This window comes from Bifidobacterium pseudolongum subsp. globosum (assembly GCF_004155535.1).
GTDB classification, from domain to species: domain Bacteria; phylum Actinomycetota; class Actinomycetes; order Actinomycetales; family Bifidobacteriaceae; genus Bifidobacterium; species Bifidobacterium pseudolongum_C.
Map to the genome: position 1 here is coordinate 57,148 of NZ_RYUH01000010.1, position 57,671 is coordinate 114,818.

A 57,671-nucleotide genomic window follows, 5' to 3' on the forward strand; every position below is an offset into this window, starting at 1 on the left:
ACGCTGGCGCGACTTGAAGATGAGGTTGTGCATCGGGCAGTTCATCGGCTTGAGGTAATAGTCGAAGCCCTGCTTGACGATGTTGCCCTGCTCGTCCTTCTCCTCGTCGAGGTGCATCGGCGGGTACATGCCGTCCTTGTACCACTGCAGGTGGCCGGAGGTCTCATACAGGCCGCCCTTGGTGATGTGCGGGGTCTGCACGAAGCTGTAGTGGTGCTTGCGGTGCATCTCACGCGAGTAGTCCTCCATCGCGTTGATGATCGCGGCGCCCTTGGGGTGGAACACGGCAAGGCCCGGTCCGATCTCCTCCGGGAACGAGAACAGGTCCATCTCCTGGCCGAGCTTGCGGTGGTCGCGCTTGGCGGCTTCCTCCATGCGCGTCTGGTACGCCTTGAGCTCCTCTTTGGTGGGGAACGCCACGCCGTAGATGCGCTGGAGCATCGGGTTCGCCTCGGAGCCCTTCCAGTAGGCGGCCGCCGCGCGTTCGAGCTTGAACGCCTTGATGAAGCGCGTGTTCGGCAGGTGCGGCCCACGGCACAGGTCGGTCCACACCACATTGCCTTCACGGTCGATGTTGTCGTACATGCTCAGCTCTTTGTCGCTGATCTCCACGGCGGCTTCGGTGTTGAGCGCGTCCTCTTTGTCTTTGATCAGTTCGAGCTTGTACGGCTGGTCCGCCTCTTCCCTCAGCGCCTCGTCCTCGGTGACCACGCGGCGTTCGAAGCGCTGCGCGGACTTGATGATGCGCTGCATGTGCTTCTCGATCGTCTTCAGATCCTCAGGCGTGAACGGCTCGGCCACGTCGAAGTCGTAGTAGAAGCCGTTTTCGATCACAGGTCCCACGCCGAGCTTCGCGTCGGGGCGGATCTCCTGCACGGCCTGCGCCATGACATGCGTCGCGGAGTGGCGCATGATCGCGATGCCATCCGGCGAATCGAGCGCGATCGATTCGACTTCGTCACCGTTGGAGAGCGGTGTGTAGAGGTCGCGGGGCTCGCCGTTGAGACGCACGGCGATGATGTTCTTGTCGTCGGCGAACAGGTCGACGCCCGTCTGGTTCGCATCCACCTCCTTCGCTTCGCCGTTGACCGTTAGGGAGATGGTGTTCTGTGCCATGGGAATCGTCCTTGTCTATCTGGGTCCGCGGTACAAGGTGCAGACCTGGACTACTGATTACAGGTACACAACTTAGGGTTCAGCGCAGACAATGCCGTCGCGTTCGGATTGCCGGAACGCGACGGCATTGCATCTCACCGGTAGGTGCCGCGTGAATGGGCCACGTCGGCGACTCCGACGCCAGCCGAGGCGAGCAGCATCCGGATGTCCTGTTCGCTCGCCGTGCACCGTGGCCCGATCATGACGGCGCGCAATGTGCGCCCCAGATCCAGGCCAAGGTCGATTGTCGGCACGAGCCGGTCCGTGCGCGGCAGCACGGTGAACCGCGCATGGGTCACCGTATCGGGGAAACGTCGAGGCAACGCGTGGGCCAGTCCCTCCTGCAGCGTCTCGAAACCGGCGGTGTTCGCGTTCGGCCCCCATATCGCGAGCCTCCATTCGCGCTCTTCGCGGAAGAACCGCTTCTTGCAGAACGCCGTGGCCGCGATGAACTCCAATGTGGCGTCGAGCAGCCGGGCGCGCACGGCGTCCTGTGTGCCCGCGCTCGCCGCGCGCAGGTCGTGCACATTGCGTGCCATACGCGCGGCGAGTTCGTCGAAGCATTCCGTGCTGCGCTCACGCCCGTAGACGATCGGCCGGTACAGCGTCATCATGTGCGTCTCCAACGGGTGCCCATCGTCGCTGCACACCGTGAACGATGGCTCCCGTTGCGCGAAGGTCGACAGGTCGAATCCGAGCGCCACTCCCCGACCGTCGTCACCGTACGCGCGCCATTGGCTGAGCTGGTCCGCGCGCTCGGACAGGCACACCGCATAGCACAGGCGGTTGGGTGGCAGCAGATGCCGGCTGAGCGCCTCACGCAACAGTGTTTGGTATTCCGGGCGCAGCAGCTCGATCCAATGGTCCGCGAATTCCAAGGTCGGTCTGGACCCGCTGATCAGGCCAATGCGTTTGAGGCTGTCCATCGCCGCCGCATATCCATAGGTGATCTCCGCGGAATCGTTGGATTTCGTGATGTCGCACAGCCGCAGCGACGCGTTCGAGATGATGGCGCACGCGGTCTCCAACGAACAGTAATGGTACGTCAACGGCATCTTCCGCCCTCCTGTCTCACTTTCCCGCCATACTACCGGCAGCGGGTCAGACGGCACAACCACAGGCTTCATCAAGGAACCAACGGTCGTGGCTCACCACGACGAGCGCACCCGGGTAGGTGTGCAGGAAACGCGCCAGCGCCTGCTTGGAGTGCAGGTCGAGGTGGTTCGTCGGCTCATCGAGCACGATGAGCTGGGGTTTGCGCAGCAGTCCCAGGCACAACGCGAGCTTTTGCTCCTGCCCGGGGCTCAGCGGCTCGCCCGCCATCAACCGGTCGGGGTCGGCGTTGAGCTGAGCGTAGGCGGAAAGCACACGTGGGCGTTCCGCATTGCCGAGCCCCTGGAGTTGGGCCAGCAGACGCGTCTGCTCGCCTTCGCGGGGAATCTGGTTGATGACCAGCGCAGGCAATTCGGTGTCCAGTGACGCGAGCAGCGCGCGGACGACCGTCGATTTGCCGGTGCCGTTCGCCCCGTCGATGCCGATGTGGTCGCGTGGGCCCACACTCAGGCGCGGTACGCGGATGCCGGCATTTGCACCGTCTGCCTGTGCTCCTGGTATGGCGTGCGTATGCCAATGCGGGCCATCCACGACCAGTTCGGACACGGCTGCCCCACCGCTTGCCGGCGCGCCGCCGTCGAACCGCAGCACACCGGCGTCCACATGCGCCGGCTCCCTGCGAGCCGAAGGTTCGATGTCCACGACAATCGCGCCATCGTACCGCTTGGCGTCCGTTTCGATGGACTCGGCCGCACGTTGCGCCGTCTCCAGACGACTGCCGAGCGCGCGGTATGCGGCGGCGCTCGCCTTGTCCGCCTGCTTTTCGTTCCACTTATGTGTATTGCGCGCGTCGTGGTCGAGCCGGTCGATCTTCCATCCGCCATGCTTGCGCGCCGCGGCGGCGTCCATCATCGCGCGGCGGCGCTCCTGCGCCTGCGCGATGGATTGCTGCGCATGTCGCGCAGCTTCGAGCTGGTCCGCCACCTCGGCCCGCCGCAGTGCGCGCGTCTGTTGCGCCTTCGTGTACCCACCCGCATACCGTTCGAGCACGGTGCGGTTGCGCCCTCGCACATGCCGGCGTTCGAACATGATGCATTGCGCGCATGTCGCGTCGATGAGTTCGACGTCGTGCGACACCAGCACGCCGATGCCGTTAAACGCGCGCATCGCGTGCGCGATGGCCTCGCGCGTGGCCGTGTCCACATGATTCGTCGGCTCGTCGAGTACCAGCACGTCCGGATTGGCGAACAGCGCGCACGCCACCTGCAGGCGTTTGCGCTCGCCGCCGGAGAGTGTGGCGAAGCGGTAGGGCCAGTCGTCACCGATGCCGAGCGTGTCGCGCAGCGCGACCGACGGAGCGGACCAGTCGTCGCGGAACTCCTCGAGATTCGCGGGCTCGCGCATGCACTCCTGTTCGCAGTATGCACTGACGAACGTGGACGGGGCGGGCCTGACCGATCCGCGCGTGGGGGTCAGCAGACCGCAGACGATGCGCGCAAGCGTCGTCTTGCCGCAGCCGTTGTCGCCGAGCAGCGCCGTCCAACCTGCGGGCAGGGAGCAATCCACGTCGTCGAACAGCGGTTCGGCGGCGCCGGGATGGGAAAAAGAGAGATGTCGTACCACAAGAGTCGTTGCCATGGTGGCCACCTTTGCCAATATGGCGTACTGCAAGGAACAGTCAGTGAATGAGACCGGGATTCGATGAACACGAACGCACATGAACGCGGCAGCACGCACAACGCGTCTGGCCGACTGATTCATTCACTGCATTCAGATCCGCAAGTACCCTATGACCTCCGTGAAAGATTCCCTTGGCATGTGGGGGAAATCTGCTTGAATATGAAGAGAGCGGACAACGGGACTCGAACCCGCGGTCTCGACCTTGGCAAGGTCGCGCTTTACCAACTAAGCTATGTCCGCATGTGCAACCAACCGGTGTACGCCGCTTGAGCACGAGTCACCATAATACAGCATTGCTCCTTGTGCGCAAATTCGGCGTGTCTCAACGGCGTCAAGGCATGCAATGAGCGAACAACAAGCCCGGTTCGCTGCCTTGGGCGCGCTGTGCGGCCTACACTGGAAAACCATGAAAGGAGCAGATACCATGCCGATGATCGAAATGGCCCAGAGCGTTGACGTCACCACCATCAGGGATCTGAGCATTGCCACATTCGCCGAGACCTTCGCTTCCTTGAACACCGAGGAAGACATGGAGCAATACAACGAAAGGCATTTTTCGATAGATGAGCTGCAACGCGAGATAGACAACCCGGACTCCACCTTTATGGTGGCGACAGTGGACGGCGATCCCGCCGGATACATGAAAGTGAACGTCGGTGACGCCCAGACCGAAAAGATGCTCGGCAACCGCATGGAGGTCCAGCGCCTCTACATACTGCAACAGTACAAGCGCAATGGCCTAGGCACACGGTTCATGCACGCCGCCTTCGACATGGCCCGTGCACAGGGCAAGAGCGTCATCTGGCTGGGGGTGTGGGAACATAACGAGGCCGCGCTCGCGTTCTACAAGCGCATGGGCTTCGCCCAATTCGGTTCGCATGACTTTGTGCTGGGAACCGACCGGCAGACGGACCTGCTCATGGAAGCGGCCGTCCCCCGGCTTGCCTAGCGCCCATCACGGACGGATGCTCACCGGTTTGTGCCTTCTTGGAGGATGGGGATGTGCGGGTACAGCCTGTGCACCGTGTCTCCCCAATCCGTCACACGCGCGGCGTTGTCGGTGTATCTGACCTTAATCTTGAGCCCCTTGACCTGCACATCGTGCTGTTCGAACGTGGCGCACACGGTGTAGTTGGGTTGGTCCTCCCCCGTCAGCAGGCAGCCGGTGTTCTGCTGGGCGCCTTGGGACAGGCCGTTGAACCAGCTGATGGCCTTGGGCCAGCTGTCCCAATCGTCCTGGAGCACGTTCCAGGACTCGGCCACGCGTCCCCCGCCGGCGGCGTCGACAGTGAAGTCGAACCAACCATCGGCATCCGGGTGGGTGTTCTCCTTGCCGATGATGTCGAGCTCGGTGAACGCGGCGAATGTCGGTGAGCATGCATCGGTGAGTCTGGGTATGCCGTCCTGCTCGGGGTACGGCGCAAGCTCCTGCTGGGCGTCGATCGCATTGGCAATCGCGCTGCATGCGGAGTTGTTCACGAGCGCATTGGTGACGATGTTGCGCAGTTTGTCATTCTTCTTGTACAACTCGATGAGGGTGAAGTCGTCGCTGTGGTCCTTCTGGTCGACCGTTGTGGCCTGTACGGCGCCGGCCTTCGGGTCGGTGATGCGGATCGGCTCGGACCATTCGGCGCCGTTCCAGCCATTGTCGGTCGTGACGGTGTAGATGCCCGGCGTCACGAGCCACATCGTGTCGGTGAAATCGGAGACCGTGCCGTTGAGCCGGTACCTGCCGGCGTCGTGACGTTCATCCACGAACCCCACGGCGGGGAGCACCTGTTCCATCGGCACACGCCAGACGCCGTCGTGCTTGGTCATATGCCAGACGATCGTGGTGGGTTCGGAACCCACCTTGTACGTGACCGTCACATCGCTCGCCGTATCGGAAACCTTGTGGATGTCCGCCACATGCGGGTCGCTCAACGGCGTGTTGGGTTTGACGGCCTTGAGCACATAGCCGTCCGGATTGGCGGCGACAGGGCTCGTGTGCGCGCTGATCGTGCTGTAATCGGAATTCTGCATCGCGTCGAGCAAGACCTGCGCCACCGATTGCGGATCGTAGTTCGCCTGGCCGCAGGCGGCCGCCGGCAGCAGCAACGCCAACGCCACCAATGCGGTGAGGCAACGGTTGATGTGCTTCATGCGGCCCTCCCCTGCTCGTGGACGTGTCCGATTCCGACCATACACCACTGCCTGCAGGGTATCGCCAAGAGAGCACACTATACTGTTCCGGAGCGCATGATGACCCAATACGAACGACGAGGGGGACGAGTGGATATGCGATGCACAAGGGCGGCCGCGCTTGCCGCGACGATGATCATGGTGGTGTCTGGCGCGGCGTGCGGCGCGAAATCGGAGGATGCGTGGAATGCCGCGCGTGACGACAGCGCCTGGACGCAGCATGTGGTGGATGCCGGCACCCCATTGACCGCCGACGAGTTCAAGACGACCACATGGCGTGCGGGCAACGATGACATGGTCATGTTCCATGACACGTCCGAAGCGTGGCCGCACATGGAGATGCCGACGGTGCGCAGCGCGGACGACCACCATTCCACACTCATCCCCGAAACCGTCAAGGACCAGAGCGAACTGTTGCAATTCGAATTCCTGCAGTATGCGGACGTGAAGCTCGACGGCGCCTATTATGCCGTCTCCACGTATTTCCCCGATGACCCGGCGAACATGTCCACAAGCGCATGGAGCAAAGGCGCGGACGGCGACCTGTTCGTCCTCGCCGTGAACGACAAGTCCCACGAAGGCTACCGTGTGCGCGCCACACAGACCGAACTCGACGCGCAATGCATGACCGACGGCCTCGGTGGCGGCGCGACGTGCTATGAAGTGCTGTTCAACGGTCTTGCACAGGAAGCCAAAGCCAACAACGGCATCCTCACCCTCGAATATGTGGACATGGGCACGGGTGATGGCAACGCAACGGAATAACGCCGTGAACCACAGCTTATAGCGCAGCCAATATATATAGATATAGGGGTGTGGGTCTGGGCGCATCAATCATGATGAGCCCAGACCCACACCCCTATACATGGAATGTCACGTGTCCTCACAACTGTGCGACGCGCAACGCGTGCAACGACACAGCCACGGATGAGGCAAGCACCGCAACCGTACATGCGATCGCCCCGCCATACCACGCCCACAGCGGCATGGCTGCGATCGCCGCGGGAACGCCATCGGCTCCCACACCAACGAATATGGCCAGGGCGACGATGGCCAGTGCCACCGCGAGCACGCATATGCGGGCGAGCTGCGCACGGTCACGGAAGATGATGTTGACCGGAATCTCGATGGAGGCAGAAAGCGCTGTGAACAGCACCGCGAACACGACGACCACCGCCGATTGCGCGAACGACTGCCGGTGCGCAACCGCGCTGAGCGCCTGCAGCACTACTGCGAGCAAGCAAGCCGGGACCGTTGCGATGAGATACTTTTCCGCGATGTACTCCCCTGCGCTGAACGGCATCGCGAACAGCGTACGGCGTACCGGCGCGCTCAGGTCATTGCGCACCATCGCCCCACACACCGTCGAAAACAGCATCGGCATGAGCAACACACCCGTGATGTACATGTCGGAGACGGTATAGAACACACATAACGCGAGCATCACGATGAGGAACAGACGATTCTTGCCCATCGCGATCATGTCCCGCTCAACAAGGCCTTTCATGACTGGTTCCTTTCGTTGTGCGCATCGGCATTGTGCGATTCGGTCGCCGTAGGCGGCGCGGCATTCTGATCCGCCGTCATGATCGTGATGAGTTCATCGATGTCGCCGCGCGCGACCGCCACCCCCGGCATGTTCTCCTCGTAGTACCGGCGCGCGTCGGTGAGCGCATGGACGCCGCCGCGCACACGTGCGCTCGCGAGGATGTGCGTGCGGTCGAGCTCCGCCGCCTGGTCGTCGGTGAGCATGAGGACCGCATAGTCGTCGCGCAGCCGGTCGATGGTCTCGTGCAGGCGGATGCGGCCGCGGTCGATGACGTAGAAGTCGTCGCACAAGGTCTCGATGTCCTTCGAATTGTGTGAGCTGATGAGAATCGCGCGCCCGGGCGTCTCCATGTAGGCGCGCAGCAGGTCGAGCAGTTCATTGCGTGCCACGACGTCGAGTCCGGCCGTCGGCTCATCGAGGATGAGCACGTCGGGTTCGTGGCTCATCGCGATGATCGTCTTGAATTTCGCCATCATGCCGGTCGAGAAGTCACTCATCGGTTTGTTTTCGGGAAGCGAGAACCGTGTGAGCAGTGTGCGGCAGAGCGTCGCGTTGAACGTCGGGTAAAACGCCTTCGCCTGCCGGATGACGTCGGTGCCGGTGAACACCGCGTCGAATGACGAGTCGGCGAGCACGGCGCCGACACGTCGTTTGACGCTGTTCGGCAGTTGTGTGACGTCAGTGCCGAGCAAGGTGCCAGTGCCTGCGTCCGGTTTCGCAAGCCCGAGGATGATGCGGAACGTCGTCGTCTTGCCTGACCCATTGACGCCGACGAGCGCGGTGATGGAGTCTTTCGGTACACGCATCGTCACGTCGAGCGTGAAGCCGGTGTAGTGTTGCGTCACTCGGTCGAGGGTGATGAAATCGTCGGTCATCGTGTGCCTCCTTGCTGGTTGCCGTCGCTCTCACCTTCATCGAGCAGCATCGTGACGAGTTCCATGATCTCCGCGTCGCTCAATTGCAGCCTGCGCGCTTTCGCTATCGCTTGGGCGAACTCCTCCTCCACTTGGCGGTTGAGTTCCTCGGCCACGATGTTCGGCGAGACCTGCGCGACGAACGTGCCTTTGCCCTGCACGGTGACGACGAGCCCCTCCTGTTCGAGCACGTCGTACGCCTTCTTCGCGGTGAGCGCCGAGATCGCGCACTGCCTGGCGAGCCCGCGCACGGACGGCAATGGGGCGCCGGCCTTGAGCTCGCCCTGTTTGACGAGCACGCGGATGCGGTCCACGATCTGTTCGTAGATCGGCGTCATCGACGTCGGGTTGATGATGATGTCCATGTGGTCCTCGTGGTTCTGGCTGTATCGTGGGTATATAACACAATATAACAGTGATATACAGTATATAACTATTTGTTCGTGCGCATGACATCGGTTCATTTCGGCGTGTCGTACCCGTCCGTGGCGCCGTCGCCGGTGGAATTGCGGCAGTCGTCCCGGTCTTGGTCGAATGGCGCGTATGCTTTTCAGCTTTGCTGGCAATGACGGCGTGCCTCCTGCATGCCGGACGTATCTTGTTCTGCAATGGACCGGGACTATGCAGCATAAGGGGGCATCATGGTCTGGATTGTCATCGCAGTGGTGATTCTTGGAATCAGCGCATATTTCGGCAACGAATACCGGCTTGACCGCAAGGCGCACAAACTCAACTCCGGAACCGAAGAGGACCGGCGGCTTGCCGCGGAGATGCAGGACATCGCCCGCAAGATCGACGAAGGCAAATACCTGTACCGGTGATGCGTACGCTCAACTCCAACCGGCACTCGTTTCGGCGGAATCGGCAACACATTCGTTGGTGGCGTGGCCTGTGCATGATGCCGGACGTGTGCGATGGCGTATGTCGGAAAGGAGGTGAATGTGTGATGATTCAGTTGGATAAACAGTGGAACATCAAACTGGGATCATGGATATGCCTTGGCAATCTGGTCCTGTGGTCGTTGCAGGCCGTCGTGCAGATCATCCGCAACGGCGCCCTGGCGGCGCCTGTCATCCAAGCGGTAGGATTCGCGTTCTTTGTCTTCGGCACAGCGTTCGGGGCGTTCACGGACAAGGGCAACCGGATACCTGTGTATGGAGTGGTATTGTCCTTGCTGCTTCCCCTGCCGGTTGTCGCCGGGGTGACCATCATGGGGCTGCACTGAGCGTCTGATCGCGATGAAACACGGCCTTATGCGCTCATGTGAGCAGATTCGCCGTTTGTGCCACTGTTTTCGCCGTTGTGGTCACTTTTTTGCTTGATTGTTGACGATAACGGCGAAAACAGCGACGCAAACGGCGAATTCCAACGCCCAACGGGTGTGTTGGAATGAAAAACCCCACGAACCAGTGGCCCGTGGGGTTTGATGGTGGGTGATGTAGGAATCGAACCTACGACCCCTTCCGTGTGAAGGAAGTGCGCTAGCCGCTGCGCCAATCACCCGTTCTTCTGTTATACGCCGATTGCTCGGCTCGTGGGCGATACAAGATTCGAACTTGTGACCCCTTCCGTGTCAGGGAAGTGCGCTACCACTGCGCCAACCGCCCGGTTGACTCAAATGGCCGAAGCCATCTGTGCGAGGTGGGTACGAGAGTCGAACTCGTCTATACGGCTTTGCAGGCCGCTGCCTAACCGCTTGGCTAACCCACCGTAAAGGTCTGTTACACTCTTCGGACCTTAGAGCGGACAACGGGACTCGAACCCGCGGTCTCGACCTTGGCAAGGTCGCGCTTTACCAACTAAGCTATGTCCGCATATGTTCCGCAGAGGATTTCCTCTGCCTGAGCACGAGTCACTACAATAAACCACAACCTCCAAATGCGCAACATACGGCGTGTCGCGCTGGTATTCCGCGCTTTTGTTGTGCGTCAGTCTAGACGAACACCGGCAATGTGCCCACGCGCAGGAAAGCTTCCGGACTGGTGGCCCATGTCAGCATGTGGACGCGGGGAAGAGTGCCCCGCTTCGGGAAAATATGCTTGTCTCAAGCGCAGCATTATTGCGGTCATTCACCAGCGGCTAATCTTCACGATTCCGTCACAGCGCAAGGGATACAGTTGTAGTCATGTACGAGCACAGAACCAGACCGAAATACGTTATGGTTGCGGCTTTTGACGGGTGGAACGACGCGTGCCAGAGCGCGACCAACGTCATTCGGCATCTGGTGTCGAAATACCGCTCCCTTGAAGTGGGTCACATCAGCCGCGATGGATATTACGATTACCAGACATCGCGCCCCATGCAATGCGTGATCCAAGGCACGCGCCGCATCCTGTGGCCACAGACTGCGTTCTATGACATCACGGTCACCGACGATCTGCACCTGCTTGCGCAGCTTGGTCCGGAACCGAACTACCGGTGGATGGATTATGTACGCGAGACGCTGCACTTTGCCAAGCAATATGACGTGAGTAGAATCGTCACGCTGGGTTCGATGTTCGCCGAATGCCCCCATACCCGTGATCTGCCGATCGACGTAAGCGTGAATGGTGTGCAGTCCGATCCGGAGAATGAATACAACGGCCCCATCGGCATTCCGCACATCATCGATGCGATGGCCATCGAAGAGGGCTTCGACACCACATCCATCTGGGTGTCGGTCCCCCAGTACCTTGGCGGCAATGCCCCCTGTCCACAGGCCACGTTGGAGCTGTTCCAGCAGCTGGCGTCGGTGATCGGCTTCAAATTCAACGCGCAGGAGCTGGAGGGCAAGGCCGACCAATGGCGCGCGCATTGCGACGTGATGGTGCGCAACAACGCGGATCTCGATGGCTATGTGGACCAGCTTGAGCACGATTACGACCTGAAGCAGCACGCCCGTGCCATTGCTTCCGCCGGCACCCCAGCCGTGGAACAGTTGGTGCAGGAGGCCGAAGCGTATCTGCGGGACCTCCCATAAGCATCTTCGTCGTCTGGTATGGCGTGATGCGTTGTGCTTGGCAAAGCGAACGGCCCGTCCCGATCGGAAGAATCGGGACGGGCCGTTCGCTTTGCCAAGCACAACGTCAGGCGTTGCCGCCGAGCGCCATGCCCTCGAGCGGCTGCAGCACACCGGTGAGCAGCAGGATCGCCACGATGATCGCCAGCACGATGCGGTAGATGGCGAACGCCTTGTATGAGAACGTCGAGACGAACTTGAGGAACCCGATGATCACGATGTAGCCCACAACGAACGCCACGACCGTTGCGGCGATGGTGGCGCCCCAGCCGGGGAACATAGCGTTCACAGTGGGGTCATTGGCTTCCTTGACGGCCTTGACGGCTTCGAGGATGCCTGCGCCGAACACGGCGGGGATGGCCATGAGGAAGGCGCAGCGCACCGCGGCCTCGCGCGTGTAGCCCATGGCGCGGCCGAAGGTGATGGTGCCGCCCGAACGGGACACACCCGGGATGAGTGCGAGCATCTGGCCGATGCCGTACCACACGGCGTCTTTTGTGGTCATGTCGTCGATCGTCTTCACCTGCGGTGCCTTATCGTCGACGATCCACAGGATGACGCCGAACACGAGCAGCATCGCCGCGGTGATCCACAGGTTGCGCAGCGTGTTTTCGATGGCGTCCTGGAACAGCAGGCCAGCGACCACAATCGGCAGCGTGGCGATGATGATGTACCAGCCGAGGCGTGCATCCTTGTTGCCCTCGCCCAGACGGTGCTTCCAATCCTTGCCGTTCTTGCCCGCCAGACAGATGCACCAGTTCTTGAGAATGTTCCAGATGTCATGGCGGAAGTACAACAGCACCGCGAGCTCGGTGCCGATCTGGATGATCGCGGTGAACGCGGCGCCAGGGTCGCTGCCCAGCATGAGGTCTCCGATGATGCGGATGTGCGCGCTGGACGAGACCGGCAGGTATTCGGTCAGCGCCTGCACCAATCCGAGGAATATCGCTTGGAAGAAATTCATGACTCCCCTTAACTGTGTGTGATCGGTGATTGCTACCACGCTTTACTGTAGCGCAACGAATACACTGCCCGTTTTACGATGGGGCATACAGCCATACGTCCAGTATGCAAGGAGATGACATGAGCAAAGCAGTGTACCGCAAGAGTCGGGCTTTCGCCCCGCAAGGGTTCTTTGAATGTGAAGGCAGGGGTTTGGAATGGCTTGGTGAAGCGCAATCCCAAGGTGGTCCGCGCGTGGTCAAGGTCTTCGATTGGGGCAATGACTATCTGGATATCGAACGCGTCTCCCCTTGTTCCCCCACAGCTGACGCCGCCTACCGGTTCGGTGCGGAACTCGCCCATATGCATGACGCCGGCGCCCCGTATTTCGGCTCCGCCCCGGCGGGATACGACGGCACCTGCTACTTCGGGCCGCTGCAGGATCCAGTGCCGATGGACACCGGCACATGGACCGAACCCGCCACATACTTGGCGGAAGGCCGCTTGCGCCCCATGGTGCAACTCGGCATCGAACGCGGTTCACTGCGCGAGTCGGACATGGACCTCACCCAGCGCGTCATCGACGTACTACCCGAACTGCTGGGACGTGCGTCAGGCGACCGTCCTGCACGTGTGCATGGAGACCTGTGGAGCGGCAATGTGATGTGGACCAACGACACCGGTGACACACAGGCCGTGCTGATCGATCCAGCGGCACATGGCGGCCACCGTGAGGAGGATCTGGCGATGCTGCATCTCTTCGGCATGTCATACCTGACCGAGATCACCGAAGGCTACCAGTCGGTGCACCCGTTGAAGGCCGGATATCAGGAACGCATCACGCTATGGCAGCTGTACCCCATCGCAGGCCATTGCGTGTTCTTCGGCGGTGGCTATGTGAGCGAATACCGCCAGATGTGCCGCTCGCTGCTCGGCTGAACCATATATACACAACAGTGGCCGTGGTCTCGGGCGATACCGAAACCACGGCCACTGTTATGCGCGGATACCGGCGGTCACCGGCGCCGGCGCGCGCTTCAACCGAGGGCGTCTTTCAGCTTGCTGAAGAATCCCTTCTTCTGCGGCGCCGCCGGCTTGGAATTCTGCGAGACGGTCGACGCCTTGGCGTCATGCAGCTGCGCGAACTCGCCGATGAGCTCCCGTTCGCGGTCATTGAGCTTGGTGGGGATCAGCACGTTGATGTGCACCACCAGATCACCGCGCTCGCCCTTGCTTTGCAGATGCGTGACGCCCAGACCGTCGAGCGTGATCGTTTCCTCGGGCTGGCAGCCCGCCGGCACCTCCAGCTGGCGGTCACCGTCGAACGTGCTGACGTCGATGGTGTGCCCCAGCACGGCCCAGCTCATCGGCACCTGGATCCAGCAATGCAGATTGTCGCCTTCGCGGGAGAACCGCTCGTCCTTGCGCACCCGGATGTCCACGTACAGGTCGCCGGCCTCACCGCCGCATTCGCCGACCTCGCCTTCGTGCGCGAGGCGGATGCGGGTGCCGGAATCCACGCCTGCGGGCACCGGCACGCCGATCGTGCGCGAAGTCGGCACGCGGCCGTGGCCATGGCAGACCGTGCACGGGTGCACGATGATCGTGCCGTGGCCCTCGCAATGTTCGCACGGGGCGGACGTCATCATCTGGCCGAGCATCGTACGCACGACCTTCTGCACGAATCCACGGCCGTGGCACACGTCACAGGTGACCGGCGGCTCCTCGTGCTCGGAACCGGTGCCTTCGCAGTTGGCGCAGGTGCCGAGCGTGGAGAACGTGAGATTCTGCGTGCCGCCGAAGACGACCATCTGCAGGTCCACGGTCAGGGATTCGAGCGTGTCGCGGCCCGGCTGCGCGCGCGGAATCGGCTCGTTTGCCGCGGCGTCACCGAACGCACCGCCGAAGAACTGGCTGAAGATGTCGCCCATGCCGAACCCGCCATAGCCGCCGAACCCGCCAGCACCGCCATTGGGGTCGTTGGGGTCCACCCCCGCGTCGTACATCCTGCGCTTGTCCGGATCGGACAGCACTTCGTACGCCGTATTGACCTCTTTGAACTTCTCTTCGAATTCAGGGCCTGCGATGTCCGGGTGGTATTTGCGGCTCATCTTGCGGTAGGCGCGTTTGATGTCCTCTTCGCTGGCCGTGCGCTCCACGCCCAGGGTCTCGTAGTAGTCAGCAGCCAATGGCGTTGTTCCTCTCGGTTAGCTTCGGTAATGGTCGATGTCTTGATGATACGGCGCACGTATGGCGTATCAGCGGGTGATTTCCATGTCGTTGTTCGAGACCAGTGCGGTGAGGTATCTGGCCACTGCGTGCACGGCGGCCATCGCGATCTCATAATTCATGTGCGTCGGGCCGATGGATCCCACAAATGCAATGGGCTCCTGCCCCGTCTTGTCCACGGCATCCGGGCCGCCGTATGGCGTCGTCCTGCCGTATCCGCCCGAGACGACGGCCGCGTGGGCCAGATCGGGATTGTTGGTTTCCGATCCAATGGCCACGCCCACGCCGTTGGCATCGCCCGCAGTGCTCAGCTGGCTCATGAGATGCATGAGCACGGCGCGTTCCTCGAGCGCATCGAACAGCGGGGCCAGATCCTGTGCGGAGTCATGTTGGTGCGCGAGGGTGGACACGCCCGCCACGAACAGCTCGTTCGTGCGTTCCTCGTCCGCCATCGTCTCGAACGCGTCCGCAAGCCGGTTCGGCAGTCCTTCCAGATCCGCATGCGTCTCATCTGCGTGCATCGCGCGGATTGTGCGCGCCGCACGCCGCAGTGTCTGCGTGCTGCAGCGGGCGTTGACGGCGTCGCAGAATTCCTGCAGATGCCGTCCGTCGGGCAGGTGCGGCACGGTGAGGATATGCTGGGCCACACGGCCGGTGTCGGTCACCACAACGGCGAGCAGTGAGGTCGATGAGACGGCGATGACCTCCAGATGCCACAAGCGCGCCTTCGACAGCGCCGGCGAGGCCACCACGGCCACTTGGCCGGTGAACCGGGCGAGCAGTCTGGCGGACCGCTGCAGTGCGTCCTGCAGGTTCACGGAACCGTCGAGCAATGCGCGGATGGCTTCGCGCTGCGGCTCGGTCAATGGCACCAGTTGGGACAGGGAATCCACAAAGTACCGGTACCCACGTTCGGTCGGCACACGGCCGGCGGATGTGTGCGGTTGGGTCAGGAACCCCTCGTCTTCCAACGCGGCCATGTCTTTGCGGATCGTGGCCGAACTCACCTTGAGGTTGTGCCGTGCGATGAGCGCCGACGAGCCCACCGGCTCCTGCGAACGGATGTAATCTTCGACGACGGCGCGCAACACCTGCATGCGACGTGTCTGGGTCATCGCCATGCCTCCTTTGCTTTATGTGCTGTGTTCTGCGTGTCGTGCGAATCGAATAGCGCGGCGCGCGCGTAAACGATGGTCTTTTCGATATTGTATGAGCACTCTTGGTCATGGAGTGCTAGTTATAGCGATGGGAGAACTTTTCCCGACAGGCCCTTCATGGGCCTGTACGCTTGAGCCCCAACGCCGGCCGCGGTGCCAAGACGCGCGCGAACGCGACGAAACCGCGCCATGAAGTCGGTTATGGCGGTTAGTATGAAAAGGCAATGTGAAGGGCGTCGGTGGTCCGGCAAACAGCCGGGCTCCCCCCTGCCCGAAGTATTGGAAGGAAAGTAGATCACCTATGACCGATAACACCTGGTCTGAACTGGACGAGCGCGCCATCAAGATGGCGAAGGTCCTCTCCGCTGACGCCGTGCAGAAGGCGGGCTCCGGACACCCCGGCTCCCCGATTTCGCTGGCTCCGATCGCCTACACCCTGTATCAGCGTTTCATCAAGCACGATCCGAGCGACCCGAACTGGGCCGGCCGTGACCGTTTCATCCTCTCCGGCGGCCATGCGTCGCTCACCCAGTACGTGCAGCTGTACTTCTCGGGCTATGGCCTGACGCTGGACGACCTCAAGTACTTCCGTGGTGGCAAGGACACCCGTACCCCGGGCCATCCTGAAGTCGGCCTGACCCCGGGCATCGAGATGACCACCGGCCCGCTGGGCCAGGGCCTCGCCTCCGCCGTCGGTTTCGCCTATGGCCAGCGTTTCGAGCGCGGCCTGCTCGACCCCGACACCGAGGCCGGCAAGTCCCCGTTCGACCACAAGGTGTGGGTCATCTGCGGTGAAGGCGACGTCGAGGAAGGCGTCTCCTCCGAGGCGTCCTCGCTCGCCGGCAACCAGGAGCTCGGCAACCTGTTCGTCATCTTCGACGCCAATCACATCCAGATTGAAGGCGAGACCAAGATCGCGTTCGCCGAGGACGTGCTCAAGCGCTACGAGGCCTACGGCTGGTACACCGACGAGATCAGCTTCATCCAGCCCGACGGCTCCTACAAGGAAGACATCGAAGGCCTGACCAAGGTCCTCGAGAAGGCCGAGCAGGTCACCGACCGCCCGCACTTCATCAAGGTCGACACGCTCATCGCATGGCCGACCCCGGGCAAGACCAACGATCCGTCCTCGCACGGTTCGGCCCTCGGCGATGAGGCCGTGGCGGCCCTCAAGAAGGTGCTCGGCTTCGATCCGGCCAAGACCTTCGAGATCGACGAAGAGGCCCTCGCCCACGCCCGTGAGGTCGCCCAGCGCGGCGCCCAGGCCCATGCGGAATGGGATGAGGCCCTCGCCCAGTGGCGCGGCGCCAATCCGGACAAGGCCGCCCTGTACGACCGCATCAAGGCCGGCGAGCTCCCTGAGGACTTCGACAAGGCCATCGACGATTTGGAGGCGACGTTCGAAGTCGGATCCAAGGTCGCCACCCGCAAGGCTTCCGGCGCCGCGCTCAACGCGGTCGCCGCCGTGATGCCGGAACTGTGGGGCGGCTCCGCCGACCTCGGTGGTTCCAACAACACCAACATCAAGGGCGCGCAGTCCTTCGCCCCGGCGAAGTACGCCACCACCCAGTGGCCGAACTGCTCCATCTACGGCCGTCAGCTGCACTTCGGCGTGCGTGAGTTCGCCTCGGGCTGCATCACCAACGGCATCCTGCTCGGCTCCGACACCCGCCCGTTCTCCGGCACCTTCTTCCAGTTCGCCGATTACGAGCGTGCCGCCGTGCGTCTGGCCGCCCTCATGGAGATCCCGAACCTCTTCATCTGGACCCACGATTCCGTGGCTCTGGGCGAAGACGGCCCGACCCACCAGCCGATCGAGCACCTCGATTCGTTCCGCGCCATCCCGCAGTTCGAAGTCGTGCGCCCGGCCGACGAATGGGAGACCGCCGAAGCCTACCGCGCGTTTTTCGAGAAGGACAACACGCTGCCGGCAGCCCTCGTGCTGACCCGCCAGGGCGTGCCGACCCTCGCCGAGACCGCGGCCAAGGCCAAGGAAGGCGTCAAGAAGGGTGGCTACATCCTCGTCGACACCGAAGGCGATCCGGACGTGATCATCATGGCCACCGGTTCCGAAGTCCAGTGGGCTGTCGAAGCCGCCAAGAAGCTGGCCGATGAGGGCGTCAAGGCCCGCGTCGTGTCCATGGTCTGCATGGAATGGTTCGAGGATCAGGACGAGGACTACAAGGAGTCCGTCCTGCCGGCTTCCGTCAAGGCCCGCGTCTCCGTCGAAGCTGGTCTGGCCCAGCCGTGGTACAAGTACCTCGGCACCTATGGCAAGCCGGTCTCGATCGAGCAGTTCGGCCTGCAGGGCGACGGCACCCAGAACATGATCGATCTGGGCATCACCGCCGAGCACGTGGTGGAAGCCGCCAAGGCCTCCATCGAAGCTGCGCGCTGAACCACAGCTGTACGGGAGGGGCTGCAAGGCCCCTCCCCTTTGCCCATGGCCAATTCCATGGGCAAACCCTCAAGATTTCATCCAACAAACAGTAGGAGAAAACAAATGACTGCATCCACTCAGGCAATTTCGGACGCCGGCGTGTCGATCTGGCTGGACGACCTGTCCCGCACCCGCATCGAGTCGGGCAACCTCGAAGAGCTCATCAAGAACGACAACGTGGTTGGCGTCACCACCAACCCGTCCATCTTCCAGAAGGCCCTGAGCCAGGTCGGCCCGTACGACGCACAGCTCAAGGAACTCGGCAAGGTCGACGTTGAGACCGCCATCCGCGAGCTCACCACCACCGACGTGCGCAACGCCTGCGACATCTTCAAGCCGGTCGCCGAGACTTCCGACTATGTGAACGGCCGCGTGTCCATCGAAGTCGACCCGCGTCTGGCCCACGAGACCGAAGCCACCGAGAAGCAGGCTGAGGAACTCTGGGAGAAGGTCGACCGCAAGAACGCGATGATCAAGATTCCGGCGACCCTCGAAGGCCTTCCGGCGATCACCGCCACCCTGGCCAAGGGCATCTCCGTGAACGTCACCCTGATCTTCTCGCTCGAGCGTTACGAGCAGGTCATCGACGCCTTCATCGAGGGCATTGCCCAGGCCGCCGCCAACGGCCACGACCTGGAGCACATCGCTTCCGTCGCTTCGTTCTTCGTCTCCCGCGTGGACACCGCTGTCGACAAGCAGCTTGAGGAGATCGGCTCCCTCGAGGCCAAGGGCCTCATGGGCAAGGCCGCTGTGGCTAACGCCCGACTCGCCTACGAACTCTTCGAGAAGAAGTTCGCCGAGGATTCCCGCTGGGCCGAGCTCGAAGCCAAGGGCGCCAAGAAGCAGCGTCCGCTGTGGGCCTCCACCGGCACCAAGAACGCCGCTTACTCCGACACCAAGTACGTGGACGAGCTCGTGGCCAAGGACGTCGTCAACACGATGCCTGAGAAGACCCTGCTCGCTGTCGCAGACCACGGCGACGCCACGCTGGGCATCGTCTCCGGCAACTACGACGAAGCGCACGACATCATGAACGACCTCGCCGAAGTCGGCGTGAACTTCAAGGATGTCACCGACAAGCTTGAGGCTGACGGCGTCGCCGCCTTCATCAAGTCCTGGGACTCCGTGCTCTCCGACGTGCAGGCCGGCATCGACCGCGTCAACGGCTGAAACCATTCGGATTCATTGAATCCTAGATAGTCCTCAAGGGGACCGGCATCATGCCGGTCCCCTTTCTTGATGCTGACGCAGTGTGGTCAGTCGTTGTGCAGCGTTTCGAGGAACGCGTCGATGCGCGCACACGCCTCTTTAATGTCTTCCATGCTCGTCGCATAGGATATGCGCACAAAGCCCTCGCCGGACTCACCGAACGCGGTGCCCGGCACAATCGCGACCTTCTGCTCTTCGAGCAGCCGTACGCAGAATTCGTCGGATGACAACCCTGATGACGTGATGTTCGCGAACACATAGAATGTGCCGTTCGGCACATTGGTCGTCAATCCCATGCGGTTCAGACGCGCGCAGATGAGATTGCGGCGCGCCTCGTATTCCTTGCTCATGCCCGCGATGTCCGGCATGCCGTGTTCGAGTGCCTCAATCGCCGCGTATTGCGCTGCGGTGGGCGCTGACATGATGACGAACTGGTGCACCTTCGTCAGCTGTTCGCTCAACTCAGGATTGCTCAACAGGTAGCCAAGGCGCCAACCGGTCATGGCGAATGCCTTCGAGAAGCCATTGATCACGAGCACTTGGTCTCGAATCTCGTCGAAGCTTGCAGGGGAGCAGAACTCCCCTGCGAACACGAGTTCGGAATAGATCTCGTCGGAGATGATGTAGATGCCGGATTCCTTGAGGATCGGGACCAATCGGGCATAGTCCTCACGGGTCATCACGCCCCCGGTCGGATTCGATGGGAAGTTGACGATGATCGCTTTCGTCTTCTCGGTGATCGCACGCTCGAGGTCTTCGGGCAGGAGCTTGAAATCGTGCTCCTGGGTCAGCGGAATGCGCACTGGCACGCCGCCGGCCATGAGGATCGCGGGCTCGTAGGCCACATAGTTCGGGTCGAGCACAATCACTTCGTCGCCGGGGTTGATCAGCGTGCGGCAGCACAGGTCGACGGCTTCCGAGCCACCCACGGTGACAAGGATCTCCGAGTCGGGGTCATACGCGATGCCGTAGCGGTTGCGGTAATAGTTCGCGATCTGCCTGCGCAACGCGATCAGGCCACGGTTCGCCGTGTAGTGGGTGTGTCCCTCCTCAAAGGATTCCACCGCTTTCGCGCTGATATGCCATGGGGTGTCGAAATCAGGCTCGCCGACGCCGAGCGAGATGACGCCCTCCATCGCGTTCGCCAGATCGAAGTATTTGCGGATGCCACTGGGTTTAAGGTGTTCGATGGTCCGGTTGATGGATTTCATCAGTAGCTCACCACCAATCGTCCCTCGCTGTTGGCCGTGCGGGCCGCGCCGGTGAGCACGCCGGACTGCTTGTACTGCTTGAGCACGAACAGGGTTTTCGTGCTCTGCACATGCTCCATGACGGCGATGCGGTCGGCCACGAACTGGCACACCTCGAACATCGTGCGCCCTTGGACAAGGCAGATGAAGTCGTTGTCGCCGGTGATCAGATACAGCGAATCGATCTCCGGGTATTTCGCGAGCAGGGCCGCGGTGTGGTCGTAACCCTGGTCCTTCATCGGCGAGACGTCCACTTCGATGAACGCCATGATGCGCTCGTCGCGCAGCACTTTGTTGTAGTTGATCACCGTATGGTAGCCGCAGATGATCTTCTGGTCCTCCATGCGGCGTACGGCGTGTGCGACATCCTTGGCGTCTTCGTTGAGGATGTCGGCGAGGTCCTGCGCGTTGAGCCGGGCGTCGTTCTCGAGCAGTTCGAGGATCGCCTGGTCCTGGCCGCTGATATTCGGTTCCGTCATGCTGGTGTTCCGATCCTTGTGGTTGGTATGGCTGCGGTGCCTGCGTCTATTGACGATAGTAACTGAAGAAATTCGTCATCTTCTCCACCGCGCCCTTGAGCACTTCGACACGCGGCAGATAGACGACGCGGAAGTGGTCCGGATCCTTCCAATTGAAGCCGGTGCCTTGCACAATGAGCAGCTTTTCGTCGTGCAGCAGGTCGAGGGCGAACTGTTCGTCGTTGTGGATGTTGAACTTCTTCGTGTTGATCTTCGGGAAGATGTAGAACGCGGCCTTTGGCTTGACGGCGGAGATGCCGTCGATGGCGTTGAGCGCTTCATAGATGTATTCGCGCTGTTCGTAGAGGCGGCCGCCGGGCACCAGATAATCATTGACGCTCTGGTGTCCGCCGAGCGCGGTCTGCACGATGGATTGCGCGGGCACGTTTGAACAGATGCGCATGTTCGTGAGCATGTCGATGCCCTCGATGTAGTCCTTCGCGATCGCCTTGTTGCCGGAGAGGATCATCCAGCCGATGCGGTAGCCCGCGATCATGTGCGATTTGGACAGTCCGCTGTAGGTGACGCAGAACAGGTCAGGGGCGAGTGAGGCGATTGATGTGTGTTCAAGGCCGTCCATGACAAGCCGGTCGTAGATCTCGTCGGAGAAGATCATCAGCTGGTGTTCACGTGCCAGGCTGACGATCTGTTCAAGGACCTCTTTCGGGTAGAGCGCGCCGGTGGGATTGTTGGGGTTGATGATGACGATCGCCTTGGTGCGGTCGGTGATCTTCGCGCGCATGTCGTCGATGTCCGGGTACCACTCCGATTGCTCATCGCACACATAATGCACCGGCTTGCCGCCCGCCAGCGTGACGCATGCGGTCCACAGCGGGTAGTCCGGCGCGGGCAGCAACACCTCGTCACCGTTGTCGAGCAACGCGCTCATGCTCAGATTGATCAGTTCGCTCACGCCGTTGCCCGTGTAGATGTCCTCGACGCCGACGTTCGGCAGATGTTTGAGCTGCGCGTACTGCATGATCGCCTTGCGTGCGGAGAACAGGCCCTTCGACGCCGAATACCCTTCGGTGTCGGTGAGCTGTTGCGCCATGTCATAGACGACTTCATCCGGCGTGCGGAAGCCGAATGGCGCGGGGTTGCCGATGTTGAGCTTCATGACGTGCATGCCGGCCGCTTCCATGCGCGCCGCCTCATTGACGACCGGGCCGCGGACGTCGTAGAGCACGTTGTCGAGCTTATGCGATTTGGTGAACGTCCGCCGTGTGCGCACGGCGGTGGGATCGGGGGTCACGGTTGCGGGCACATCGGTGAATGAAGGGTCCTGTACATTGTCGTCGAATTGTGGTTCCATCCTGTGCTCCTGTTCCATATGTGCCTGATGGTGTGATGGTGTGTCTGCTATTGATTGTTCAAAGTTGCGGGGTGTATCCTGTTGAACATGTGGAGTGGTGTTCAAACTAGATGTATTGAACATTGACGGTGGATGTTCAATATCTGTCTGTATATCGGATAACGTGGCTGGATGGTCGTCGAAGGGCACGTTATCCCCCGCAAGCCATCGTGCGTCGACGTTGAGCACTGCCGCCAAAAAATGTTCAATTTCGGGGCGGGGCTTGGTTTTGCCGTGCACATACTGGCTGATGTGGCTGCGTCCCAGCTTGATGCCGTGGGCATGTGCGGCTTTGACGAAGTCGCTTTGCCGTATGTTGCGCAGGTCCATCGCCTGATTGAGTCGTTGCGCGAATCGATCGGTCACTGCCGCTCCCCTCTCCTGTGTTCAATGCAACACCAATAGTGGCTAGTATACCACGCGTTGAACATATCATGCAGGAGATGGTGCGCAGAGCAATCAAGTATTGAACACTTAGGCTATAGTGGACTGAAGTTCAATTTACAACATGGCATGTTCAAGCCATTGCGCCACGCCATCATCGTTGTTTGACGGGCACACTTCATCGGCGATGCTGAGCACGGCTGGATTGGCATTGGCCACAGCCACGCCGGTGCCGCTGAGGTTCATCATATCGATGTCGACCATGTCATCGCCGAATGCGGTGGCCTGTTGCACATCCATCCCCCACTGGTCGCATAGGGTTTGCACCGCATCCTTTTTGTTGGCATGTGGCGCCATGAGCATCCACAGCCGTCCCTCCGACACATGCACGGTGAAGTCATCCGGGATGAGCTCGTGCAACAGATTGGTCTGTTCGGCCCGTGGGAAGATGATGATCTTGTCGGCTATGCCGTGGGGAACGTCACGGAAATCAGTGTACTGCCATGTTTGGGTCGCCCAATACCGTGACACATCGAAGTTCGTGTAGCGTATGTCGTCCATGACAATGCCGATCTCCAGGTCGGGCATGACGCTCAGGATCGCCCGGCACACCTCGCAGGCGCGCTGCGAGTCGAATCCGTTTTTGACAAGGCTGCCCGGTGACGATGGCTTGTGTCCGGTGAGTGATGCGTAGTCGGATTGTGAGGGATCGAAATCGATCAGTGCGCCGTTGAGGTAGATGCATGCGTCGGCGTGCAGCGCTTGCACGATGGACAGGCCGGTGCTCACCGGACGTGCCGTCGCGACGACGACAGGAATTCCCCGGCTGCGTACAGCGTGCACCGTCTCGATGGTGCGTGCCGAGAGTGCGCGGTCTTCGAAACGTTCGGCGTCGTGGAGCAGTGTGCCGTCGAGGTCGGCGATGACGAATGGTGTGTGAGGCATGGTGCGGAAGCCCCCTTCCCTATTGGCTGGTGATGTGGTCTGGATACGAAACGACCCATGGTCCCACCATGTTTCAGGTGGCCATGGGTCGTTGCATACAGTCGGGATCAGGCGATGCCGAACTTGGCGAACAGGCCGAGAGCGATGATGATCGCCACCCACACGAGGGCGATTATCACCGTCCAGCGGTTCAGGTTCTTTTCGGCGACACCCGAGGATCCGGCGTTCTGGGTCAGGCCGCCGCCGAACATGTCGGACAGGCCGCCTCCCTTGCCCTTGTGCATGAGGATGAGCAGGGTGAGCAGCAGGCTGAGCACGACAAGAATGATCTGCAGCACCAGCTTGGTTACAGCTAAAGCGGACACAGGTGTACCTCCAACAAAGTCATTTTCCGTATTACACAATAGCGCATGGGCGTGAGAAATACCCGCTATTTGTGTGAAGATGTTGTTGCCAATGTGAGCGTGCAGACGCGAGTGAGCTCATTGACGTCCAGTGCGGCCCCTCCGATGAGGAATCCATCCACGTCCGGCTCGGTGATGAGCTCCACCGCGTTCTTGGAACTCACCGAACCGCCGTAAAGCACACGTACGGTCTGCGCCACATGCTCGTTGAACGTGGCATGCAGATGCTCGCGGAACGCCTGCGCCGCATCCTGTGCGGATTGGGGCGTGGCCACCATGCCGGTGCCGATCGCCCAGACGGGCTCATATGCGATGATGAGTTTGGCGGCCTCTTCGTCGGAAAGGTCACGCGTCACATCATGCACCTGCCCCACGGCGAAGTCGAGTTCGATGCCTTTGCGGCGTTCTTCGAGGCTTTCACCCACGCACAGGATCGGCTGCATGCCGGCGGCGAGCACAGCACGTACCTGATCGACGATGTTGGCGTCGTCTTCGGGATGGTATTTGCGGCGTTCCGAGTGACCCACAATCACATAGCTGCAGCCCAGATGCGCGATCATATCCGCGGAGACATCGCCGGTGAAGGCGCCCTGTGTGGTGACCGAGACGGTTTGGGCACCGTATTTGATGCGCAGTTTTTCGGATTCCACAAGCACTTGCACGCTGCGCAACGACGTGAACGAGGGGAAGAGCGCCACCTCGCACCGCGAGAAATCAAAATGGCGGGAACGGAGGTTCTTCGCGAACCGCTGCACGAAAGCAGTGGCCTCGAGATGGTCGAAATTCATCTTCCAATTGCCGGCCACCATGGGTGTGCGTGCGGATGCCATAGGATTCCTCGATGTCTGTGTGCGGGAACGGATGCATGAACCCGGCGCGCGCCACCGGCTGGTGGCGCGCGCCGGGAAACGGTTCAGAATCAGTCGAGCACCTTCAGGCCGGGAAGCTCCTTGCCCTCAAGGAACTCGAGGGAAGCGCCGCCGCCGGTGGAGATGTGCGAGAAGCCATCCTCCGGGAAGCCGAGGTTACGCACGGCTGCCGCGGAATCGCCACCGCCGACGATTGTGAACGCGCCGTTCGCGGTCGCGTCGACGAGCGCTTGGGCCACGGCACGTGTGCCGTTGGCGAACTGCGGGATCTCGAAGACGCCCATCGGGCCGTTCCACACCACGGTCTTGGAGTCCACGATCTTGTCGTGGAAGAGCTTGCAGGATTCCGGGCCGATGTCGAGGCCCATCATGTCGGACGGAATCTGGTCCGCGGGCACGACCTGCGGGTCGATCGGGGTGTCCCCTGCCGGGAAGCCCTTGTTGACGACGATGTCGACCGGGAGCACGAGCTCGACGCCGTTCTTCTCGGCCGTCTCGATGTAGCCCTTGACCTTGTCGATCTGGTCCTCTTCGAGCAGCGACGTGCCGACCTCATAGCCCTTGGCCTTGAGGAAGGTGAAGACCATGCCGCCGCCGATGACGAGGCGGTCGGCCTTGTCGAGCAGGTTCTCGATCACGCCGAGCTTGTCGGAGACCTTGGAGCCGCCGAGCACCACGGTGAACGGGCGCTCCGGGTTCTCGGTCGCCTTGGACAGCGCCTTGACTTCCTTCTCGACGAGCAGGCCCGCCGCCGCCGGAAGATCGGCCGCCACATCGTAGTTGGAGCCCTGTGCACGGTGGACCACACCGAAACCGTCGGAGACGAACACGTCGCCCAGCGCGGCGATCTTCTTGGCGTACTCGGCGCGCTCGGCCTCATCCTTGCTGGTCTCTTCGGGGTTGAAACGCACGTTTTCGAGCAGCACGACGTCGCCGTCGTTCATCGCGGCGACCTTCGCCTGCGCATCGGGGCCATACGTGTCGCTGGCGAGCACCACGTCGCAGCCGAGCAGTTCGCTCAGGCGCTTGGCGACCGGCGCGAGGGACAGTTCGGGGACGACCTTGCCCTTCGGGCGGCCCAGATGGGCCATGAGGATGACCTTGGCGCCATCCTTGCGCAGCTCTTCGATGGTGGGCAGCGCAGCCTTGATACGACCGTCATCGGTGATGGTCGTGCCATCGAGCGGAACATTGAAGTCGGCGCGCACCAGAACGCGCTTGCCCTTGAGATCTCCGAGATCCTTGAGTGTCTTCATTCGTTATCCTTTCACGCCGCCACATGTGCGACGGCTGTAGTAAGCCACCAGTTATGCATCTTAGCGCCCGAAAGAAACAACACACCGCGTTCGCTGACAAAGCAACCGCTGTGCTGATCCCGTGCATGGCGCCGGCTGATGGCAGGTCATGACTCCTGTTGTGCCCGCTGCACCTTGTCGGCGAGCTGGAGCAGGCGGCGGATGCGGCCCGCCACGGCGTCTTTCGTGATGGGTGGATTGGCGAGGCGGCCGAGCTCTTCAAGGCTCGCATCACCATGGTCAAGGCGCAGCTGGCCTGCCGCACGCAGATTCTCCGGCACATCGTCGCCGAGGATCGCGAAGGCGTGGCGCACCTTTTCACAGGCTTCCGCCGCGGCCTTGGCGCTGCGGCGCATGTTGGCATCGTCGAAGTTGGCCAAACGGTTCGCCTTGCCGCGGGCTTCGCCGTCGGAACGCTTGCCGGTCCATTCGCGTGCCGAATGCGGTGCGCCCATGAGGATAAGCATGCGCTCGATCGCGTCGGGGTCCTTGAGCGTCACGCGGCGCGAGCTGCGCAGCTGGCGTGCCTGTGCGCTGATGCCCAGACGGCGTGCGGCGCTCGTCAGGTCGATGACCGTTTCGTCGGTCGGGCAGATCACTTCGAGATAGCTGGCCTTGCCCGGGTCGGACAGGGCGCCATGCGCAAGGAAAGCCCCACGCCAAATGGTTTTGACCTGTGCGATGTTGCCGCTCGTGATCTCCTTGGGCAGTCCCCCCACCACCTGATGGGTGTGGCGGTCAAGCAGGCCGCATTGCAGGGCGAGGGCCACGCCGCCACGGTCGATCGTGATGAGGTACCGGCGCACCGGGCCGTTGGGGGTCTGCCGGTCGACGGCGTTGAGGATGGAATCATGGCCATACTGGCGCTTGATGGCATGCTGCAGCCAACGGGCTGCTTCCAGGGAATCGAATTGGGCTTGGACTATGATGCCCTTCTCGGTCTTGCGCAGACCGCCGCCGAAACGAAGCATGGCGGTGGCTTGCGCCTTCTGTGCCGCGGCCATCTCCCCGTCGATTTCGGACAGCTCGCTTTTTACCTCATCGAGAAGCGCCAAGGGATCCTCCTGTTGGTTCTGGCTGAATGGGGTGGTGTTCGGCGTGTCGCGTCATCCCACCGAAGTTCCGTGATACCGAACGACTTGGACAACGCCGAATGTGGATTGGGATTTGACAAAATGGGGTTATTGTGCTTCTTTTCGGTCGAGTTCGCGGGCGGAGACACTCACGGAAAGGCCATGCGCGCGCAACCGTTCGGCCAAGGCCTCGCTCATGGCGACCGAACGGTGCTGGCCGCCGGTACAGCCGATGGCGATGGTGACATAATGCTTGTCTTCCTGCGCATACCCGTTCACGGCGATCTCGATCGCCTTCTCGTAGGCGTCGAGGAATTCCGTGGCGCCGTCGCTCGACAGCACGTATTCGCTCACCGGCGCATCCTTGCCGTTGAGCTCACGCAGGCGCGGCACCCAGAACGGGTTGGGAAGGAAGCGCACATCCGCCACGAAGTCCGCGTCGATCGGAATGCCGTATTTGAACCCGAAGCTGAAGATGTGCACCGAGACGGTGGTCGGGCCCGATCCCATGAGCGCATTGTACAGTTTCGTGGACAGCTGGTGGATGCTCAGATGGCTCGTGTCGATCACGATGTCGGCGCGCTCCTCGAGGTTCTCCAGCAGGGCGCGCTCCTCACGGATGCCGTCGATGAGCCGGCCGTTGTGCTGCAACGGGTGCGGGCGGCGCACCGATTCGAAGCGTTTGATCAGCACCTCGTCGTCGGCGTCCAGAAAGAGGATGCGCGTTTTGACGCCCAGATCATCGAGATGGCTCAGCATGGCGGACAGGTCGGCGAAATAATCGCGCGACCGCACGTCGATAACAGCGGCGAGACGGTGCACGCCGCTGGGTGACGCGGTCATCATGTCGACCATCGGCACCATGAGCTGCGGCGGCATGTTGTCTACCACATACCACCCCATGTCCTCGATGCTGTGGGCTGCATGCGACCGGCCCGCACCGCTCATGCCGGTGATGAGCATGACCTCGAACCCTTCTGCCGGCGCGGTCGCCTCGGGTTCCTTGGCCAACGCCGGCTGCCCCATGGGTGCGGTAGATGTCATAATGCCTCCTCCAGTGCGGCGCGCATCGCGGTCTCCAATGTGCGGTCCCGTGTGCGCGTACTGCAATGGTCAAAGTCCTCGGATTGGGCACGGCCCGTCATCAGCAGCACTTGGGCCACCGCCTGATACAGTAGCATCTCCTCGCCGCCGATGGCGATGCCGCCACGCTCCCGCCATGCGCGCATGAGCGCGGTGGGCCTGGGGTCATACACCACATCCAACAGCATGCCATGCACGTCCACGCCTGCATCGAGCAGCGCTTGGGCCACCACGTCGGCACCATGGGCGGGAATGGTGTTGACCACCACATCCGCCGCCTCCAGTTCCGGTATGCAATCCGCCAACGGCACGAGACGCACCGTCATGCCATGGCGCTCTCCACATGCGGCGAGCCCGGGATTACGGTCGGGGTGGCGTGCGGCCACCACCACATCGGATACGTCACCCATCATCGCGCACGCGGCCAATGCCGACGTGGCGGTGTTGCCGTTGCCGAGAATGACGGCGGTGTGGTGGGCGTGCTTGGCGGCGCCGGTCTGTGCCTGGCGATTCCCCGCTTCCTCGAAGGCGCGCGCGATGCCGTATACATCGGTGTTGAACAGTTTCAGGACTCGGTTGGGGCCGGCGCCGTCGAACACCACGGTGTTGGCCACCCCCAGTTCCCTCGCCCACAGGTTCGACGGTTCGCCGTAAGGCTGGATGGTGCGTTTGAGCGGCATCGTCAGGCTCAGGCCCGCCCAGGTGCCGTCCAACGTGTCCAGGAACGGTTCCAGATCGTCCTGCCCCACCTCGATGCTGCGATAGTCCCAATCGTCCAATCCCATGGCCCGGTATGCGGCGGTGTGCAACACGGGTGACAGCGAATGTGCAATGGGCTGGCCCAGCACGGCGCAATGGCGTTGGTGCGTGTGGTGTTCGAATGGCATGCGGCCTCCCGTCATCTTCGTGCGCGCTACCCTACCTTATCACCGGCACCGGCCGCACCGTGCACGGCTTCTCGCTGCGTGGGGCCGGGGCTTTGCTGCCTTCCGCGCAATGCGTCGTGGATGCGTTGCGCTTTGGCATGGCCGACGCCTTTGACCGCTTCGAGTTCCTCGACGCTGGCCTCGCGCATGGCGCGCACCGAACCGAAATGCGCCAACAGACGCTTCTGGTAGGCGGGGCCGATGCCCGGAATGTCGTCGAGGGCCGACCGGAGCGCACCTTTGCGGCGCGCCTGCCGATGGTAGGTGATGGCGAAGCGGTGGGATTCGTCACGCACCCGCTGCAACAGGTAGAGGCCTTCGGAGGTGCGTTTGAGGATGATCGGGTAGTCATCGTCCGGCACCCACACCTCTTCGAGCCTCTTGGCCAAACCGCACACCGCCACGTCTTCCACACCGCAATCGGCCAAGGCCTGTGCCGCGGCCATGACCTGCGGCTTGCCGCCGTCGACCACCACAAGATTGGGTTTGTAAGCGAAATGCCTGCGGTTGGTGTTCTGCTGCACCACATCCCCATCGGCGGGCTGGCCGCCGGCACGCCGCTCATTGTCGAGGCTCTCGCCGCTGTCGCCGGCGATGTTGCCGTGTTTGAACCGGCGCGTCAACGTCTCGTACAGCGCGGAAAGGTCATCAAGCGCACCAGTGCCGTCGTCACCACGGATCGCAAACCGCCGGTATTCGGATTTCTTGGCGATGCCGTCTTCGAACACCACCATCGACGCCACCTGAAACGCGCCGCCGACGGTGTTCGAGATGTCATAGCATTCGATGCGCAACGGGGCTTGGTCCAGTCCAAGCGCCTGCGCCACATCGTTCATGGCCGCGGTACGTGTGCCGATGTCGCTGATGCGGCTCATCTTGCTGCGCTGCAACGCCTGCTGCGCGTTCTGGTCGGCGCGGTCGAGCAACTGTTTCTTGTTGCCGCGCATCGGCACGGTGATCGAGACCGCTCCCCCGCGCAACCCCGACAGCCATTGCTCCAGCTCGTCGGCGCGCGCCGGTGCGAACGGCAGCAGGATCTGCCGGGGTACCGGCGCCACCGGCTCGAGCAGGTCGGCGCGCCCGGTCTGCTCCATGCGGCGTGTACGGGCGCGCGTGGCCTGGGCGCGCGCGGTGGCGTCTGTCGCGGTGATCTGCTGCGAATCGGCGATCGCGTTGCGTTGCTCGTTGATGATGAGCGACTGGGACGCGCCCTGCACAGCCTCCCCGTCTTCCGGCGCGTCCGCGCGCGATGCGCTGGCCGCCTCATGCGTCAGCTCGGAATACACCTGGACGATCAGATCGGCCATCAGTTCGCCGTCATCCACTTCGTCGGCGCGCTCCACACTCCAATTGCGTTCGCCCCGGATGGTGCCCGAGCGCACGAAGAACGCATGCACGGACGCCTCGAGCTCATCGGTGGCGAATCCGAACACATCGGCGTCCACATCCTGGTCGAGCACGACCGCGTTCTGCTCCATCACCGTGCTGAGCATCTGGATGTCGTCACGCAGCCGCGCCGCGCGCTCGAAGTCGAGGTCGGCGCTCGCCTTCTTCATCTGCGTGGTGAGTTGGGCGATGTACGATTTGCCCACGCGTCCGGTCAATACGCCCACGAGCTGTTCGCACATGCGCCGGTGCGCGCCGGCTTCGATGCGCCCCACGCATGGCGCGGAGCATTTGCCGATCGACGCGAGCAGGCACGGGCGTCCGGTGAGGCGCGCCTTGCGGAACACGGCGGGCGTGCAGGTGCGCACGGGGAAGGTGCGCAGCAGACGGTCCAGGCTTTTGCGCAGGTCCCACACTTTGGCATAGGGGCCAAAATACCTCGTGTCACGGCGTTTGCGGCTGCGGGTGACCCATACGCGGGGGTATTCCTCGCCCACGGAGACGGCAAGGTACGGGTAGGTCTTGTCGTCGCGGAACACCACATTGAACCGTGGGTCGAATTCCTTGATCCACGTGTATTCCAAGGTGAGCGCTTCCAGCTCGGTGCCGACCACGGTCCATTCGAGCGACCGCGCGGTGAGCACCATGGTCTGGGTGCGCGGGTGCAGTTGGTGCAGTGGCTGGAAGTAGTTCGTCAGGCGGTTGCGCAGGTTCTTCGCCTTGCCCACGTAGATCACGCGCCCTTCGGCGTCTCTCCACTTGTAGACGCCTGGTTGTGCGGGAATGTCGCCGGTGCGTGGGCGGAACAGGTCGCGTGTGTCGCCGAGCAGCGGCGCCCCGTTGGCGTTGGTGCCGCCACCCGTGTCCTGCGCGGGCATGCTGGCGATGAGGTGTGCTGCCATGTCCTGCCAGGAGTCTGGCGCATGGCGTTCGAAAACGCTCACGGACTCTCCTTACGTTGCCGCTTGGGTCATTTGAGCAGTGGCGACAGGAAGCGGCCGGTCCACGACTCGTCGCATTGCACCACGTGTTCGGGGGTGCCTTCGGCCACGATTGTGCCGCCGCCTTCGCCACCCTCCGGCCCCAGGTCGATGATCCAGTCGCTGGATTTGACCACGTCGAGGTTGTGTTCGATCACGATGACCGTGTTGCCTTTGTCCACCAGGCCCTGCAGCACCACGAGCAGTTTGTTCACGTCTTCGAAGTGCAGGCCGGTCGTCGGCTCGTCGAGGATGTACACGGTCTTGCCGGTGGAGCGGCGCTGCAGTTCGGTCGCGAGCTTGACGCGCTGCGATTCGCCGCCCGACAGCGTGGTGGCGGGCTGCCCCAAGCGGATGTAGCCCAGGCCCACCTGCACGAGGGTGTCCAGATACCGTGAGATCGCCGGATACGCCTTGAAGAACTCGGCGGCCTCGCTGATGGGCATGTCGAGGATGTCGGCGACGGTCTTGCCGTTGTACTTGACTTCGAGCGTCTCACGGTTGTAGCGCTTGCCGTGGCATTCCTCACACTCCACATACACGTCGGGCAGGAAGTTCATCTCGATCTTCAGTGTGCCGTCACCATGGCACGCCTCGCAACGGCCGCCCTTGACGTTGAACGAGAACCTGCCCGGTCCGTAGCCGCGCACCTGCGCTTCGGGGGTCTTGGCGAACAGGGTGCGGATCTTGTCCCACACGCCGGTGTAGGTGGCCGGGTTCGACCGCGGTGTGCGTCCGATCGGGTTCTGGTCGACGTGGATCACCTTGTCGCATTGGTCCACGCCCTCGACGCGTGTGTGTTTGCCGGGCACGATGCGTGCGCCGTTGAGCTTGTCGGCGAGCACCGGGTAGAGGATCTGGTTGACGAGCGTGGATTTGCCGGACCCCGAGACGCCGGTCACGCATGTCATCACGCCCAGGGGGAACCGCACGGTCAGGTCCTTGAGGTTGTTCTCGCGCGCCCCCACCACGGTGAGCTGCTTGGTTTTGCGTGTCTTGCGGCGCTTCTTGGGCACTTCGATGCGGCGCCTGCCGGCGATGTAGTCGCCGGTGATGGAACGCGTGGCGTCCACGAGGTGGTCGGCGGGGCCGGAATAGACGACTTCGCCGCCGTGTTCGCCGGCGCCCGGGCCGATGTCGACGAGCCAGTCGGCGCTGCGGATTGTGTCTTCGTCGTGTTCGACGACGATGAGCGTGTTGCCCAGGTCACGTAGATGGTGCAGGGTGTCGATCAGGCGCGCGTTGTCGCGTTGGTGCAGGCCGATCGAGGGTTCGTCGAGCACATACATGACGCCCACGAGGCCCGATCCGATTTGCGTGGCGAGCCTGATGCGCTGTGCTTCGCCGCCGGACAGTGTCTTTGCGGCGCGCGAGAGCGTCAGGTAGTTGAGGCCCACGTCGTTGAGGAATCCGAGGCGTGCCCGGATCTCCTTGACGACTTCACCGGCGATCTGCGCCTTGGCGCCGGCCAGATCGAGTTCGTTGATCCAGGCGAGGCCACGCTCGGCGGACATGTCGCACACGTCGGCGATCGATTTGCCTTCCACGGTGACGGCGAGCACCTCGGGCTTGAGCCGCTTGCCGTGGCACACGGCGCAGGGCACTTCGCGCATGTACGATTCGTAGTATTGCTTGCGCTGTTCCGAATCGGTCTCCTCGTGCCGGCGCATGAGCGACCGCACCACGCCTTCGAACCCGGTCGAGTATTCGCGCATGCGCCCCCAACGGTTGCGGTACGAGACGGTGACCTTGAAGTCCTTGCCGTACATGATGGCCTGACGCGCCTCTTCAGGCAGGTCCTTCCACGGGGTGTCCAGGTCGAATCCAAGCTCGGAGGCGAGGCCCTCAAGCAGATGGCGGTAGTAATCACCGGTGCTTTTCGTCATCATCCACGGTTCGATCGCGCCTTCGTTGAGCGTCTTGTTGGGGTCGGGCACCACGAGTTCGGGGTCAATCGCGAGGCTGAAGCCGAGTCCGGTGCATTCGGGGCATGCGCCGTAGGGTGCGTTGAACGAGAACGTGCGCGGCTCGATCTCGTCGAGTTCGAGCGTGTGCCCGTTCGGGCATGCCATGTGTTCGGAGAACGGCACGCGGCGCAGCGGGTCGTTCTCGTCGCGGTCGACGAAATCGGCGACCATGAGCCCGTTGGCGAGCCTGAGCGCCGTTTCGACGGAGTCGGTGAGGCGCTGGCGGATGCCGTCTTTGATGACGAGGCGGTCGACGACGACCTCGATGGTGTGCTTCTTCTGCTTCGTCAACGTGATGTCGTCGGACAGTTGGCGCATCTGGCCGTCGATGAGGGCGCGCGCATAGCCATCGCCTCGCAGCAGTTCGAGCAGGTCCTCGAATTCGCCCTTGCGGCCGCGCACGACCGGCGCGAGAATCTGGAAGCGTGTGCGTTCGGGGTTGGTGAGCAGGCGGTCGACCATCTGCTGCGGCGTCTGCGCGCTCACCTCGGCGCCGCACACCGGGCAGTGCGGCACGCCGGTACGGGCGAACAGCAGACGCAGGTAATCGTAGATCTCGGTGATGGTGCCCACCGTGGACCGTGGATTGCGGTTCGTCGTCTTCTGGTCGATGGAAACGGCGGGGCTCAGGCCCTCGATGAAGTCGACGTCCGGCTTGTCCATCTGGCCAAGGAACTGGCGTGCGTACGCGGACAGGGATTCCACATACCTGCGCTGGCCTTCGGCGAACAACGTGTCGAACGCCATGGACGACTTGCCCGAGCCCGACAGGCCGGTGAACACCACCATGCGGTTGCGGGGGAACTCGAGGTTCGCGTTCTTGAGGTTGTGTTCGCGCGCCCCTTGGATCACGATCTTGAGGTCGTTGGGCAGATGGCCGATGTCCGCGATGAGGGACCCGTTGTGCTCACGCAAAGGCGCTTTGGCGAGTTCCGTGCTCAGGAACGAATCGCTTGACATCACCCGTTCGATGATGGGTTCGGATGCGTGGGCCTCAAATGCTGTTGCCATTCGTCTCCTCCAAGCAAAAATATGGTGCGACATGATGCGACCATGGATATTCGCTTGTCAAGGATACAACACAACACGCAAAACTTCGAACACTTGTTCGAAGTTCTTGTGTTGTGGCGCCCAAACTGCGCGTCGAGCTGAATCCAAGGGCGAAAACAGGCGGCCCTCACCCACCACACCCGCCACCACCGTCTACTGTGGGAGATATCGGAACCATACACGGCGCGCAGGGCGCGCATGGGAGGAGAACGGATATGACACAAGACACCCAACCGGACACCGAACACATGCACGACGCGCCACCGGCCGCCCCTACAGCGCAATACGCCACAGGCACCACGCCCGAACCCGTAAGGAACACCACGCCCGAACCGGCGAAGGGCGCGGACGAACACAAGGCGACACATGACATCGAGGTCATCATCGCCTGGGTGATGCTGCTGGCGATGATCGTCATCAACGCCCTCGCCCAATTCGGCATGCTGGTGCACACCTCCCCCGACGACACGCGCGCCTCGGTGTTCGCCTGGTTCGCACCCGACCGCTATGTGCAGCTCATTTGGGTCCCGATCTACGTGCTGCTGGCCATCTGGCTCATCCGCATCGGCAACGGCCGCCGCAAGGCCAAGCGTCTGGGCCGCACCCCATTCACCCTGATCGGCCTGCTGTTCATCGTCACCGCCGGCGTGGAAATCGGATGGATCTTCGCCTGGCACAGCCAGAACTACCCCTCCGCGATCTCGCTTGTGCTCATCCAGACAGCGCTCGTGTGGGCGTTGTGGTTCTTCTCCAGGCGCGGCAAAATGCACAGCTTCTGGGATTGGGCCCCATTCTCGCTGTGGGGCGCCTGGCTCCTCGTGGAATGCTTCACCGACATCGCCCGCGCCGCCACCTACTATGTATCCAAGGACGGGGCCATCTCCACCGCCGCCCAATCGGTGACCACCATCGTGGTGATCGTGCTTCTGCTTGCGCTCGCATGCTTCGCCCGTTACAAGTTCGGCGATTGGATCTTCGGCCTGGTCACTCTATGGTCGGTCGTAGGTGTGGCGATCCGCCTCATGGACGTCTCCAAGATCACCGCGGTGCTGGGCATCGCGCTCGCCACCGCGGCCGCGGTGCTCATGTACATTCCGTGGGCACGCATCTCCCCGCGCCTCAGCAGCATGGAATCCTCCGCCGCCAAGGATCATCAGGGCGGCCGGACGCATGAGGAGCCACACGAGTGAGCCAACGTGAGGATGGTCTGCAGCGGGTCGACCATGGGTTCGGCCCGCTGTACGACGATGCGTCACGCATCCTGTTTCTGGGAACCATGGCCAGTCCCGCGTCGCGCAGCCATGGTTTCTTCTATATGCATCCGCGCAACCGGTTCTGGCCGGTCATGGAAGCGTTGTTCGCCGACCCAAGAGACCCCACTGACCGTGTGGGCACCTCGGTGCGATCACGGCGTGCGTTCGCGTTGCGCCACCGCATCGCGTTATGGGACGTGGTCGAATCCTGCGACATTCGCCATGCCAGCGACGCGAGCATCCGCAATGTGGTGCCGAGCGATCTGGCTCCCATCATCACCGGTTCGCGCATCAACCACATCTATACGTGCGGGGCGAAAGCCACCGCGCTCTACCACCGCTATTGCGAGCCGGACCTGGCCGCGCAAGGCATCGCCATTCCCGCAACCGCACTGCCGTCGACAAGCCCCGCCTATGCCGCGGCCACCCTCGACGACCTGATCGCCACATACCGTGCGCGCATCGACTGGAACGCCTACCGTACGCCGGTGGTTGACGGCGCTGGACGAAGACCAACACACCGCATATGATGGTCTGCGGTGCGTTGGCGGCCCGCGGCGCAACCGTGCGCACGGCGACGACCGACACCCGGCGCACCCATTCGTCACAGGCCTTACATTCCACGCACACAGTACAGGAAAGACGGTGAAGCATGCCAATCGAAGCGCAGGGACTCGAGATTCAAATCGGTGCACGCACCCTGTTGCACCCCACCAACTTCCACGTGAGCAAAGGCGACAAGATCGGCCTCGTCGGCCGCAATGGCGCAGGCAAGACCACACTCACCCGCGTGATTACCGGCGACCTGCTGCCCACCGCCGGCTCGGTGCGCGTGAGCGGCAAACTGGGGTACCTGCCACAGGACACCCATGCCGCCGACCCCGAACAATCCGCGCTCGACCGCATGATGAGCGCACGTGACATCGCCACCATCATCAACCGCATCCGCAAAGCCGAACGCGACATGACGGACCCTGATCCTGACGTGATGACCAAGGCGATGAACCGCTACGACAAGGCGATGCAGGATTTCGAAAAAGCCGGCGGATATGCCGCGCAATCCGAAGCGCAGGCCATGGCCTCGAGCCTCGGGCTGCCCCAGGAAGTGATGAGCCGCCCCCTGGGCACCCTGTCCGGCGGCCAGCGCCGACGCATCGAACTGGCGCGCATCCTGTTTTCGGACGCCGACACCCTGATCCTCGACGAGCCCACGAACCACTTGGACGCCGACTCCATCGAATGGCTGCGCGGCTACCTCAAACAATACGAAGGCGGGTTCCTCGTGATCTCCCACTCCACCGAACTGCTCGATGAAGTGGTCAACAAGGTCTGGCACCTCGACGCGCAACTCGGCCAGATCGACATGTATTCACTCGGATGGACCGCCTACCTGCACCAGCGCGCCGTCGACGAGGAACGCCGCCGCCGTGAACGCGAAGTGGCGGAGAAGAAAGCCGAACGCCTCATGCAGCAGGGCATCCGCCTGCACGCCAAAGCCACCAAGGCCGTGGCCGCGCAGAACATGATGCGCCGAGCGGAAAAACTCCTCTCCGAAACCTCCACCGCACAGAAACGCGAAAAAGTCGCCGACATCCGCTTCCCCGAACCAGACCCCTGCGGCCGCACCCCCATCGAAGCGAAAGACATCTCGAAGGCCTACGGGTCGAACATCGTGTTCGCCGGCGTCAACCTGGCCATCGACAAAGGCTCCCGAGTCGTCATCCTCGGCTACAACGGCGCAGGCAAAACCACCACCTTGCGGCTGCTCGCCCACTTGGAACAACCCGACACCGGCGAGGTCGCATACGGCCATGGCGCCAAAATCGGTTACTTCGCCCAGGAACACGACACCCTCGACATGGGGGTGAGCGTGCTGGACAACCTACGCAATGTGGCCCCGGAACTCAACGACACCCAGGCACGCTCGATCCTGGGATCCTTCCTGTTCTCCGGCGACGACGCGTTCAAACCGACCCATGTGCTCTCCGGCGGTGAGAAAACACGGTTGGCGCTCGCCACATTGGTCACCTCCCGCGCCAACGTACTGCTGCTCGACGAGCCGACGAACAACCTCGACCCGGCCTCGCGCCAGGAGATCCTCAAGGCCATCGCGAAATACGAGGGCGCGATCGTGCTGGTGACCCATGATGAGGGCGCGGTCGAGGCGTTACGCCCGGAGCGTGTGCTGCTCATGCCCGACGGCGACGAGGACCTGTGGAACGATTCGTACCTGGAGCTCGTCGCCGAGGAATGAGCGGCTTGGCTGCTACCTGTTGACGCGCAGCACGTCGGGTTCCACATAGATTTCGAAATTGAACCATGGCAACGCCGTGCGCACATTGCGTTCGATCTTGTCGACGGTCTGCACGTCATAGTCGCGGTCGAGCTTGGACGTCTGCACTTTGAGGCACAACAGGATGTTGTCTTCCGACATGTGCACGGTCTGCATGTTGATCAGCTGCTCCACGCCGTCGGTCTGTTCGACCGCCCGCACGATGCGCTCGCGGGTGTCCGGGGTCACCGATTCGCCGATGAGCAGCGATCCGGACTTGTAGGCCAGGACGAGTGAGCCGATGACCAGCAGCAGGCCGACCATGAGACCGCCGATCGCGTCGAACAGCTCATTGTCGAAGATGATCGCGCATCCGATGCCGATGAAGGCGAACGCCAAGCCGATGAGCGCCAACGTGTCTTCCATGATGACCGAGGCGAGTTCGGCGGACTTGGTGCGCTTCCAGAACCTGAAGACACCCATCTTCGGGGTGTCGGTGCGCTTCATGCGTTCATTGGCTTCCTTGATACTTTGGTGTAGGCCATATCCTTCGAGGCAGGCGCTGATCACCACCACCACGAGGGCCACGACCAGTTCCATGCGGTTGGCGTTCCGGAGCGCCGGGTCGCCATTGACGGCGATGATCTTCTTCACGGCTTCGGATGTGGAGAAGAACCCGCCGACGAAGAACAGCAGTGTCGCCACAACGAACGACGCGAGGTACTTGGTGCGGTACCAGCCGAAGGGGTGTTCCGAATTGAGTTTGTGTTTGGAGACCTTGTCTCCGATGATGAGCACGATCTCATTCGAACAGTCGGCGATGGAGTGCACGGATTCGGAAAGCATGGAGGACGACCCGGTGAACACGGCGGCCGCCAGTTTGGCGATGGCCACGCCGATGTTGGCGATGAGCGCCGCTTTCACCGCGGCGCCGGCGTGCTTCTGTTCGGCCACCACGGTGGGGTTGGTGTCTGCCGAGGCATTGAGTTGTGCTTGACTGGCCGTGGCGTCCAACGGCAGGGTGTCTGATGGCTCCTTCATGGATGGCTCTCCCCTCTTCTATAGGGACCAATGGTTGTATATGGGCGAATGGCGGGGCCCTGGCCTCTGTGACAGACGCCAGGGCCCCATATGGACTTCAGACGTCCATGGTTCCACGTCCTCTGGCCTTACGCTGGATTCACTTGGTCTGCAGCTGGTTGCTCGACGCGTCAAAATCCGCCATGGCGTATGCGCGGATCGTGGGGTCGTCGTACGTGTTCTTGTAGTACGTCATCGTGTTGGCGGAGAATCCGCTCGTGAAGATCGTCTTCTCATACTGGCCGTTCGCCATCATCGAATTGCCGTCGACCATCGCGGCGCTCGACAGCGTCTTGAACAGGCGTATGACGTTGCTGTGCTCGCCCTTCTGCTGTGGGTAGTGCGCGTTCGAATATGACACGCGCACGAAGCGCGACGTCGAGTTCGGGTCGCCGGGCAGGCCGTGGGCGCTCAGGCCCGCGCCCCACGCCTTCAGGTCGGCGTTGCCCCACTTGACCGATTCGATCGGCTTCGGATCGGCGTTGATATAGTTGATCAGGTTCTGCATGTGGTACGGGAACTGCGGCTGGTTGGTCAGCGCGTCAATGTCGTCATGGTACACGTGCATGCCATCGGCCATGTATTCCACGACGATGCTGCGCGTGGCGTCGCCGATGATCCAGTGGAGCATCGACACCGGGTACTGGTCGTTGATCGGCTTCGCCACGATCGTGACGTTCTTCAACGCTTCCTCCACATCGTCGACCGATGTGAAGCTGCGCGCCACCCACAGCGGGAACTCATACGCGGCCACATTCGTCGTCAGGTTCACACTGTCGGGCGCGTATTCGGCATAGCCCGGGAAGTTGAGGCCGGCGACCGCAAGACCGGCGTCGTTGGCGCAATCGAAATACAGGGGGGTGTCGTCGGCGATGATGCCGACGCCAAGCACCGCATGGTTGCGGTCTTCGGCGTTGAACGCCGGTTGGTAGTTGTAATCCTTGGGGGTGTACAGCACCTTCTCGCCGTACGAGAACGACCAATCAAGGTTACGGCCGAAGAACATGTTGTCTTCGCCGTCTACAAAACGGACCGCAGTGCACATGGGTGATTCCTTTCTTCGACGCCGCCCGAAACCCGGGCGGCGTGCTGGATCGCTGGTGCAATTATATGGACGTGTGGTTGTGGGTCCTTTTCGTTATCGTTCAGGGAGTAAGCATGCGGGCCGGACATGGCGCGCCCGTTGTTCTGGTATAGGTTGGACCCAACCGGCGCGCCGCCGCCCACGGTACTACAGTGAAAAGAAGCAATCAGGCCACCCTGCGCACCCATGCGCATCTTGGGAGGCCACGGCACTAAGGACGGTTCCCATGGACGACCAGACAGCAGACCACACCGACACCCTGACCGCCGCGGCATTCGATGCCGCGACCGTACGCACACTTGAACAGCCACTGCTCGCTGACGACGTCCCCCTCATGCGCATGGCCGCCAGTGCCACGGCGCGCACGATCCTCGACGTGATCGACCAAGAGGAATGGGACGAGAACAGCTTGCGCGTCTGCGTGCTCGCCGGCGCCGGTGATAACGGCGGCGACGGCCTCTACACCGGTGCGATGCTCGCGGCGGAAGGCCTCAATGTCACTGCCATCGCCGTGGGGCGCACGCTGCACGACGCCGCCTATGAAGCGTTCCTTGAATCCGGCGGCCGCATCTACGCCCTCGACCCAGCCAACGACATCCCCGGCTGCCCCACCGGATTCCCCGCAGGGGAGGCGGGCCAACGCCTCGAACACGCCATCGCATTCGCCACCAAAGCGCACATCATCATCGACGCCATGACCGGCATCGGCGGCACCGGAGCACTCCACGGCATCCCTGCGGCGCTCGCCTCCGTCCTCGGCCGCACCAACACTCCGCCACGGCGGCTGGGACTGCCCGATGACGAACTCGCCATCGAATTCCCCTTCGTCGTGGCCGTGGACACCCCCTCCGGCATCGGTGTCGATGACGGAGCCCTCCCAGGGGCATACATCCCCGCCGACGTCACGATGATGTATGGTGCGCTCAAGCCGTGTGCCGTGCTCCCACCCGCCTCACTGGCGTGCGGCAGCATCGTGCTCGTCGACTTCGGATTCGATGTGGACGACGCCACACCCACCGTGGAGACAGTCGACTGCGGCTACGCGCAGAACGCATTGCGCATCCCCCTCGTCGAAGACGCGAAATACAACCGCGGCGTCGTCGGGCTCATCACCGGATCTACCCAATACCCGGGCGCGGCGGTGCTCTCCAGCTGCGCCGCCGCCCGCTCCAACACCGGCATGATCCGCTATCTCGGACCCGAACGCGCACAGAACCTGGTGCTGCAAGCCCTTCCTGAGGCGGTCATGGGCAAGGGCCATGTGCAGGCATGGGTCACCGGCTGCGGCGTACCCGACACCGACCACACCGACACCGCCGATATCCAACGCACCGCCATCGGTGCCCTGCTCGCCCACTACAGCCTTACACGAGATGGTGCGGACAGCAGCGCGAACAGTGAGGCGCGTGCCATGCCGCCGATCGTGGTGGACGCCGGCGCTCTTGACCTGTTGCCGGGCCATGTGCCGCCGCAGGTGGTCATCACACCGCATGCCGGCGAACTGGCCCGCCTGCTCACGCGGATCGATGCGCCGACGACCCGGGACGAGGTCATGGGCGAACCGTTGCGGCATGCTCGACGCGCCTGTGAACTCACCGGCGCGACCGTGGTGCTCAAGGGCGCCACCACGGTGATCGTCGGCACCGACGGCAATGGCGGCATGTGCACCTTGGTGTGCGGCCGCGCTCCGGCGTTCCTCGCCACGGCAGGTGCAGGCGATGTGCTCGCTGGCATCATCGGCGCCCTGCTCTCGCAACGGGCCCAGGAATTGATCGACGACCCGACGCTTGTGGCAGAAACGGCCGCAGGTGCGGTCTATACGCATGGTTTGGCGGCAGCCATGGCCGCGCACAGCGACCAGCATGCGTGGCAGACGCCGCACCTGTACGGCGAGCCGAAGCGAGACATCGCCCAATCCGCATGCGGCCACCCGATCATCGCGAGCGATGTGATCGCATCGCTGCCCGCGGCGTTCGACCTGCTCAACACCACCGCACGTTACGAGGACTGACCGTTCGCCCTTGGATTGCCTGCGGTGCTCCGTGTTTCGCCGATGACGTCATACGGCATGCACTTGCAGGCGATCCACCACACCACAGTCGCAAAGCCCAATACGAACGGCCATGCCGACCGCCATGTGCACAACCCAATCGTCAGCGCGTACAACAGCGCGGTGCGTGCCGCATAGAACGCCAGACGTTGCGGCAAGGTGCGCTGGGTGGATTCCACCGTCATACGGGTGAGGAAACAGCCAATGGTGCGCCCATGCGTGCACCACGGCACCACGCCTTCAAACAGCACGAACCAGACACTGAGCAACACAAGGAACGGAAGTCCCTCAGGGTCGATTGCGCCGCGCCCCAGATACGACCACAGCACAATCGACAGCATCTGGCACATATAGACAACGCCCATGTCCACGGCAAGCGAGACGCACCGGCGCAGGAACCCCGGGCGCACGGTCACCTCCGCCTTATCGATGTGCGGCGCAGGGAATGCGCGGTTGCACCACAGGCCCAGCATTACGCCAACCGCGCCGCCCAGCGTATTGGTGATGACATCGTCGATGTCGCACACACGGTACGCGCACGGATACAGGTGGAAGATGCCAGTGAGCTGAGCGACCTCGATGCCCACCGATGTGGCGCAGCACACCGCGACCGCCACCCAAGACGGCAAGCGGAAGAACCGGATCAGGAAGAATCCCATCGGCACGAACAACACGATGTTCATGCCCAACTGCAGGATGGCGGTCACGCCGTCGGTACGGATGTCGCCAATGAACCGCAACGGGTTGAGCTGCGCACCAAGATGGTGCGTGGCGCAGTACGCAGCGGAATCCTGCGGCCACGGATACAAGGTGAAACAACCCAAGCCAAGCACATACAGCATGAACGCATAGGCGCCAAGTACACCAGCCGGACGAAGACGGTTGTCGCGATGGTACAGATAGACCGCCGCCGGCACCGTCAACAGCACCGCCACGAACGGCCACAGCAGCACGGCCAGCTGGAACGGTTTGGAAAACGTGGAGAGAAACCCGGTCATGATGCCTTCCCTGCTCGATATGTGACTTGGTGTGTGTCTCCCTCACGATAGGGTCTTGGCCACAGCCCGCCCATCATCCTCATGGACGGTTTGGCAGGCATCGTCGTCCTCAAGAATGACACGGTGCGCTGAGAGGAAAACAACCGTGGTTTCACCCCGGTTTCCCTGCACTTTTGGCGACTGGTGTGCCATACTCAACCGTGCAAGGCACCGTGCAAGGCCTGCGCTCGCGGTCACGCGCGCGGCCGCACGGCATGATCTATTGGCTAAGGAGCGCATCATGACATTGCTGCAGCATGAAATCACCGACTTCACCGTGTCGGCATACAACAACGGCCAACTTCAGGACGTGAGCAAGAAGGACCTGCTGGGCCACTGGTCGGTGTTGTTCTTCTACCCCGCCGACTTCTCGTTCGTCTGCCCCACGGAGCTTGAGGATCTGGCCGATCATTATGACGAGTTCAAGCAGGCTGGCTGCGAGGTCTATTCGGTCTCGTGCGACACCCAGTGGGTGCACAAGGCGTGGCATGACGCGAATGAGAAGATCGGCAAGGTGAACTACCCGATGCTCGCCGACCCCACCGCCACGTTGGCGCGTGACCTCGACACCTACAACGAGACGACCGGTCTGGCCGAACGCGGCGACTTCATCCTCGATCCGGAAGGCCGTGTAGTGGCCTACGAGGTCATTTCTTCGAATGTGGGGCGTGACGCCGACGAGATCCTGCGCCGTGTCAAGGCCTCGCAGTTCGTCTACGAACACAGCGATCAGGTCTGCCCGGCCAAGTGGGAGCCCGGCGAGGAGACGATCAAGCCGAGCCTCGACCTCGTCGGCGAACTGTGATGGCCATGGACCAGAGCATGACCACCCCACAATCGCAGATGTATGACGCCGTCGTCATCGGCGGCGGCCCGGCGGGCCTGACCGCCGGCATGTACCTGGCGCGCGCACGTTACCGCACGCTGATCATCGAACAGGCCGATTTCGGCGGGCAGATCACCATCACATCCGAAGTGGTGAATTACCCGGGCGTGCCGATGACCGACGGCCGCAAGCTCACCGCCGTGATGCGACAGCAGGCGCAGGATTTCGGCGCCGAACTGCGCGTGGGCACCGCGACCGGCATCGACGCGCAGGGTGACATCAAGACCGTGCATACCACGCGCGGAGACGTGCAATGCTTCGCCATCGTGCTCGCCATGGGTGCCGCGCCCCGCAAGATCGGCTTCGACGGCGAACAGGAATACGCCGGCCGTGGCGTGGCCTACTGCGCCACATGCGACGGTGAGTTCTTCACCGGCAAAGACGTGCTTGTGGTGGGCGGTGGATTCGCCGCCGCCGAGGAATCCGTGTTCCTGGGCCGCTATGCACGCGCGGTGACCGTGCTTGTGCGCGAAGACGACTTCACCTGTGACGCCGCGGTGGCCCAGCACGCCAAGGACGACCCGAAGATCACCGTGCGCTACGGCACCGAGCTCGCCGGCGTCACCTCAGGGTCCAAGGGCTTGACCGAGGCGGTGCTCAAAGACGCCCACACCGGCGAGACGACTGTGTGGAAGCCGCAGGACGGCGGAACGTTCGGCGTGTTTGTGTTCGCCGGCTACGAACCGCAGACGCAGATCGTGCGCGGCGTGGTGGAGCTCGACCCCAACGGCTATGTGGTGACCGACGTCGCGTTGTGCACGTCGGTCCCCGGCGTCTTCGCCGCGGGCGACCTGCGCGTCAAGGACCTGCGGCAGGTCGTGACCGCGACCGCCGACGGCGCCATCGCCGCAGTGCATGCGGAGGAATACGCCGCCGCGGCGAGCACGCGCACCGGCATCACACCGCAGGCGCCGACGTCGACCCCGTACCAGCGCCGTGAGGCGCAGGGCGAGGCCGGCGCACCGAACCAGACGACGCCGGCCCCGGCCGCGAGCACGAGCCCGCAGGCCGACGCCGAACATCCGGTGAGCGCGGTGTTCACGAACGATGTGATCGCGCAACTCAAGGTCGTCTTCGCGCGCATGGAGCGCACGGTCACGCTGCAGCTCCAGCTCGACCGCACGGAACTGTCGCACCAGTTGCAGTCGTTCATCGACGAGCTCGTCTCGTTGAGCGACGGCAAGCTCGAGTCGATCAGCGAGACCGTCGAGGAGCTCTCGGCCAATGGGCGCGGCGCGGTGGACTACGACCGGCCGCTGCCCTACGCCACGCCGATGGTCCGTCTGATGGTGCGCGACGACTCCGGCATGCTGCAATCCACCGGCATCGCGTTCCATGGCGTGCCCACCGGGCACGAGTTCCATTCGTTCGTGCTCGGCATCTACAATGCCGCCGGCCCCGGCCAGCCACTGATTGGCGACGAACACGAACGCATCGAAGCGATCCACGATCCTGTGGAGATCATGCTGCTCGTCTCGCTCACGTGCACGATGTGCCCGGAGACGGTGCGCGCGGCGCAACGCATCGCCTCACTGAACAGCAATGTGCGCGCCGAAGCGTATGACCTGGCGCACTTCCCCGAGCTCAAGGAACGCTACGACGTGATGAGCGTGCCGTGCATCGTCGTGCGCCGCCACGGCCGTGAGGCGATCGAGTTCGGCAAGAAGAACGTCTCGCAGATGCTCGACGTGCTCGACGCGGTCTGACCGCGCGACTTGAGCAGAGGTGGCCGGGGTATAGGAACAACCATCATCCGGCTACCTCTTTTTGCTATACCCAACCATTGCCATATCACGGTCCGGGCGTTGAGCGAACACCGCGCAAGACGCTACACTGTGTGGTGGGCGCGCCTGCGATCGGCGCGCATTCCCGCCCCAACTACAACACAAGGAGCCGGCCCATGACCTCACCCCAGCCCATCACCGACGTCGTGTTCGATTTCTGCGGTGTGCTCATCGACTGGCAGTGCCGCGCGGCGCTCGACGGCCACTACCCCGCCGAACTGGTGGACCGCATCGCCGCGGACGACGACCCGTACGGGTTCTTCCGGTATGAGGACGACATGGACTCGGGCATGGACTTCGCCGACGTCTATCCGCGCGTCGTCGCGGAACAGGGGCAGGAGATCGCGCGCATCTTCGAGTATTACATCGCGCATTACGGAGACGCGCTCCCCCGCCTGATTCCGGGCGCGGAAGATTTGCTACGCGACCTGATGCAGGCCGGCGTGCGCGTCTGGGGATTGACGAACTGGTCAGGCGAGACGTTCCATTACGCGTTCGAGCGCTTCCCGCAGCTCGACGCGCTGCTCGGCGGCACGGTCGTCTCGGGCATCGAGAAACTGCGCAAACCGAACCGCGACATCTACGAGCTCGCACAGGCCCGCTTCGGGCTCGACCCTGCGTGCACGGTGTTCTTCGACGACACCCAGAAGAATGTCGAAGGCGCTGCAGACGCGGGCTGGCATGCGTGCCGCTTCACCGACGCACAGCAGGCGCGCCGCGACCTCGCCGCGCTCGGCGTGCAGTTGGGCGAACACTGACCGACAGTTGACCGCAGAACAGGGGGAAAACACCATGGCGACACTACTGCAGCTCAAATACATCGTGAAAATCGTGGAATGCGGGTCTATGAACGAAGCCTCGCGCGCACTGTACATCTCGCAGCCCGCGCTGAGCTCGTCGGTCAAGGAGCTGGAGAACGAGCTGGGCATCGAGATCTTCACGCGCTCCTCGCAGGGCATCGCGCTGACGGTCGACGGCGCGGAGTTCCTCACCTACGCGCGCCAGGTGCTCGACCAGGCCGCGCTGCTCGAGGAACGCTACAAGAACGCCAAACCGCGCAAACAACTGTGCTCGGTCTCCACACAGCACTACATGTTTGCAGTGGAGGCATTCGTGAAGATGATCAACTCGTTCCGCTCAGACGAATACGAGTTCACGATCCGCGAGACGCAGACGCGCGACATCATCAACCAAGTGGCGAACATGCGCTCGGACATCGGCATCCTGTACCTGTCCGAGTTCAACAAGCAGGTGATCGGCAAACTGCTGCGCGAAAAGCATCTGGAGTTCCACCCGCTCTTCCGCGCTCCCCTGCACGTGTTCATCTCACGCGACAATCCGCTCGCGATGAAGAGGAAACTGACGATGGAGGACCTGAAGCCCTACCCGTTCATCCAGTACGAGCAGGGCAACGAAGGCAGCTTCTACTTCGCCGAAGAGGCGGTGTGGCCCGACTATGCGCCCAAGCAGATCAATGTGACCGACCGCGCGACGATCCTCAACTTCATCATCGGGCTCAACGGGTACACGGTCTGCACCGGCATCGACAATGGCGACCTCAACAACGAACGCATCGTCACCGTGCCGCTGGAATCCGACGAGACGATGCTGCTCGGCTGGATCACCAACGAGCGCGCCAAGCTCTCCCACCCCGCCCAGATCTACTTAGACAAGCTCAAGGAGGTCATCGCCGAGCACGGGTATGCAATCCTGTCGGAGTGATGAATAAACAGATTATTAATAATTATATAAGAAGAGAATAAAACGAACCTACCCTCTATGCTGTTTGCTTTGTGCGCTTGTGGTGTGGCGGTGGTGGGTTGTGGTTTAATGCTTACTTTTCGTAAGTACCATACTTCTTGATAGTGCACATGCTACACTCGTGCCATGCAAGAAATCGACATTTTCAGCAAAACCTGCCCTACGCGGTTCGCCCTTTCAACAATCAGCGGAAAATGGGGGTTGCTCATCATCCTCGCGTTGGCCAACCATCCCCTGCGCTTCAGCGAGCTTGTGCGGCATATCGGCGGCATCAGTGAGCGCATGGCTTCACAGACGCTCAAGTATATGGAACGCTATGGCGTGGTACGCAGGCACGTCGTACAGCACGCCACTCCCCCTCAGGTCGAATACGCCCTGACGCCGTTGGGCAGGCAGTTCGTCAAACCCCTCCAGCAGCTCGTGACCCTGGTCAACACGAATGCTGACGTGATGGTGTACGAGCGTGACTGAGTGCCTACACCGCGCATAGGGCTCACTCTTCCCTACCCCTGTTTCCTGAGGGGAAGACACCGTTTAGGCCAATTTTATTTCTCTCTTTGGCATACATATGTGCACGATGCATGCCAAAGTCAGATAGCGTGTTCTGGTTGAATGCTGATTCTTGTACCGAGAGCATGCAGTACTTTCAATATGGTCGTGAAAGAAGGATTGCCTTGTGCACTCAGGCTTTTGTATAGGCTTTCTCTGCCTAGGCCCGCATCTTTGGCGATTTTCGTCATACCCTGTGCTTTGGCAACATCACCAATAGCGGCTTGGAGCAACGCAGGATCGTCTAATTCAATGACTGCGTTGAGGTATTCGGCGATATCCTCTTCATTATCAAGATATTCCGTAACATCCCATTTGGTGGTTTTAAGCGTCATTTTATTCTCCTCGATATAGAGCAAGAAGTTTTCTCGCTTCGGTAATTCCTCTGGACTGATCGTCTTTACTACTTCCGATCAGTAAAATAACAAGCACATCATTGTCAATGGTGTAGTAGATACGATATCCTGGCCCAAAATGGAACCTCATTTCACTTATGCCACCGCCAATGCCATGATGATCTCCGGTGATGTGGTCGGAGATTTCGCATTGTCTGAGCCGTGCGCTGATTTTGGCTTTTGCTTTGCTGTCCCGCAACTTGCGGAACCATTTGTCGAATTGCTCAGTAGTACGAATCTCCATGGATTAAATGTATTCTACAGGATACATTTTGTCAAGCTAGCTTGGTGTCGAGTACTTCTATGCTCATGTGGATAAGTTCACGTGGCTGCCATGCAGATCGGTGCGTTTTCACGTGTCGATGCGGGTGATGGCGCACAGGGCTTTGTTGCGGTAGGTCAGATCGCCGCGCGCAGTGAAGCCGAGGCGCTCCCAGAAGGCGTTGCCTGCATCGTTGCGTGAGAAAACGACGAGGGCAACTTTGATGATGCCTTCGTTCGCGAGCGCATGCAGTGCCGCATTGACGAGTGCGGTGCCGATGCCTTGGTGCCAGTGTAAGGGGTTGACGGCGGTGTGGTAGATATAGCCGCGTCGTCCATCATGTCCTGCGAGAATGGCGCCGGTGATTATTCCCTCTTGCTCATCGACGAAGCAGGTGTTGGAGTTGCGTGTGAGATATCTGGTGGTGCCTTCGCGTGAGTCGTCGATGGTGTTGAGTCCCATGCCGGTGCATGCCATCCAGCATGCGTGGGCGGCGTCGTAGTTGTCGGGGGTCATAATGCGAATCATGTGGTGGACCTTCTGCGGATATCGGTACGTGCCTGTGATTGGTGAGGCCGTGTTCGAATCAGATATGACAACCATCGAACATGGCCCCACGTCCTGTTTTATTTCAACCCCACCATGAATGCTTGTCTGCGAGCGCGTGTGAGTGCCACGTAGATGAGGCTCCGGTATTGTTTGCATAGCTCTCGTTTTGATACCACGTCGGTTGCCTCGTCGAGCAACCATCGGGGTGGTACGGTACCGGAGTTGATATCCGCTACTATGACGGTGTCGAATTCAAGGCCCTTGACTCGATGCATAGTGGCGATGCGAATACCGGGCTTGTCGATGTCTTCCGCTTCTTTGTCAAGCATGTATGTCATGTATCCATGCTGGTCGAGGTATTCGGCCCATGCTTTGCATAACGGGTTCGTTGGCGTCACAAGGCATATGTTCCGTTCGTAGTCGGGATCATGCTGTTGGATTTGTTCATCAATCCAATCAGTTACGGCCATACGTTCCTCTTGGGTGTTACTGAACTGTTGTGCAGCTGGTGCCGGCCCTTGCATCAGTGAGTGGCTGTCGTTGGTTTCGACCTCTTCTCCATTGAGGTCGTCGAAACGTTCTGGTTCGCCCTGCTGAATTTGGTTAAGAACCGCTTTAAATGCTTCATCAGCTACGTCCGTGCCACTTGTGTCGAACACGCGTTCGGCGGCGTCGCGGATCTGTTCGGTTGTGCGGTAGTTGATGCGTAGGCGCCTCGACCGCCCTTGGATGGATATGCCACATTGTGAAAGTGTGACGGTCTTTCCGTAAATGCGCTGTTGGGCATCACCGACAATGAAGAGATCATTGGCGCTTTCAGGCACCATCGCACGGAGCATGCGATATGCCGGGGCACTGAAATCCTGGCCTTCGTCCACGATGATATGCGCATATGACGAGGTGAGTCGGCTGTTGCGAAGGGCGTCTTCCACCATATTCATGGCTTGATAGATATCCCACTGCTTATGTTCGCTCATATACCGGTGATAGGCTTCGGTGACTTTCCACAGTGACGCTTTCTGCGCACGTGACATACGCAGTCCACGCCCGCGTCGTGAAGACTGGAAATACTCAGTGAGTGTTCTGATGCCCTTGTCCTTGATCACTTCCTCCCATTCGTCACGTAGGAATGCTTCCTTGCCTTTCCACTCCGTCTGTCCGCTTTCCGCAATCGCTGCCTCCCATGCATTTTCGAGTTCGGCGTCCCCATAGGTTAGGCGATAGTCAAATCCGCGCCTATGCAGGCAGTTGGCCACATATCGGTCAAGGTTGAGAACATCGATGCGTTTGAGCTCTTCCTGTGTGCAGATGAGCTGGAGATTAGCTTTGATATCCGTCGCGAGATTCCTGCTGTATGTCGTGAACAGCACCTTGTGCGCACTATGCTGCTGGACAAGTCGTGCGGCCAGATACTTCGCGCGATGCATCGCGACGATCGTTTTGCCGGTGCCGGCGCCGCCGGTAAGACGATAGGAGCCTTTGAAGTTCCGTTCCACATACCGCCTTTGCGAGGGATGGAGGAACACACGCCACTGTTCAAGCGGTGCGTCCAGAATTCTACGCAAATCGTCTTCGCCTTCCACAATGACGAAATTCTCCTGCGAGGCATAGCTTGTGAGTGCCTTGCGGTAGTCTTCATCGGCCGGCAAATGACCCATGTCCCCCGCATCAAATGTTGTGGATTTGGTGGTTTTATCCAAGCCCACATATTCGCTGTAACCATTCGCATCCGCTGCAAGATCGAGTACGTCTTGGATGCTGCTACCATCGGCGATAAGCTCCAAATATGGCACGCAATCATCTGGCAGTTGCTCAATACGATCCTGCAACTGCCCGTAAGTCCTGAGCTGGAGAATGATCTCCTGCCAAATATAGGGCACGCCAAACGCTGTCAGCTCCTGCCGCGTGAGTTTGAGGAACTCCTCCGGCAGTGGCTTGCCCGCCTCCTGTTTATCCCAAGACACCATCGGCTCAACCATGTCCGATCGCTGCCCATATGTGTTCGCCATCTGACCGTCATACTGGGAAGCATACGGAGTCGGAGCCGGCTGTGCCACAGCCCCCTCTTCCACGACGTCATACAGCTGCACGGCATTGGTTGCTGTGTTGATATCGATGCGTTTCCTGCTTGCCCACGCATACGCGTCGTCATGCTGGCCCACGTAGAGCAGCAGGTATACATTTGATTTGTCGTCATGGCCAAGGATCACGCGGTATCCGCTGTTGACCCTTGCCGAGAACAGTTTGCTGTCCTTGGCATTGTGCAGCGTCTCCTTATGAATTGACCCGGAGTTTGGATCCTTCTCGAACTTGTCTAGGAATGCGCGCACCTGGTTCTGGTTGGTTTTGGAAAGCTCACTCATCGCCTTGAGAAAAGGTTTGGCGATGGCGATTGTCGGCTTGTCGTCTATCATCACATTGCTCCGTTCCGTACTATCAACCTATTATGCCTACTGATTGCTATGCCGCAGTGGCTCCACTTGCCGCTCGTCAACATCGGTGATGACAGTCCACCCATCCGCCTCATACGCATCACGGGTAGTCTGCGTATCGTCGATGTAATCGTCAGGAATGAATACGAACCGTGCATCATCCCAAATCAACGCCGCTTCACCCAAGCTGACACCCTCCGCATCCAATGCCTCGCTGGCGACGGCGTCCGGGACAACAAGATGCATACGTGCGAGTTTGCGTACTTGTTCCTGGCATGGCTCCCCAAGATACTGGAAGTTTTCGTTCTCGAACACCGGCTGCCAATCCCCGCCGTCCGGCGTCTGCACATCAATGGCCGCAGTATGAGCATGGTGTATGGTCTGTTCGATCAACGGCAGATACAGTTGCGCATCGATTGCGAAATCTGTCACGAACGTGAGGTAGCCCGAGTATTGCAACACATTAGCAAGATGCCAGAAGCTGCTCCACTGCCGTTTGAAGTCCTCACGCTCAGACGCGGAATAGGTCTCCCACAGTTCCGGGTCTGGCACCTGTCCGTCGGACGCGAGCGCATCGTTGAAATGCAAGAGAATACGTGCAATGGCTTCAAGACCATCCTCCTGCGTTGCATAACTATAGATGGAGAGACGATCATAGTCATGGTCGGGATTATAGACAGAGCATCTGGCCAGCTCGCTGTCGCGCAGCCCAGTCAGGTCACCCATGGCATGTTCGAATGCCGTAGGTTTCGTGCTCGCGCGTTGATGCTTCCTGTCGAAGAGACCCCAGCTAATGGCGTTGGCAACGGCTTTCATTTTGTCTTCAGCGTTGACGTCGGTCAGTTGGAATGCCAACAGGTCCATCGTCCCGTAGCGTCCCGGGTCGATGTCCGATACCTTGTGCTGCCTCATGAGTTTGCGGCATGCCTCTTTCCATGGCATCGTGTTGATGTCCAGCATTGGATCGGCCAAACTGTTTGGCGCGGTCTGGTTGAGGAAGCCCATCACGTCGTCATAGGTCAACGTCCATACGCGGTATCCTGCGCGCCGTAGTGCTTCACGTTTGAGGGTGTCCTCTCCCATGATTGGCGCATGGAATTGAAGTCCGTCAGTGAATATGGCGATCTTGGATCCCTCATCATCGTCTGCACAGCTGATGATGAAATCGGGTCTACAGGATACCGCCACGCCTTGTTCGGGTCCCAGATCCACTTGCAGGTCGATTTCCCACTTGGCTCCGTTGACGGTGAGCAGATAGCCTTCGCCATGCTGTAGCGAATAGTTCTTCGCCCATGTGCATCGTGCGCCACGATTGTCGTAGGATGCTGTCAATGGTTGCGAGCATGTTCTGGACAACGCTTCCAGGAACTGCTGTTCGAGGGCGCTGTCCAGTAGATGGTTCACGGAGATATCGCTCACTGTTTTGACTGGTTCGAAGGAATGCGCGTCATTGATGATCGGTCCGAGCATGTCGAGCGCGAGGGAACGTGAGATCGCGTCGAATTGTCGTTCCTGCCGCCAACCGAGCAGGCAGTTGTAGCAGCCGTCGGTGTTGTTGGCGTGGCAATAGTCGCATTCGTCGATGACCGTGAACGCGTTGCGAAGCACTTCGACCATGGCGTCGCTGTCGGCGCCGAGTTGTTTGAGGTATCCGGTACCTCCTGGGACCTCGTCGAATATGACGAGATATGTTTTGCGAATGTTCGTGCCGTCCAAGGCCGGTTCGTTGCTCAGCACGGCATTGAGATGGTCAATGTTGCCGAATTTGTTGCGCAAGCCGAGCATGATCGCCGCGGAGAATGATGCGGCCGCCGCATTCCCTCCCCTGGTGTCGGCGATGCCGGGCACAAGCAGTCTGAGCATTTCGGTGTTGAACTCGCGATATAGGAACAGGCATTGCTGACCATCGGTCTTTTCAAGCCCTCGCCTGTTCGGGCATGTGTAGGCGTGCCGTTTCGGAGGGATCCTGCCGCTCTTGTCCGCGAGCGCACCGCAGGAGCTGCATACGAGGAATCCTTTGCGTATCTCCTCCATGCCGTTGACGATCATCTTCGCACCCTGATTGTCGGCTTCACCGAAGTTGATTTCCCGTAGGGTGCCGTGTGGCACGTATTCGTAGCCGAAGTCGGTGTCGCCGTTCAGTTTCCATGCGTGCTTTACGTCTTCTCGTTTGACGTCAACAAGCATGTCCGTTTGGAACATCGATCGGCTACGTGTGTCGTCGCCTTCGTCGATGAGACTTTCACGGTAGGTTTCCTCGGAGATGACGTTGCTGATGCGCAGCATCGGCATGCACTGTCCGTTCTCCGCCCAGCGTGGGTCGCCGCACACCGGGCAGGTGGCGTTGTTGTCCACCGATTTGGGTTCCGCATGCGAGCAGTTGGGACACAGTCGCCATGCCGGGACGTCTGTGTTCATGACGCCGTCGTCGTAGAGGACTCGGTTGATTGCGAACTTGTGCCCTTGTGCATAGAATGTGTTGCCCGGTGCGAGTTCGGTGATCGCCGTCATCGCAGGCCGTTCGTATGATCCGGTCTGTGTCTTCTTGGCTATGCGTTTCGTGTGCTTGTCTGTTGCATGAGTGGTTTTCACCTCCGATTCCGGATCGGCTTTGAGCACGGTGTGCAAGGTGACACCGCCTTCGGGGAATGCGTAGTTCGGCAGGATGCCTTCATTGCACATGAAGTTGAAGACGTTGATCTTTTTGATGGCACGGATGTTATTCTCGACCACTTTGAGTTCGATGGCGCATTCGTGAATCTGCACATCGGTCGAAGGGTCCTGCGGTTTGTCGCTGAATTCCTTCTTGAGCTGTTCGAGTTCCTTCTGTTGTGTTTCAAGGTGCTCGATCATGTGTTTTGCGGTTTCGAACGCCGTGGCGATGCGCGCGGCGAGCGTCGGATGTTCCGTCACACCTGTCGTGCCGCCTTCGAGGAACAGGCGCAATGACTGTTCCAACGCGGCGTCAATCGCCGTGTCCTTGGTGGAAAACATCTCATGGAATGCCTGCAGCAACTCGGCGGTGTGCGTGCGGGTGTATTCGAGGAACGTCAACGGGAACCCGTTCGTTTTCGCGTCCATGACCTCGAGGCTATGCGCGAGCTTCTTCCTGATGATGTCCTTCGGCTCCATGCCCTGCATGAGGCATGCATGCACCCAACGGTCCATCGCGAAGGCGGTGAGTTGGCGTTCGAGCACGGCGCTCGCCTGCAGGAACACATGCGGCGGTTGGACATGGCCGCCGATCATCTCCTGCGCCCTGTTGTAGAAATACCGGTCATGGGGGCGGCTGTTGGCGACGGCGAGGACGAGCGCGTTGCCGTCACGACGCCCGGCTCGGCCCACACGTTGCAGGTACTGCGACTGGTTCGGTGGGATCGATGAGAGGATCACCGTGGACAGGTCGCCGATGTCAATGCCCATTTCAAGCGTCGGTGTACAAGCGAGCACATTCACGTCACCCGCGCCGGCGCTGGATTGCTTGAATTGTGTTTCGAGCTTGTTGCGCGTCTCGGCGTCCACGAGGCCGGTGTGTTCGGCGGCATGGATGCGCGCTACTGGAGGGATTGTGTGATACAGCTTGTGGTAGTACCCCCAATCCTGCATCGGCTCATCAAGCGCCAAACGCCCCCGGCAGTAAGGATTCCGGCAGTGCAGGCCAATCCAAGCCTGTTTGTTGCCGCGTGCGCCATCATAGGTGCGTCCGCACGAGTCGCAATGCAGAGCGATGACATCATCGACGACGTAGCATTGTGATTCGTCAAGGCCGTACACCTGTTGCGTTCCGAATCTTCCGTTTGCGCATGTTCTCGCCACGATGAGACCATGCGACACACAAGCCTGCAGCAACTGGTCGAGGATGATCTGTGGCTGGTTGCCTGCAAGCATGACCTCAGTGGTCAGATACCCGTTCACGATGGACATGTACCGGGATGTGGAGAGTGTCACAAATCCGGTTTTCGCCGTGGTTTTTGTATCGGTGAGGAAATGCGGTTCGGATTTCATATAGCTTCCCGGCATCCATTGCAGATGCTTGTTCGAAAGCAAAAACGGATTGCCACCTTGCTCGATGTACTGTCCGTATAACGGGTCGGCAAACGCACCATCAAGCCGCAGCACATTGAGCATGTCCAAGGCCATATGCAGCCAATCCCCATCCGCTTCGAGGAGGACGTCACCTCCAAGCTTGGCCTGGACACGCGCCTGTGCATCCTGTGCAAGGGCTTCGAGGACGTGCTCGTCATACCCCAGTACGGCGCATCCGGTCTTCTCCAGCGTCCGACCAATACGGGACCGGGAACCAAGCTCATGCAATGTCTCGATGCGTAGGCGCTTGTCGATCTGCTCAATCAGATCATGCCGCCGCTGCCCCGACTGCTTGTTCGCTGCACGCCGGTACTCGTCCATCCACGTCATATTCGCGGGCGTGAAGCGCATGATGAAGTCAATGTCATCCGCATACATCGTGTGGTGATATGCACTCTGCTTATCGAGGTAATCAGCGAGGGACGCTTTGCCACCCCATTGATGCTCTAGGTAGTCGACGGCGTTGTTGCGCAGCGCAAACCGCCATGTGCGTGAGTTGAACGCACTCGCACGGAACGCGGCATCCTGCACACTGTCCGAGAAGACAATCGTCTTGTCATCATCGTTGTACCTGTCACCGATGAGTTCGGTGAGCATGACGCTCATCTGCGGCGTGGCACGGAAGCCAAGCAACGCGAGATCGGCATCACTGCCACAGAACGGGCAGCGGTAATGCTTGCGTTCGTTGCCGACGCTTTCGAGCCCCAGGATCTGCATCGGGATGCGGTCCGTGCCACAGGTGGGACATGTGCGCTCACCAGCATCGAACTGTTCCGTATGGGTGAAGCGCATGCAATCGGCATTCGGACAGAAATACCCCAGTTCGGCGTGACCAGATGGCAGCATGTCCGTGGGACTCCATGGGCGCATGACCGCGAGCGCATTGCTTCTGAACTGGAAGTATATGTTGACGAAGCTCTTCTCCCCCGCTTCGATGCGTTGTGTCCGTTCGTTGATGCTGCCCACCCAGCCGGTGTTGCCGCAAATACGGCAATTGACGATGGGCAGGTATTGTTTGGATTGCACCGCATCCAATTCGTAGAGGCTGCCATATTGCACGGTCTTGTCCATCCCGCAGACCGATGCGCGCATCTGGCGTAGTTCCTTCGTCCACAATTGCACCTGCACGTCAAGAAACGGCCGCAGGTTCCCGTCCCCGTGTTCGTCGATGCGCGCATGGCTGACCAATGCGACGAGCGCGTC

At 61.2% G+C, this 57,671-nt stretch carries 47 protein-coding genes and 5 tRNA genes (2 of these 52 only partly in view); 17 read left to right on the forward strand and 35 right to left on the reverse strand.

The features are described 5' to 3' along the window. The 4 genes from thrS to PG2093B_RS04455 all read right to left on the reverse strand — a co-directional run. Positions 1-1,116 carry the 5' portion of a threonine--tRNA ligase gene (gene thrS / locus PG2093B_RS04440; RefSeq protein ID WP_129897465.1) on the reverse strand. Its footprint begins 963 nt before the window's first position, so the window shows 1,116 of its 2,079 coding nt (coding positions 1-1,116); the start codon lies at positions 1,114-1,116; its stop codon lies beyond the left edge, outside the window. A gap of 134 nt (positions 1,117-1,250) precedes the next feature. Continuing rightward, positions 1,251-2,210 (reverse strand): DUF2971 domain-containing protein, encoded by a 960-nt coding sequence (locus tag PG2093B_RS04445; protein WP_165369706.1) that lies wholly within the window; start codon positions 2,208-2,210, stop codon positions 1,251-1,253. 46 nt (positions 2,211-2,256) lie between these two features. Next, positions 2,257-3,846: an ATP-binding cassette domain-containing protein gene (locus PG2093B_RS04450; protein ID WP_129897467.1), complete on the reverse strand. Its 1,590-nt coding sequence runs from the start codon at positions 3,844-3,846 to the stop codon at positions 2,257-2,259. 209 nt (positions 3,847-4,055) lie between these two features. Next, a tRNA-Gly gene (locus PG2093B_RS04455) sits at positions 4,056-4,128 on the reverse strand. Between the two features lie 184 nt (positions 4,129-4,312). Here PG2093B_RS04455 and PG2093B_RS04460 point away from each other — a divergent pair. Further along, on the forward strand, positions 4,313-4,837 hold the full coding sequence (locus PG2093B_RS04460) for a GNAT family N-acetyltransferase (RefSeq protein ID WP_129897703.1): 525 nt from the start codon (positions 4,313-4,315) through the stop codon (positions 4,835-4,837). A gap of 20 nt (positions 4,838-4,857) precedes the next feature. Here PG2093B_RS04460 and PG2093B_RS04465 read toward each other — a convergent pair whose 3' ends face one another. Continuing rightward, positions 4,858-6,030: a hypothetical protein gene (locus tag PG2093B_RS04465; protein WP_129897468.1), complete on the reverse strand. Its 1,173-nt coding sequence runs from the start codon at positions 6,028-6,030 to the stop codon at positions 4,858-4,860. A 135-nt stretch (positions 6,031-6,165) separates the two neighbouring features. On the opposite strand from PG2093B_RS04465, the gene PG2093B_RS04470 reads away from it, so the two are divergent. Then, the gene (locus tag PG2093B_RS04470; protein WP_129897469.1) at positions 6,166-6,834 is read left to right on the forward strand and encodes a hypothetical protein; all 669 of its coding nucleotides are present in this window, start codon (positions 6,166-6,168) and stop codon (positions 6,832-6,834) included. A gap of 118 nt (positions 6,835-6,952) precedes the next feature. Here the strand turns inward: PG2093B_RS04470 and PG2093B_RS04475 are convergent, their stop codons facing one another. The 3 genes from PG2093B_RS04475 to PG2093B_RS04485 are packed head-to-tail and all read right to left on the reverse strand — an operon-like array spanning position 6,953 to position 8,897. Then, positions 6,953-7,576 carry an ABC-2 transporter permease gene (locus PG2093B_RS04475; RefSeq protein ID WP_129897470.1) on the reverse strand — a complete coding sequence of 208 codons (624 nt, stop codon included), beginning with the start codon at positions 7,574-7,576 and terminating at the stop codon, positions 6,953-6,955. After that, a complete protein-coding gene (locus PG2093B_RS04480) occupies positions 7,573-8,493 on the reverse strand; it encodes an ABC transporter ATP-binding protein (protein ID WP_129897471.1) in 921 nt (306 codons plus the stop codon). Before PG2093B_RS04480 ends, PG2093B_RS04475 begins: the two co-directional genes overlap by 4 nt. Beyond that, positions 8,490-8,897: a GntR family transcriptional regulator gene (locus tag PG2093B_RS04485; RefSeq protein ID WP_129897472.1), complete on the reverse strand. Its 408-nt coding sequence runs from the start codon at positions 8,895-8,897 to the stop codon at positions 8,490-8,492. Before PG2093B_RS04485 ends, PG2093B_RS04480 begins: the two co-directional genes overlap by 4 nt. Positions 8,898-9,173: 276 nt before the next feature. On the opposite strand from PG2093B_RS04485, the gene PG2093B_RS04490 reads away from it, so the two are divergent. Together PG2093B_RS04490 and PG2093B_RS04495 are read left to right on the forward strand one after the other, a co-directional pair. Beyond that, the gene (locus tag PG2093B_RS04490; protein WP_022857517.1) at positions 9,174-9,353 is read left to right on the forward strand and encodes a hypothetical protein; all 180 of its coding nucleotides are present in this window, start codon (positions 9,174-9,176) and stop codon (positions 9,351-9,353) included. A 125-nt stretch (positions 9,354-9,478) separates the two neighbouring features. Beyond that, a complete protein-coding gene (locus PG2093B_RS04495) occupies positions 9,479-9,757 on the forward strand; it encodes a hypothetical protein (RefSeq protein WP_129897473.1) in 279 nt (92 codons plus the stop codon). A gap of 202 nt (positions 9,758-9,959) precedes the next feature. On the opposite strand, the gene PG2093B_RS04500 is transcribed toward PG2093B_RS04495, so the two are convergent. The 4 genes from PG2093B_RS04500 to PG2093B_RS04515 form a co-directional block, all read right to left on the reverse strand. After that, positions 9,960-10,035 (reverse strand) — tRNA-Val (locus tag PG2093B_RS04500). Positions 10,036-10,067: 32 nt separating this feature from the next. Then, a tRNA-Val gene (locus PG2093B_RS04505) sits at positions 10,068-10,139 on the reverse strand. A gap of 32 nt (positions 10,140-10,171) precedes the next feature. Beyond that, positions 10,172-10,242: transfer RNA gene (locus PG2093B_RS04510), tRNA-Cys, on the reverse strand. A 31-nt stretch (positions 10,243-10,273) separates the two neighbouring features. Then, positions 10,274-10,346: transfer RNA gene (locus tag PG2093B_RS04515), tRNA-Gly, on the reverse strand. A 344-nt stretch (positions 10,347-10,690) separates the two neighbouring features. Between PG2093B_RS04515 and PG2093B_RS04520 the strand changes: the two genes are divergently transcribed. Further along, complete coding sequence (locus tag PG2093B_RS04520) at positions 10,691-11,491, forward strand: PAC2 family protein (RefSeq protein WP_129897474.1); 801 nt, start codon at positions 10,691-10,693, stop codon at positions 11,489-11,491. A 106-nt stretch (positions 11,492-11,597) separates the two neighbouring features. Here PG2093B_RS04520 and PG2093B_RS04525 read toward each other — a convergent pair whose 3' ends face one another. Continuing rightward, positions 11,598-12,494: an undecaprenyl-diphosphate phosphatase gene (locus PG2093B_RS04525; RefSeq protein ID WP_101429549.1), complete on the reverse strand. Its 897-nt coding sequence runs from the start codon at positions 12,492-12,494 to the stop codon at positions 11,598-11,600. A gap of 119 nt (positions 12,495-12,613) precedes the next feature. Here PG2093B_RS04525 and PG2093B_RS04530 point away from each other — a divergent pair, with 119 nt between their 5' ends. Next, positions 12,614-13,411, forward strand: coding sequence for a fructosamine kinase family protein (locus tag PG2093B_RS04530; protein ID WP_129897475.1), 798 nt, complete (start codon positions 12,614-12,616; stop codon positions 13,409-13,411). A 98-nt stretch (positions 13,412-13,509) separates the two neighbouring features. Here PG2093B_RS04530 and dnaJ read toward each other — a convergent pair whose 3' ends face one another. Together dnaJ and hrcA are read right to left on the reverse strand one after the other, a co-directional pair. Then, a complete protein-coding gene (gene dnaJ, locus PG2093B_RS04535; protein WP_022857526.1) occupies positions 13,510-14,661 on the reverse strand; it encodes a molecular chaperone DnaJ in 1,152 nt (383 codons plus the stop codon). 69 nt (positions 14,662-14,730) lie between these two features. Next, on the reverse strand, positions 14,731-15,816 hold the full coding sequence (gene hrcA / locus PG2093B_RS04540) for a heat-inducible transcriptional repressor HrcA (protein ID WP_129897476.1): 1,086 nt from the start codon (positions 15,814-15,816) through the stop codon (positions 14,731-14,733). A 343-nt stretch (positions 15,817-16,159) separates the two neighbouring features. Between hrcA and tkt the strand changes: the two genes are divergently transcribed. Continuing rightward, positions 16,160-18,256: a transketolase gene (gene tkt, locus PG2093B_RS04545; RefSeq protein WP_129897477.1), complete on the forward strand. Its 2,097-nt coding sequence runs from the start codon at positions 16,160-16,162 to the stop codon at positions 18,254-18,256. A gap of 105 nt (positions 18,257-18,361) precedes the next feature. Then, a complete protein-coding gene (tal, locus tag PG2093B_RS04550; RefSeq protein WP_129897478.1) occupies positions 18,362-19,468 on the forward strand; it encodes a transaldolase in 1,107 nt (368 codons plus the stop codon). Positions 19,469-19,554: 86 nt separating this feature from the next. Here the strand turns inward: tal and PG2093B_RS04555 are convergent, their stop codons facing one another. The 12 genes from PG2093B_RS04555 to uvrA all read right to left on the reverse strand — a co-directional run bounded on the left by PG2093B_RS04555 (position 19,555) and on the right by uvrA (position 34,898). Next, entirely contained in the window at positions 19,555-20,718 is a 1,164-nt protein-coding gene (locus PG2093B_RS04555; protein WP_129897479.1) for a pyridoxal phosphate-dependent aminotransferase, read from the reverse strand. Further along, positions 20,718-21,236: an Lrp/AsnC family transcriptional regulator gene (locus PG2093B_RS04560; protein WP_022857531.1), complete on the reverse strand. Its 519-nt coding sequence runs from the start codon at positions 21,234-21,236 to the stop codon at positions 20,718-20,720. The genes PG2093B_RS04555 and PG2093B_RS04560 overlap by 1 nt, the downstream gene beginning before the upstream one ends. A 46-nt stretch (positions 21,237-21,282) precedes the next feature. Further along, positions 21,283-22,956: an aminotransferase class I/II-fold pyridoxal phosphate-dependent enzyme gene (locus PG2093B_RS04565; RefSeq protein WP_129897704.1), complete on the reverse strand. Its 1,674-nt coding sequence runs from the start codon at positions 22,954-22,956 to the stop codon at positions 21,283-21,285. A 171-nt stretch (positions 22,957-23,127) separates the two neighbouring features. Next, complete coding sequence (locus PG2093B_RS04570) at positions 23,128-23,955, reverse strand: HAD family hydrolase (RefSeq protein WP_129897480.1); 828 nt, start codon at positions 23,953-23,955, stop codon at positions 23,128-23,130. Positions 23,956-24,062: 107 nt separating this feature from the next. Continuing rightward, positions 24,063-24,320 carry a preprotein translocase subunit SecG gene (gene secG, locus PG2093B_RS04575; protein ID WP_129897481.1) on the reverse strand — a complete coding sequence of 86 codons (258 nt, stop codon included), beginning with the start codon at positions 24,318-24,320 and terminating at the stop codon, positions 24,063-24,065. A gap of 65 nt (positions 24,321-24,385) precedes the next feature. Then, on the reverse strand, positions 24,386-25,189 hold the full coding sequence (tpiA, locus tag PG2093B_RS04580; protein ID WP_129897482.1) for a triose-phosphate isomerase: 804 nt from the start codon (positions 25,187-25,189) through the stop codon (positions 24,386-24,388). An 89-nt stretch (positions 25,190-25,278) separates the two neighbouring features. Beyond that, positions 25,279-26,484 carry a phosphoglycerate kinase gene (locus PG2093B_RS04585; RefSeq protein WP_022857536.1) on the reverse strand — a complete coding sequence of 402 codons (1,206 nt, stop codon included), beginning with the start codon at positions 26,482-26,484 and terminating at the stop codon, positions 25,279-25,281. A 146-nt stretch (positions 26,485-26,630) separates the two neighbouring features. Then, positions 26,631-27,578 (reverse strand): DNA-binding protein WhiA, encoded by a 948-nt coding sequence (gene whiA / locus PG2093B_RS04590; protein ID WP_129897483.1) that lies wholly within the window; start codon positions 27,576-27,578, stop codon positions 26,631-26,633. A 126-nt stretch (positions 27,579-27,704) separates the two neighbouring features. Further along, positions 27,705-28,622: an RNase adapter RapZ gene (rapZ, locus tag PG2093B_RS04595; RefSeq protein ID WP_026643086.1), complete on the reverse strand. Its 918-nt coding sequence runs from the start codon at positions 28,620-28,622 to the stop codon at positions 27,705-27,707. Positions 28,623-28,636: 14 nt separating this feature from the next. Next, positions 28,637-29,566 carry a shikimate dehydrogenase gene (locus PG2093B_RS04600; protein ID WP_129897484.1) on the reverse strand — a complete coding sequence of 310 codons (930 nt, stop codon included), beginning with the start codon at positions 29,564-29,566 and terminating at the stop codon, positions 28,637-28,639. A 26-nt stretch (positions 29,567-29,592) separates the two neighbouring features. Further along, entirely contained in the window at positions 29,593-31,893 is a 2,301-nt protein-coding gene (uvrC, locus tag PG2093B_RS04605; protein WP_129897705.1) for an excinuclease ABC subunit UvrC, read from the reverse strand. A 68-nt stretch (positions 31,894-31,961) separates the two neighbouring features. Further along, complete coding sequence (gene uvrA, locus PG2093B_RS04610; protein ID WP_129897706.1) at positions 31,962-34,898, reverse strand: excinuclease ABC subunit UvrA; 2,937 nt, start codon at positions 34,896-34,898, stop codon at positions 31,962-31,964. A 305-nt stretch (positions 34,899-35,203) separates the two neighbouring features. Here uvrA and PG2093B_RS04615 point away from each other — a divergent pair, with 305 nt between their 5' ends. From PG2093B_RS04615 to PG2093B_RS04625, 3 genes are all read left to right on the forward strand, one after another. Further along, complete coding sequence (locus tag PG2093B_RS04615) at positions 35,204-36,178, forward strand: hypothetical protein (protein WP_129897485.1); 975 nt, start codon at positions 35,204-35,206, stop codon at positions 36,176-36,178. Then, positions 36,175-36,771, forward strand: coding sequence for a DNA-deoxyinosine glycosylase (locus PG2093B_RS04620; protein ID WP_431520213.1), 597 nt, complete (start codon positions 36,175-36,177; stop codon positions 36,769-36,771). Before PG2093B_RS04615 ends, PG2093B_RS04620 begins: the two co-directional genes overlap by 4 nt. 122 nt (positions 36,772-36,893) lie before the next feature. Then, positions 36,894-38,495, forward strand: a complete 1,602-nt coding sequence (locus tag PG2093B_RS04625) for an ABC-F family ATP-binding cassette domain-containing protein (protein WP_129897486.1) — start codon at positions 36,894-36,896, stop codon at positions 38,493-38,495. 12 nt (positions 38,496-38,507) lie between these two features. Here PG2093B_RS04625 and PG2093B_RS04630 read toward each other — a convergent pair whose 3' ends face one another. Then, positions 38,508-39,554 (reverse strand): cation diffusion facilitator family transporter, encoded by a 1,047-nt coding sequence (locus tag PG2093B_RS04630; protein WP_129897487.1) that lies wholly within the window; start codon positions 39,552-39,554, stop codon positions 38,508-38,510. 139 nt (positions 39,555-39,693) lie between these two features. Further along, positions 39,694-40,638, reverse strand: coding sequence for a choloylglycine hydrolase (gene bsh, locus PG2093B_RS04635; protein WP_129897488.1), 945 nt, complete (start codon positions 40,636-40,638; stop codon positions 39,694-39,696). A 265-nt stretch (positions 40,639-40,903) separates the two neighbouring features. Here bsh and PG2093B_RS04640 point away from each other — a divergent pair, with 265 nt between their 5' ends. After that, positions 40,904-42,688, forward strand: a complete 1,785-nt coding sequence (locus tag PG2093B_RS04640) for a bifunctional ADP-dependent NAD(P)H-hydrate dehydratase/NAD(P)H-hydrate epimerase (RefSeq protein ID WP_129897489.1) — start codon at positions 40,904-40,906, stop codon at positions 42,686-42,688. Here PG2093B_RS04640 and PG2093B_RS04645 read toward each other — a convergent pair. Continuing rightward, on the reverse strand, positions 42,676-43,725 hold the full coding sequence (locus PG2093B_RS04645; protein ID WP_129897490.1) for a VanZ family protein: 1,050 nt from the start codon (positions 43,723-43,725) through the stop codon (positions 42,676-42,678). The two genes, PG2093B_RS04640 and PG2093B_RS04645, sit on opposite strands and share 13 nt — an antisense overlap. Before the next feature lie 280 nt (positions 43,726-44,005). On the opposite strand from PG2093B_RS04645, the gene ahpC reads away from it, so the two are divergent. The 5 genes from ahpC to PG2093B_RS04670 all read left to right on the forward strand — a co-directional run bounded on the left by ahpC (position 44,006) and on the right by PG2093B_RS04670 (position 48,666). Further along, a complete protein-coding gene (gene ahpC / locus PG2093B_RS04650) occupies positions 44,006-44,569 on the forward strand; it encodes an alkyl hydroperoxide reductase subunit C (RefSeq protein ID WP_129897491.1) in 564 nt (187 codons plus the stop codon). Positions 44,570-44,586: 17 nt separating this feature from the next. After that, a complete protein-coding gene (locus tag PG2093B_RS04655) occupies positions 44,587-46,356 on the forward strand; it encodes an FAD-dependent oxidoreductase (protein WP_129897492.1) in 1,770 nt (589 codons plus the stop codon). 194 nt (positions 46,357-46,550) lie between these two features. Beyond that, a complete protein-coding gene (locus tag PG2093B_RS04660; protein WP_129897493.1) occupies positions 46,551-47,192 on the forward strand; it encodes an HAD family hydrolase in 642 nt (213 codons plus the stop codon). Between the two features lie 34 nt (positions 47,193-47,226). Next, a complete protein-coding gene (locus PG2093B_RS04665) occupies positions 47,227-48,156 on the forward strand; it encodes a LysR family transcriptional regulator (RefSeq protein ID WP_129897494.1) in 930 nt (309 codons plus the stop codon). A 165-nt stretch (positions 48,157-48,321) separates the two neighbouring features. Next, positions 48,322-48,666 (forward strand): winged helix-turn-helix transcriptional regulator, encoded by a 345-nt coding sequence (locus PG2093B_RS04670; RefSeq protein WP_129897495.1) that lies wholly within the window; start codon positions 48,322-48,324, stop codon positions 48,664-48,666. 119 nt (positions 48,667-48,785) lie between these two features. Here the strand turns inward: PG2093B_RS04670 and PG2093B_RS04675 are convergent, their stop codons facing one another. From PG2093B_RS04675 to PG2093B_RS04695, 5 genes are all read right to left on the reverse strand, one after another. Further along, positions 48,786-49,079: an addiction module antidote protein gene (locus PG2093B_RS04675; protein WP_026643099.1), complete on the reverse strand. Its 294-nt coding sequence runs from the start codon at positions 49,077-49,079 to the stop codon at positions 48,786-48,788. Position 49,080: 1 nt separating this feature from the next. Continuing rightward, positions 49,081-49,383 carry a type II toxin-antitoxin system RelE/ParE family toxin gene (locus PG2093B_RS04680; RefSeq protein WP_129897496.1) on the reverse strand — a complete coding sequence of 101 codons (303 nt, stop codon included), beginning with the start codon at positions 49,381-49,383 and terminating at the stop codon, positions 49,081-49,083. Between the two features lie 108 nt (positions 49,384-49,491). Continuing rightward, a complete protein-coding gene (locus tag PG2093B_RS04685) occupies positions 49,492-49,929 on the reverse strand; it encodes a GNAT family N-acetyltransferase (protein ID WP_242502823.1) in 438 nt (145 codons plus the stop codon). A gap of 98 nt (positions 49,930-50,027) precedes the next feature. After that, positions 50,028-52,364, reverse strand: coding sequence for a UvrD-helicase domain-containing protein (locus PG2093B_RS04690; protein ID WP_129897497.1), 2,337 nt, complete (start codon positions 52,362-52,364; stop codon positions 50,028-50,030). A 36-nt stretch (positions 52,365-52,400) separates the two neighbouring features. Further along, positions 52,401-57,671: the 3' portion of a DEAD/DEAH box helicase gene (locus PG2093B_RS04695; RefSeq protein ID WP_129897498.1), read on the reverse strand. Its footprint extends 1,254 nt past the window's final position; only the last 5,271 of its 6,525 coding nucleotides appear in the window; the start codon falls outside the window, past its right edge; it ends in the stop codon at positions 52,401-52,403.

Bases quoted from the DNA above. Each gene is read 5' to 3' on its own strand.
- tal (WP_129897478.1), top strand. From the start codon at position 18,362: ATGACTGCATCCACTCAGGCAATTTCGGACGCCGGCGTGTCGATCTGG.
- PG2093B_RS04685 (WP_242502823.1), bottom strand. From the start codon at position 49,929: ATGATTCGCATTATGACCCCCGACAACTACGACGCCGCCCACGCATGC.
- PG2093B_RS04655 (WP_129897492.1), top strand. From the start codon at position 44,587: ATGACCACCCCACAATCGCAGATGTATGACGCCGTCGTCATCGGCGGC.
- PG2093B_RS04490 (WP_022857517.1), top strand. From the start codon at position 9,174: ATGGTCTGGATTGTCATCGCAGTGGTGATTCTTGGAATCAGCGCATAT.
- tpiA (WP_129897482.1), bottom strand. From the start codon at position 25,189: ATGGCATCCGCACGCACACCCATGGTGGCCGGCAATTGGAAGATGAAT.
- PG2093B_RS04670 (WP_129897495.1), top strand. From the start codon at position 48,322: ATGCAAGAAATCGACATTTTCAGCAAAACCTGCCCTACGCGGTTCGCC.
- PG2093B_RS04640 (WP_129897489.1), top strand. From the start codon at position 40,904: ATGGACGACCAGACAGCAGACCACACCGACACCCTGACCGCCGCGGCA.
- PG2093B_RS04665 (WP_129897494.1), top strand. From the start codon at position 47,227: ATGGCGACACTACTGCAGCTCAAATACATCGTGAAAATCGTGGAATGC.
- PG2093B_RS04485 (WP_129897472.1), bottom strand. From the start codon at position 8,897: ATGGACATCATCATCAACCCGACGTCGATGACGCCGATCTACGAACAG.
- PG2093B_RS04460 (WP_129897703.1), top strand. From the start codon at position 4,313: ATGCCGATGATCGAAATGGCCCAGAGCGTTGACGTCACCACCATCAGG.
- PG2093B_RS04495 (WP_129897473.1), top strand. From the start codon at position 9,479: ATGATTCAGTTGGATAAACAGTGGAACATCAAACTGGGATCATGGATA.
- PG2093B_RS04475 (WP_129897470.1), bottom strand. From the start codon at position 7,576: ATGAAAGGCCTTGTTGAGCGGGACATGATCGCGATGGGCAAGAATCGT.
- PG2093B_RS04530 (WP_129897475.1), top strand. From the start codon at position 12,614: ATGAGCAAAGCAGTGTACCGCAAGAGTCGGGCTTTCGCCCCGCAAGGG.
- PG2093B_RS04465 (WP_129897468.1), bottom strand. From the start codon at position 6,030: ATGAAGCACATCAACCGTTGCCTCACCGCATTGGTGGCGTTGGCGTTG.
- PG2093B_RS04645 (WP_129897490.1), bottom strand. From the start codon at position 43,725: ATGACCGGGTTTCTCTCCACGTTTTCCAAACCGTTCCAGCTGGCCGTG.
- PG2093B_RS04585 (WP_022857536.1), bottom strand. From the start codon at position 26,484: ATGAAGACACTCAAGGATCTCGGAGATCTCAAGGGCAAGCGCGTTCTG.
- PG2093B_RS04675 (WP_026643099.1), bottom strand. From the start codon at position 49,079: ATGACGCTTAAAACCACCAAATGGGATGTTACGGAATATCTTGATAAT.
- PG2093B_RS04555 (WP_129897479.1), bottom strand. From the start codon at position 20,718: ATGAAATCCATCAACCGGACCATCGAACACCTTAAACCCAGTGGCATC.
- PG2093B_RS04525 (WP_101429549.1), bottom strand. From the start codon at position 12,494: ATGAATTTCTTCCAAGCGATATTCCTCGGATTGGTGCAGGCGCTGACC.
- PG2093B_RS04600 (WP_129897484.1), bottom strand. From the start codon at position 29,566: ATGCCATTCGAACACCACACGCACCAACGCCATTGCGCCGTGCTGGGC.
- ahpC (WP_129897491.1), top strand. From the start codon at position 44,006: ATGACATTGCTGCAGCATGAAATCACCGACTTCACCGTGTCGGCATAC.
- hrcA (WP_129897476.1), bottom strand. From the start codon at position 15,816: ATGACCCAGACACGTCGCATGCAGGTGTTGCGCGCCGTCGTCGAAGAT.
- PG2093B_RS04445 (WP_165369706.1), bottom strand. From the start codon at position 2,210: ATGCCGTTGACGTACCATTACTGTTCGTTGGAGACCGCGTGCGCCATC.
- PG2093B_RS04520 (WP_129897474.1), top strand. From the start codon at position 10,691: ATGGTTGCGGCTTTTGACGGGTGGAACGACGCGTGCCAGAGCGCGACC.
- uvrC (WP_129897705.1), bottom strand. From the start codon at position 31,893: ATGGCAGCACACCTCATCGCCAGCATGCCCGCGCAGGACACGGGTGGC.
- PG2093B_RS04570 (WP_129897480.1), bottom strand. From the start codon at position 23,955: ATGCCTCACACACCATTCGTCATCGCCGACCTCGACGGCACACTGCTC.
- PG2093B_RS04625 (WP_129897486.1), top strand. From the start codon at position 36,894: ATGCCAATCGAAGCGCAGGGACTCGAGATTCAAATCGGTGCACGCACC.
- PG2093B_RS04450 (WP_129897467.1), bottom strand. From the start codon at position 3,846: ATGGCAACGACTCTTGTGGTACGACATCTCTCTTTTTCCCATCCCGGC.
- tkt (WP_129897477.1), top strand. From the start codon at position 16,160: ATGACCGATAACACCTGGTCTGAACTGGACGAGCGCGCCATCAAGATG.
- PG2093B_RS04560 (WP_022857531.1), bottom strand. From the start codon at position 21,236: ATGACGGAACCGAATATCAGCGGCCAGGACCAGGCGATCCTCGAACTG.
- PG2093B_RS04470 (WP_129897469.1), top strand. From the start codon at position 6,166: ATGCGATGCACAAGGGCGGCCGCGCTTGCCGCGACGATGATCATGGTG.
- PG2093B_RS04630 (WP_129897487.1), bottom strand. From the start codon at position 39,554: ATGAAGGAGCCATCAGACACCCTGCCGTTGGACGCCACGGCCAGTCAA.
- PG2093B_RS04680 (WP_129897496.1), bottom strand. From the start codon at position 49,383: ATGGAGATTCGTACTACTGAGCAATTCGACAAATGGTTCCGCAAGTTG.
- PG2093B_RS04690 (WP_129897497.1), bottom strand. From the start codon at position 52,364: ATGATAGACGACAAGCCGACAATCGCCATCGCCAAACCTTTTCTCAAG.
- uvrA (WP_129897706.1), bottom strand. From the start codon at position 34,898: ATGTCAAGCGATTCGTTCCTGAGCACGGAACTCGCCAAAGCGCCTTTG.
- rapZ (WP_026643086.1), bottom strand. From the start codon at position 28,622: ATGGGGCAGCCGGCGTTGGCCAAGGAACCCGAGGCGACCGCGCCGGCA.
- PG2093B_RS04615 (WP_129897485.1), top strand. From the start codon at position 35,204: ATGACACAAGACACCCAACCGGACACCGAACACATGCACGACGCGCCA.
- PG2093B_RS04660 (WP_129897493.1), top strand. From the start codon at position 46,551: ATGACCTCACCCCAGCCCATCACCGACGTCGTGTTCGATTTCTGCGGT.
- PG2093B_RS04565 (WP_129897704.1), bottom strand. From the start codon at position 22,956: ATGGACCTGCGCAACATACGGCAAAGCGACTTCGTCAAAGCCGCACAT.
- bsh (WP_129897488.1), bottom strand. From the start codon at position 40,638: ATGTGCACTGCGGTCCGTTTTGTAGACGGCGAAGACAACATGTTCTTC.
- PG2093B_RS04480 (WP_129897471.1), bottom strand. From the start codon at position 8,493: ATGACCGACGATTTCATCACCCTCGACCGAGTGACGCAACACTACACC.